Annotated in this window: 54 protein-coding genes and 1 tRNA gene (1 of these 55 running past the window's edge); 32 read left to right on the top strand and 23 right to left on the bottom strand. The window is 68.8% G+C overall.

Annotated features, from left to right (window positions below):
• The 4 genes from ACIBVN_RS51060 to ACIBVN_RS51045 all read left to right on the top strand — a co-directional run.
• A protein-coding gene (locus tag ACIBVN_RS51060; RefSeq protein ID WP_349449742.1) for an ABC transporter ATP-binding protein crosses the window boundary here: on the top strand, positions 1-715 show its 3' portion. 26 nt of this gene lie to the left of the window's left edge; 715 of the gene's 741 nt are visible here — the last part of the coding sequence; its start codon lies off the left edge, out of view; the stop codon is at positions 713-715.
• Between the two features lie 16 nt (positions 716-731).
• Entirely contained in the window at positions 732-3,902 is a 3,171-nt protein-coding gene (locus ACIBVN_RS51055; protein ID WP_397148536.1) for an FtsX-like permease family protein, read from the top strand.
• Complete coding sequence (locus ACIBVN_RS51050) at positions 3,899-6,010, top strand: FtsX-like permease family protein (protein ID WP_397148534.1); 2,112 nt, start codon at positions 3,899-3,901, stop codon at positions 6,008-6,010. Before ACIBVN_RS51055 ends, ACIBVN_RS51050 begins: the two co-directional genes overlap by 4 nt.
• A gap of 232 nt (positions 6,011-6,242) precedes the next feature.
• Entirely contained in the window at positions 6,243-6,398 is a 156-nt protein-coding gene (locus ACIBVN_RS51045) for a hypothetical protein (protein WP_397148532.1), read from the top strand.
• Positions 6,399-6,410: 12 nt separating this feature from the next.
• Here the strand turns inward: ACIBVN_RS51045 and ACIBVN_RS51040 are convergent, their stop codons facing one another.
• Positions 6,411-6,821, bottom strand: coding sequence for a tyrosine-type recombinase/integrase (locus ACIBVN_RS51040; RefSeq protein ID WP_397148530.1), 411 nt, complete (start codon positions 6,819-6,821; stop codon positions 6,411-6,413).
• A 647-nt stretch (positions 6,822-7,468) separates the two neighbouring features.
• Between ACIBVN_RS51040 and msrB the strand changes: the two genes are divergently transcribed.
• Both msrB and msrA read left to right on the top strand, forming a co-directional pair.
• Positions 7,469-7,948, top strand: coding sequence for a peptide-methionine (R)-S-oxide reductase MsrB (gene msrB, locus ACIBVN_RS51035; RefSeq protein ID WP_349449802.1), 480 nt, complete (start codon positions 7,469-7,471; stop codon positions 7,946-7,948).
• A complete protein-coding gene (msrA, locus tag ACIBVN_RS51030; protein ID WP_397148528.1) occupies positions 7,945-8,499 on the top strand; it encodes a peptide-methionine (S)-S-oxide reductase MsrA in 555 nt (184 codons plus the stop codon). Before msrB ends, msrA begins: the two co-directional genes overlap by 4 nt.
• 171 nt (positions 8,500-8,670) lie before the next feature.
• Here the strand turns inward: msrA and ACIBVN_RS51025 are convergent, their stop codons facing one another.
• The 8 genes from ACIBVN_RS51025 to ACIBVN_RS50990 all read right to left on the bottom strand — a co-directional run bounded on the left by ACIBVN_RS51025 (position 8,671) and on the right by ACIBVN_RS50990 (position 15,596).
• On the bottom strand, positions 8,671-9,630 hold the full coding sequence (locus ACIBVN_RS51025; protein ID WP_397148526.1) for a DUF1707 domain-containing protein: 960 nt from the start codon (positions 9,628-9,630) through the stop codon (positions 8,671-8,673).
• An 86-nt stretch (positions 9,631-9,716) separates the two neighbouring features.
• The gene (locus ACIBVN_RS51020) at positions 9,717-10,781 is read right to left on the bottom strand and encodes a serine hydrolase domain-containing protein (protein ID WP_397148524.1); all 1,065 of its coding nucleotides are present in this window, start codon (positions 10,779-10,781) and stop codon (positions 9,717-9,719) included.
• A gap of 161 nt (positions 10,782-10,942) precedes the next feature.
• The gene (locus ACIBVN_RS51015) at positions 10,943-12,151 is read right to left on the bottom strand and encodes a cytochrome P450 (protein WP_397148523.1); all 1,209 of its coding nucleotides are present in this window, start codon (positions 12,149-12,151) and stop codon (positions 10,943-10,945) included.
• Between the two features lie 11 nt (positions 12,152-12,162).
• A complete protein-coding gene (locus tag ACIBVN_RS51010) occupies positions 12,163-12,927 on the bottom strand; it encodes an ABC transporter permease (protein ID WP_397148522.1) in 765 nt (254 codons plus the stop codon).
• A gap of 9 nt (positions 12,928-12,936) precedes the next feature.
• A complete protein-coding gene (locus ACIBVN_RS51005; protein ID WP_397148520.1) occupies positions 12,937-13,701 on the bottom strand; it encodes an ABC transporter ATP-binding protein in 765 nt (254 codons plus the stop codon).
• Positions 13,701-14,099, bottom strand: a complete 399-nt coding sequence (locus ACIBVN_RS51000) for a DUF1048 domain-containing protein (protein ID WP_397148518.1) — start codon at positions 14,097-14,099, stop codon at positions 13,701-13,703. Before ACIBVN_RS51000 ends, ACIBVN_RS51005 begins: the two co-directional genes overlap by 1 nt.
• Before the next feature lie 2 nt (positions 14,100-14,101).
• Entirely contained in the window at positions 14,102-14,431 is a 330-nt protein-coding gene (locus ACIBVN_RS50995; RefSeq protein WP_397148516.1) for a PadR family transcriptional regulator, read from the bottom strand.
• Between the two features lie 835 nt (positions 14,432-15,266).
• Positions 15,267-15,596 (bottom strand): hypothetical protein, encoded by a 330-nt coding sequence (locus ACIBVN_RS50990; RefSeq protein WP_397148514.1) that lies wholly within the window; start codon positions 15,594-15,596, stop codon positions 15,267-15,269.
• On the opposite strand from ACIBVN_RS50990, the gene ACIBVN_RS50985 reads away from it, so the two are divergent.
• Positions 15,589-15,852, top strand: a complete 264-nt coding sequence (locus tag ACIBVN_RS50985; RefSeq protein ID WP_397148512.1) for a hypothetical protein — start codon at positions 15,589-15,591, stop codon at positions 15,850-15,852. The genes ACIBVN_RS50990 and ACIBVN_RS50985 overlap by 8 nt on opposite strands.
• Positions 15,853-15,867: 15 nt before the next feature.
• On the opposite strand, the gene ACIBVN_RS50980 is transcribed toward ACIBVN_RS50985, so the two are convergent.
• Both ACIBVN_RS50980 and ACIBVN_RS50975 read right to left on the bottom strand, forming a co-directional pair.
• Complete coding sequence (locus ACIBVN_RS50980; protein ID WP_397148510.1) at positions 15,868-16,557, bottom strand: hypothetical protein; 690 nt, start codon at positions 16,555-16,557, stop codon at positions 15,868-15,870.
• Between the two features lie 332 nt (positions 16,558-16,889).
• Positions 16,890-17,705, bottom strand: a complete 816-nt coding sequence (locus ACIBVN_RS50975) for a type II CAAX prenyl endopeptidase Rce1 family protein (RefSeq protein ID WP_397148508.1) — start codon at positions 17,703-17,705, stop codon at positions 16,890-16,892.
• 690 nt (positions 17,706-18,395) lie between these two features.
• On the opposite strand from ACIBVN_RS50975, the gene ACIBVN_RS50970 reads away from it, so the two are divergent.
• The 3 genes from ACIBVN_RS50970 (at position 18,396) to ACIBVN_RS50960 (ending at position 19,988) form a co-directional block, all read left to right on the top strand.
• Positions 18,396-18,977: a dihydrofolate reductase family protein gene (locus ACIBVN_RS50970; RefSeq protein WP_397148506.1), complete on the top strand. Its 582-nt coding sequence runs from the start codon at positions 18,396-18,398 to the stop codon at positions 18,975-18,977.
• Between the two features lie 230 nt (positions 18,978-19,207).
• Positions 19,208-19,279: transfer RNA gene (locus ACIBVN_RS50965), tRNA-OTHER, on the top strand.
• A 382-nt stretch (positions 19,280-19,661) separates the two neighbouring features.
• On the top strand, positions 19,662-19,988 hold the full coding sequence (locus ACIBVN_RS50960; RefSeq protein WP_397148504.1) for a hypothetical protein: 327 nt from the start codon (positions 19,662-19,664) through the stop codon (positions 19,986-19,988).
• A gap of 20 nt (positions 19,989-20,008) precedes the next feature.
• On the opposite strand, the gene ACIBVN_RS50955 is transcribed toward ACIBVN_RS50960, so the two are convergent.
• Complete coding sequence (locus ACIBVN_RS50955) at positions 20,009-20,650, bottom strand: GNAT family N-acetyltransferase (protein WP_397148502.1); 642 nt, start codon at positions 20,648-20,650, stop codon at positions 20,009-20,011.
• Between the two features lie 144 nt (positions 20,651-20,794).
• Here ACIBVN_RS50955 and ACIBVN_RS50950 point away from each other — a divergent pair, with 144 nt between their 5' ends.
• Both ACIBVN_RS50950 and ACIBVN_RS50945 read left to right on the top strand, forming a co-directional pair.
• Positions 20,795-21,583 (top strand): serine/threonine-protein kinase, encoded by a 789-nt coding sequence (locus tag ACIBVN_RS50950; RefSeq protein WP_397148557.1) that lies wholly within the window; start codon positions 20,795-20,797, stop codon positions 21,581-21,583.
• Positions 21,584-21,590: 7 nt separating this feature from the next.
• Positions 21,591-22,409 carry a WD40 repeat domain-containing protein gene (locus tag ACIBVN_RS50945; RefSeq protein ID WP_397148500.1) on the top strand — a complete coding sequence of 273 codons (819 nt, stop codon included), beginning with the start codon at positions 21,591-21,593 and terminating at the stop codon, positions 22,407-22,409.
• Positions 22,410-22,814: 405 nt separating this feature from the next.
• On the opposite strand, the gene ACIBVN_RS50940 is transcribed toward ACIBVN_RS50945, so the two are convergent.
• Complete coding sequence (locus tag ACIBVN_RS50940; protein ID WP_397148498.1) at positions 22,815-22,985, bottom strand: hypothetical protein; 171 nt, start codon at positions 22,983-22,985, stop codon at positions 22,815-22,817.
• Positions 22,986-23,126: 141 nt separating this feature from the next.
• Between ACIBVN_RS50940 and ACIBVN_RS50935 the strand changes: the two genes are divergently transcribed.
• Genes ACIBVN_RS50935 through ACIBVN_RS50900 form a run of 8 tightly spaced genes read left to right on the top strand, consistent with a single transcriptional unit; the run spans position 23,127 to position 36,824 of the window.
• Positions 23,127-24,344, top strand: coding sequence for an ROK family protein (locus ACIBVN_RS50935; RefSeq protein ID WP_397148496.1), 1,218 nt, complete (start codon positions 23,127-23,129; stop codon positions 24,342-24,344).
• Positions 24,341-25,309: a carbohydrate ABC transporter permease gene (locus ACIBVN_RS50930; RefSeq protein WP_397148494.1), complete on the top strand. Its 969-nt coding sequence runs from the start codon at positions 24,341-24,343 to the stop codon at positions 25,307-25,309. Before ACIBVN_RS50935 ends, ACIBVN_RS50930 begins: the two co-directional genes overlap by 4 nt.
• On the top strand, positions 25,302-26,108 hold the full coding sequence (locus ACIBVN_RS50925; protein WP_397148492.1) for a carbohydrate ABC transporter permease: 807 nt from the start codon (positions 25,302-25,304) through the stop codon (positions 26,106-26,108). Before ACIBVN_RS50930 ends, ACIBVN_RS50925 begins: the two co-directional genes overlap by 8 nt.
• A 12-nt stretch (positions 26,109-26,120) precedes the next feature.
• On the top strand, positions 26,121-27,386 hold the full coding sequence (locus ACIBVN_RS50920) for an ABC transporter substrate-binding protein (protein WP_397148490.1): 1,266 nt from the start codon (positions 26,121-26,123) through the stop codon (positions 27,384-27,386).
• A gap of 19 nt (positions 27,387-27,405) precedes the next feature.
• Positions 27,406-28,491, top strand: coding sequence for a glycoside hydrolase family 15 protein (locus ACIBVN_RS50915; protein WP_397148488.1), 1,086 nt, complete (start codon positions 27,406-27,408; stop codon positions 28,489-28,491).
• Positions 28,488-30,713 carry a TIM-barrel domain-containing protein gene (locus tag ACIBVN_RS50910; protein WP_397148486.1) on the top strand — a complete coding sequence of 742 codons (2,226 nt, stop codon included), beginning with the start codon at positions 28,488-28,490 and terminating at the stop codon, positions 30,711-30,713. The genes ACIBVN_RS50915 and ACIBVN_RS50910 overlap by 4 nt, the downstream gene beginning before the upstream one ends.
• A 13-nt stretch (positions 30,714-30,726) precedes the next feature.
• Positions 30,727-33,999, top strand: coding sequence for a TIM-barrel domain-containing protein (locus ACIBVN_RS50905; RefSeq protein WP_397148484.1), 3,273 nt, complete (start codon positions 30,727-30,729; stop codon positions 33,997-33,999).
• On the top strand, positions 33,996-36,824 hold the full coding sequence (locus ACIBVN_RS50900; RefSeq protein ID WP_397148482.1) for a TIM-barrel domain-containing protein: 2,829 nt from the start codon (positions 33,996-33,998) through the stop codon (positions 36,822-36,824). Before ACIBVN_RS50905 ends, ACIBVN_RS50900 begins: the two co-directional genes overlap by 4 nt.
• Here ACIBVN_RS50900 and ACIBVN_RS50895 read toward each other — a convergent pair.
• Entirely contained in the window at positions 36,775-37,110 is a 336-nt protein-coding gene (locus tag ACIBVN_RS50895; RefSeq protein WP_397148480.1) for a hypothetical protein, read from the bottom strand. The two genes, ACIBVN_RS50900 and ACIBVN_RS50895, sit on opposite strands and share 50 nt — an antisense overlap.
• 150 nt (positions 37,111-37,260) lie before the next feature.
• Here ACIBVN_RS50895 and ACIBVN_RS50890 point away from each other — a divergent pair, with 150 nt between their 5' ends.
• Together ACIBVN_RS50890 and ACIBVN_RS50885 are read left to right on the top strand one after the other, a co-directional pair.
• Complete coding sequence (locus tag ACIBVN_RS50890; RefSeq protein WP_397148478.1) at positions 37,261-37,395, top strand: hypothetical protein; 135 nt, start codon at positions 37,261-37,263, stop codon at positions 37,393-37,395.
• Positions 37,396-37,595: 200 nt separating this feature from the next.
• A complete protein-coding gene (locus ACIBVN_RS50885; protein WP_397148476.1) occupies positions 37,596-39,218 on the top strand; it encodes an ABC-F family ATP-binding cassette domain-containing protein in 1,623 nt (540 codons plus the stop codon).
• An 86-nt stretch (positions 39,219-39,304) separates the two neighbouring features.
• Here ACIBVN_RS50885 and ACIBVN_RS50880 read toward each other — a convergent pair whose 3' ends face one another.
• Both ACIBVN_RS50880 and ACIBVN_RS50875 read right to left on the bottom strand, forming a co-directional pair.
• Positions 39,305-40,612, bottom strand: coding sequence for a M23 family metallopeptidase (locus ACIBVN_RS50880; RefSeq protein WP_397148474.1), 1,308 nt, complete (start codon positions 40,610-40,612; stop codon positions 39,305-39,307).
• 401 nt (positions 40,613-41,013) lie between these two features.
• Positions 41,014-41,478, bottom strand: coding sequence for a hypothetical protein (locus tag ACIBVN_RS50875; RefSeq protein ID WP_397148472.1), 465 nt, complete (start codon positions 41,476-41,478; stop codon positions 41,014-41,016).
• A 707-nt stretch (positions 41,479-42,185) separates the two neighbouring features.
• On the opposite strand from ACIBVN_RS50875, the gene tnpA reads away from it, so the two are divergent.
• The 5 genes from tnpA to ACIBVN_RS50850 all read left to right on the top strand — a co-directional run bounded on the left by tnpA (position 42,186) and on the right by ACIBVN_RS50850 (position 45,993).
• Entirely contained in the window at positions 42,186-42,584 is a 399-nt protein-coding gene (gene tnpA, locus ACIBVN_RS50870) for an IS200/IS605 family transposase (protein WP_397148470.1), read from the top strand.
• Between the two features lie 6 nt (positions 42,585-42,590).
• Positions 42,591-43,880 (top strand): RNA-guided endonuclease InsQ/TnpB family protein, encoded by a 1,290-nt coding sequence (locus ACIBVN_RS50865; RefSeq protein ID WP_397148468.1) that lies wholly within the window; start codon positions 42,591-42,593, stop codon positions 43,878-43,880.
• 2 nt (positions 43,881-43,882) lie between these two features.
• Positions 43,883-44,227 carry an N-6 DNA methylase gene (locus tag ACIBVN_RS50860; RefSeq protein WP_397148466.1) on the top strand — a complete coding sequence of 115 codons (345 nt, stop codon included), beginning with the start codon at positions 43,883-43,885 and terminating at the stop codon, positions 44,225-44,227.
• 264 nt (positions 44,228-44,491) lie between these two features.
• Complete coding sequence (locus ACIBVN_RS50855) at positions 44,492-45,352, top strand: hypothetical protein (protein ID WP_397148464.1); 861 nt, start codon at positions 44,492-44,494, stop codon at positions 45,350-45,352.
• A gap of 188 nt (positions 45,353-45,540) precedes the next feature.
• On the top strand, positions 45,541-45,993 hold the full coding sequence (locus ACIBVN_RS50850) for an AfsR/SARP family transcriptional regulator (RefSeq protein ID WP_397148462.1): 453 nt from the start codon (positions 45,541-45,543) through the stop codon (positions 45,991-45,993).
• 247 nt (positions 45,994-46,240) lie between these two features.
• Here ACIBVN_RS50850 and ACIBVN_RS50845 read toward each other — a convergent pair whose 3' ends face one another.
• Genes ACIBVN_RS50845 through ACIBVN_RS50820 form a run of 6 tightly spaced genes read right to left on the bottom strand, consistent with a single transcriptional unit; the run spans position 46,241 to position 49,921 of the window.
• Positions 46,241-46,426: a hypothetical protein gene (locus ACIBVN_RS50845; RefSeq protein ID WP_397148460.1), complete on the bottom strand. Its 186-nt coding sequence runs from the start codon at positions 46,424-46,426 to the stop codon at positions 46,241-46,243.
• 23 nt (positions 46,427-46,449) lie between these two features.
• Positions 46,450-46,611: a hypothetical protein gene (locus ACIBVN_RS50840; RefSeq protein WP_397148458.1), complete on the bottom strand. Its 162-nt coding sequence runs from the start codon at positions 46,609-46,611 to the stop codon at positions 46,450-46,452.
• Entirely contained in the window at positions 46,584-48,479 is a 1,896-nt protein-coding gene (locus ACIBVN_RS50835; protein WP_397148456.1) for an ABC transporter ATP-binding protein, read from the bottom strand. Before ACIBVN_RS50835 ends, ACIBVN_RS50840 begins: the two co-directional genes overlap by 28 nt.
• Positions 48,469-48,900, bottom strand: coding sequence for a S26 family signal peptidase (locus ACIBVN_RS50830; protein WP_397148454.1), 432 nt, complete (start codon positions 48,898-48,900; stop codon positions 48,469-48,471). Before ACIBVN_RS50830 ends, ACIBVN_RS50835 begins: the two co-directional genes overlap by 11 nt.
• Complete coding sequence (locus ACIBVN_RS50825) at positions 48,897-49,409, bottom strand: TlpA family protein disulfide reductase (RefSeq protein WP_397148452.1); 513 nt, start codon at positions 49,407-49,409, stop codon at positions 48,897-48,899. The genes ACIBVN_RS50830 and ACIBVN_RS50825 overlap by 4 nt, the downstream gene beginning before the upstream one ends.
• Positions 49,409-49,921, bottom strand: coding sequence for a hypothetical protein (locus ACIBVN_RS50820; protein ID WP_397148450.1), 513 nt, complete (start codon positions 49,919-49,921; stop codon positions 49,409-49,411). Before ACIBVN_RS50820 ends, ACIBVN_RS50825 begins: the two co-directional genes overlap by 1 nt.
• Positions 49,922-50,516: 595 nt before the next feature.
• On the opposite strand from ACIBVN_RS50820, the gene ACIBVN_RS50815 reads away from it, so the two are divergent.
• A complete protein-coding gene (locus ACIBVN_RS50815; RefSeq protein ID WP_397148448.1) occupies positions 50,517-50,936 on the top strand; it encodes a hypothetical protein in 420 nt (139 codons plus the stop codon).
• On the opposite strand, the gene ACIBVN_RS50810 is transcribed toward ACIBVN_RS50815, so the two are convergent.
• Positions 50,914-53,787, bottom strand: a complete 2,874-nt coding sequence (locus tag ACIBVN_RS50810; RefSeq protein ID WP_397148446.1) for an AfsR/SARP family transcriptional regulator — start codon at positions 53,785-53,787, stop codon at positions 50,914-50,916. The two genes, ACIBVN_RS50815 and ACIBVN_RS50810, sit on opposite strands and share 23 nt — an antisense overlap.
• Positions 53,788-53,867: 80 nt before the next feature.
• Here ACIBVN_RS50810 and ACIBVN_RS50805 point away from each other — a divergent pair, with 80 nt between their 5' ends.
• The 4 genes from ACIBVN_RS50805 to ACIBVN_RS50790 all read left to right on the top strand — a co-directional run bounded on the left by ACIBVN_RS50805 (position 53,868) and on the right by ACIBVN_RS50790 (position 57,327).
• Positions 53,868-54,404: a carboxymuconolactone decarboxylase family protein gene (locus ACIBVN_RS50805; RefSeq protein WP_397148444.1), complete on the top strand. Its 537-nt coding sequence runs from the start codon at positions 53,868-53,870 to the stop codon at positions 54,402-54,404.
• Between the two features lie 58 nt (positions 54,405-54,462).
• Complete coding sequence (locus ACIBVN_RS50800) at positions 54,463-55,440, top strand: GNAT family N-acetyltransferase (RefSeq protein WP_397148442.1); 978 nt, start codon at positions 54,463-54,465, stop codon at positions 55,438-55,440.
• A gap of 24 nt (positions 55,441-55,464) precedes the next feature.
• Positions 55,465-55,869: a hypothetical protein gene (locus ACIBVN_RS50795; RefSeq protein ID WP_397148440.1), complete on the top strand. Its 405-nt coding sequence runs from the start codon at positions 55,465-55,467 to the stop codon at positions 55,867-55,869.
• A 225-nt stretch (positions 55,870-56,094) separates the two neighbouring features.
• Positions 56,095-57,327 (top strand): serine hydrolase domain-containing protein, encoded by a 1,233-nt coding sequence (locus ACIBVN_RS50790; RefSeq protein ID WP_397148438.1) that lies wholly within the window; start codon positions 56,095-56,097, stop codon positions 57,325-57,327.
• The last annotated feature ends 50 nt before the right edge of the window (positions 57,328-57,377 follow it).

The raw sequence follows: 57,377 nt of genomic DNA, 5'->3' as shown, positions 1-57,377 counted from the left end.
GCGTGGCGTTCATCGCCGGTACGGCAGCGGGGCGACCGCCGTGCACGCGTTGCGGGACGTGACGTTCGAGCTCGCGGCCGGCACCATGACCGCCCTCGTCGGGCGGTCCGGCTCCGGCAAGACCACGCTGCTCAACATCATCGGCGGCCTGGACCGCCCCGACTCCGGTACGGTCCTCGTCGACGGAACGGACGTCACCGCCCTCGACGAGGACGGCCTGTCCCTGCTACGGCGGGAGAAGGTCTCGTACGTCTTCCAGACCTTCGGCCTGATCCCGGTGTTGTCGGCCGCGGAGAATGTGGGCGCCCCGCTGCGGCTGGCCCGCGTACCGCCGGTGGAGCGTGAGCGGCGGGTCGCGCTGCTGCTGGAACTGGTCGGACTGGCCGCCCATGCCGAGCAGCTACCCGCTGAGCTGTCCGGCGGGCAGCAGCAGCGGGTGGCGATCGCCCGGGCGCTGGCCGCCTCGCCCCGGCTGCTGATCGCGGACGAGCCGACCGGGCAGCTGGACGCCGAGACCGGTCTGTCGGTGATGGCACTGCTGCGCGGGGTGGTGGAGTCCGAGGGAGTGACGGCGCTGGTCTCCACGCATGATCCGACGATGCTCGCGCTGGCGGATCGGGTGATCCGCATCAACGACGGGCATCTCGACGAGCATCCCGGCATGCGCTCTGACGGGCAGCTCGACGGACGCTCCAACGGTCGGGGCGATTCTTGATCAGTAAGAGCTGTCCGTGCTGAGACTGGTCGCCCGGCGAGCCCGTGCGCAATGGCCCTTGCTGGCAGCCCTCCTGGCCGTCGCCGTGGTCGGCCCCACGCTGCTCGGCGCCTGCGCCCTCCTGCTCACCCGTACCGCCGAGCAGGCGCTGGAGACCGCCGCCTCTCGCGCCACCCCTGACCAGATCGACGTCACCGCCTACACCGTCACCATTCGCGGCGAGCACGCGAGATCCGTCGCCGACGACATCCGCGCCGCGCTGACCTCGGCCCTCGCTCCGTTCGCGACGACGACGGCCGCGCGCGCGTCGTCCGCGATGCGGTCGCTCCCCGGTGCCGGTGTTCCGGCTGTGGCGTACCTGTCGGGGGTGGAGGACCTGCCGGCCCGCACGCAACTGGCCGACGGACGCCTGCCTCGGGCGGGTGCCGCGCCGGCGGAGTCCGTGGTCCTGGAGAGCACCGCGCGGCAGCTCGGCCTGACCGTCGGCAGTCGGGTCAGCCTCGGCAGAGAGCTGGCCGACGATCCCGACCAGGGGATCGAGGTGAGCGTGGTCGGGATCGTACGCCCGCTGCCGGGCACCGGCTGGGAGCGTGACCCCCTCGCCGCCACCGGCTACGATCTGGCCTACCGCGACGGCCGCTCCGCACATTCGGTTCACGCGTACGGGCCGTTCATCGTCGACCTCGCCGACCTGCTCGGCGGCGGCTCCACCCTCGACCGGCTGGAGATCATCGCCCACCCCGACCTGTCCGCCCCCAACCGCCGCGACCTCGACACCGTCACCCAGGTCGTGCTCGGCGCCGACCGCCGGCTGGGGCAGACGCTCGGCGACCGGGTACGCATCCAGCGCGTCGCCTCCCGATTGCCCTCGACCCTGCTGGCCGCGCACGATCAGCAGCGGGTCACCACGGCCGCCGTGCTCGCCGTCGCCGCCATCGGACTCGTCCTGACCGCGACCGCCCTCGCCCTCGCCGGCCGGCTCAGCGCCGGTGTGCGCGGCGACGAGACCGCCCTGCTGTCCGCGCTGGGGGTCGGCCGCGGTCAACTCGCCGGCGCATCGCTCGTCGAGGCCGGCGCGCTCGCCGTGCTCGCCACCGCGGTCGCGATCCCGGCCTCGTCCGCCCTGCACGCCGGGCTGACCCGGCTGCCGCCCATGGCCGGGGCCGGGCTCGCCACGCCTTTCGGGGTGAACGCCGCACAGGTGTTGTCCGTCGCCGGCGGCGCGCTGGCGCTGGCGGCGGTGCTCGTCGTGCCCTCGCTGCGGACCTCCTCCGGAGGTGTACGCGGGCGGCGGGAGCTGCTCGCCCGATCCGGCGCCGACCTGCTGCTCGTGGCGCTCGCCGCCATCGGCTGGTGGCAGTTGCGCGACCAGCCGACCGGTTCAGGGTCTCCCGTCGACACCGTACGGGTGCTCGCTCCCGCGCTGCTGCTCATCGCCGGATCCGCAGTGGCGTTGCGCCTACTGTGGCCCGCGTTGCGCGTTGTGGAACGGCTGGCCGCCCGGGCTCGCGGGTTGATGGTGCCGCTGGCCGCGTTCGAAGCCGCCCGCAGGCCACAGGCGGTCGCGGCGGGGCTGCTGATCGGGCTGGGCTGTGCGGCGGCCACGTACGGGATCGGGTTCGACGCCACGTGGCAGCGCTCCCAGCAGGACCAGGCCGATCTGTCCGTCGGCACCGATCTCGCGCTCACCCTCACCGCCCCTCCCGCCGCCGGGCAGGGCCCGGTGGTCGGCGCGGCCAGCGGGGGAGAGGTGAGCCCGGCCACCGATCGTGGCGTCGCGGTCGGGCAGTGGCTCGGCGGCGCCGGTGACCCGCCGCGGCTGATCGCCGTGGACACCACTCGTGCCGAGGCGCTGCTGCGCGGACGGCTGAACGACGGTCGCACCTGGAACGCCGTGGGCACCCTTCTCGCGCCGCCGACGCGCGCCGCCGGTGTTCCCGTCCCGGCCGGGGCCGCGCTCTCCCTGGCCGGGAACGCGACCGGCCCGACGCCGCTCACCGTGACGCCCCGGCTGCTGCTGCAGGATGCGACAGGGCTGCGTACTCCTTGCACAGGTGCGCCCATTCCGCTCGACGGCAAAGCGCATCCGCTGCCGGACTGCGCGACGGCCGAAGGGCTCCGGCTGGTCGCGGTGTCCCTTCCGTTCGCGATCGCGACGGGGAACGTGGGCACCGGCCACTCCGATGCCCTGGCGGACCCCCCGACGGGGGACAGCCGCGTCGCCGTGACGCTCACCGTGGCGGGAACAGCCTCTGGGGCATCGCCCTGGACCGCCACCTCAGCCGGGCCGGCCCCCGGGCAGCTCGGCAATCCGGCCGTCGCCCTGACCAGCACCTCCGCGGGCACCGAGCTGAGGATGACCACGACCGTCGCGCTGAAGGGCCCGCCGGACGCCGCCAGGAACCTGGTCGCCACCGCCTTCCCGGCCCCGGGACCGGTGCCCGTGGCCGTCTCCGCCCGCTTCGCCGACGAGGTGGGCGCCCGGCGCGGCTCGCGGCTCGACCTCACCGTCGGCCTCACCCCCGTACAGGTCAGCGTGGCCGAGGTGCTGCCGGCCGTGCCGTCCGCTCCGGGCGCCGCGGCCATCCTGGCCGACTTCGACGCCCTCTCCCGTGCCCTCGCCGTCAGCGGCGACTTCGACGTGCCCGTGGACGCGTGGTGGGTCGGCCATCCCGCCAGAGGAGATGCGGCCGATCTCCGCCTCGGCAGCGTCACCACGCGCGCATCCGAGACCGCCCGGCTCACCGGCGGCCCGCTGCGGGCCGGGCTCCCGGCCGTGCTCCGGCTGCTCGTACCGGCCGCGGTGCTGCTGATGATCGCCGGGATCGTCCTGCACGTGACGTTCGACCTGCGGGCCCGCGCGGTCGAGATGGCGCGCCTGCGGGGTCTCGGGATGACCCGGCGCGAGATCCGTACCGTGCTGCTCGGCCAGCACGTCGGCATCCTGCTGCCGCTGCTCGCGGCGGGCGCGGTCGTCGGCGCGCTGGCCACCCGCGTCGTCGCGCCTCTGCTCGTCCGCTCCGATACCGGCGCCGCTCCCGTTCCCGAGGTTCTGCCCGTCTGGCCGTGGGCCGCCGAGGCCGCCCTGCTCACCGGGCTGCTGGCCGGGTGCGCGCTGGCGGTGAGCGCGGTGGTCGTCGTCCAGGCCCGGCTTGCCGATGCCGCTTATCTGCGGGTGGCGTCGTGAGGATCCCGGCACCGCACTGGCCCAGCGTCGTCGGCCGCGCCCGCGCGGACGCCGGGCCGCTGCTCCTGGCCGCCGTCGTGGTGGCGGTCGTCACGCTGCTCGCCGGCGCGATGCCGCCGACGTTGTCCGCGACCGCCGACGCCGCCGTACGGGACGCGGTACGCAGGACCGGCGGCGACCTCCAGGTCCACGCCCGCATGGAAAGCGACGACGGGCCGGCCGGCAGCCGCGTCCGGCACCCCCGCCTCGCCGAGGACGTCGACGACTTCCGAGCCAGGGCGACGGACGAACTCGGCCCCGGCCTGCGCGCCGCCCTGCGTCCACCCGTCGCCACCGTCACCAGCCCCACCCTCAAGATCACCGATGGCAGCGTGCTGCGTACGTTCCAGCTCGCCTACGTGGCCCGCGAGGGTGGGCCCGACGTGACCTGGATCGCGGGCGGCCCGCCCCGGCCCACCGCCTCCGCGACGGCGGAGGTTCCCTACGGCGCGCCGCCGTGGCCGGTGCAGGTGGGCCTGTCGGAGGCGGACGCCGCCGCTCTCCAGCTCCGTCCCGGCGCCCGCATCCCGCTGGCAGACGACCAGGGGAATGTCAAGAAGGTCCAGGTCAGCGGCATCTTCCGGCCTCGGGACAGCGCCGATCCCGCCTGGCGGCTCCTCCCCTCGCTGCTGAGTCCCGTCGCCGGCGCGGACGGCACGGGAAGCACCCGGTTCGCCGGGCTGCTGTCACGCGACTCGCTGCCCGACGCCCGGCTCGCCTTCGGCCAGGACGAGTTGCGGCGTACCGTCTGGTTCACGCCCGACCCGACCCGGCTCACCTGGGACGCGGTCCCGTCGGTCGCCGCGAAGGTGGTCGCGCTCAAGGCGGCCTCCGGCTCCTCCGGCGCCCGGGACGGCTCGCTGAAGTGGGAGACCCGGCTCGACGGGGTGTTGCGGAACGTGAGCTCCCAGGTCGACGCCGCGTCCGCGCAAGCGTCCATCCTGCTCATCACCCTGCTCGCCGTCGCGGTCCTGGTCCTGCTGCTCGCCGCCGACCTGCTGGTACACCGCCGTGCCCCCGCCCTGGCCGCCGCCCGGCAAAGAGGGATGTCGCTACCGGTGATCGGTGGCGAGCTGCTGCTCGAATCCGCCGTGATGGCGCTGCTGGCCGCGGCGGCCGGGCTCGGCCTGGCCCGGGCCGTCGCGCCGGGGGTCTCCTGGGAGTGGGTGGCTCCCGTGGTGGTCACCGCCGTCGCCGCCGGACCGGCGTTCGGCACGCTCACCGCCGCCCGCGCCACCCGGGATCGCCGCGTCCCGGCCAACCGGAGTGCGCGGCGGTGGGTGCGTAACACCGTACGACTGCGGCGGGCCGCTCTTGAGACCGGGGCGCTGGTGGCCGCGTCCGGCGCCCTCGTCGCTCTGTACCAGCGTGGAATCGGTGGCGGGGTGCTGCCTGCGAGCGCGCCCGCCCTCTGCGCGCTCGCAGGCGCGCTCATGCTGGCGCGGGCGCTGCCCCTCGGGATGCGCTTCGTGCTCAAGCGGCTTCTGCGGTCGAGCCGGCCGCTGGCGGTGTTCGGGGCCGCGAGGGCGGCGACGACCTCGGCCCGGGTGCTACCGCTGCTGGTGCTCGTGACCTCCGTGGCCTTGGCCTCGTACGCGCTCACCTTTGGTGCCGCTGTCGGCCACGGAACCGCGGATGGGCCGCTGGCCTCGGGACTGCTGCGGTTGGCGTGGGTCTCGGCTGTAACCCTGCCGGTTCTGGGCCTGCTGGGACTCGCTCTCGGGTCGGCGGCCGGCGCGCCGGAGCGATGGCAGACCCTGATCCGGCTGCGCACCATCGGGCTGCGGCCCCGGGAGGCTCGCTGGGTCGCCGCGGGAGAGCTGCTGCCGCCGGTGGTGGTCGCCGCTGTGGGCGGTCCGCTGCTCGGGGTGCTGCTCGCCCGCCTGACGTTCGGCTCGCTCGCCCTGCGCCTGCTCACCGGCGCCGATCCGGCCCTGGCGTTGCCGTGGTGGGGGCTCGGCCTGGTGGCGGTCGTGTTCCTGGCGGCGGTCGCCGTCATGGTGCCCGTCGAATCGGCGCTACGCCGCCGACGACGGCTGAGCGAGGTACTCCGCGCGGGCGACAGCTGAGCCGGCCGACTGCCGGCGAACATGACGACCCTGCGCGAGCCTGCTCTCACCAGGCGAGCACGCTGGCCGTGACGGCGGTCTCCGACAGCCTGGTGAACGAGGAACTCAACGCGGCCCCGGGGTCCGCGGGCTTCCCTCGGCGTACGGCACCTACTGCCCCCGCACGGCCGAGACGGCCAGTCCCGGCTACCGCGCGAACAGGCGTGACCGCTGCGACTTCTGCAAGTGGGCGGTGCTGGACGTGATCGGCCGGGGGCCAGGGCCGCCAGCGAGCGCGGAGTCCTCACGCCACCTGCTGGCCGGGGTCGGCCTGCCGGTCACCGACCTGCGGGTACGCGATCTCGGAGACCGCGTACGGGTGCGCTGGGACCGCATGGGGCAAATATGAGGCAAAGCTGAGTCAGACGCTGAGCTCCCGCCCCAGCGCGGACGCGGCATTCAGCACCAGCCGGGCCGTCTCCCGGGCGGTTTCGTGGGCCACCTCAGGCAGCACCGAGACGTAGGTGTCGGCGGTCAGCACGATGCTGGCGTGCCCGAGCATGGCCTGCACCACCTTCAGATCGGTGCGCGCGGCCAGCGCCAGCGTGGCGGCGCCGTGTCGCAGGTCGTGCAGCCGGATCGGCGGTTGCCCGGAGGCGGTCACCAGCCGGCGGAACCGGCCGGTGAGGTAGTCCGGCCGCAGCGGCGCGCCGTCGGCGGTGGTGAACACGTATCCCGAGTTCTGCCAGTGGGTTCCTGCCGTCACGCTCAGTTCCTCTTGGCGCTCGCGGTGCCGGGTCAGCATCCGCACGGTCTCCGCGTCCAGGGCCACCACCCGGCAGCTGGCGGCGCTCTTCGGTGGGCCGACTACGACCGGACTTCAAGGTTCTTTTTTGGAAAACCTCTGCAGAGAACGACCGCAGGTGATCTCTGTCTGACGGGCCAATCTGCGGGGCGGATAACGAGAACCGGAGACCGCCGTCGGCGCCGTTAGGGCTAGCACTCCAGCCTGCACATGAGACGTGAGCCGGAAACGGGCTGGGTCACGCTGGTGCATGCTTGAGCACAGGTACGCACGCCGGTGCATGCCTACGCGTGCGTGTAGCTGGGTGAAAGACGAGCGACCACTGCTGTGATCATTCAGGTGTGATGGATCTGAAGATCATGCGGTGGCCGCGTTGGCCAGAGTAGAACATCTCAGTGCCGCTCGTCTGCAGGCAGACCTGGATGCCGTGTGCGCGCTGGTGGCTGGGCGATTCAGACGCTCCGAAGTTCGGCAGCGTGCTCGTGCGTGTCTCGCAGGAATGCTGTCTGGAGTTCATCGGCAGACTCGTCGACGCGGGCTTTCCGGACCTGACCCTTCCATCCGAACCTGAGATCGCAGTCACAGCGAGTTCTCAGGAACCCGGGACCAAAACGATTCTCTGCGATGTTACTTCCAGTGACGCCGCAGCCAGCGACGTCAGAAGAGGAGATATCGTGTCGCACGACTACAGCAAGACTCCGGAGGCGCTGAGCCGCCTCACCGACAGCCAGTTCCGCGTCACTCAAAAGGACGGGACGGAGCCGGCGTTCCGCAACGAGTACTGGAACAACCATGAGCCGGGGATCTACGTGGATGTGGTCTCCGGGCAGCCTCTGTTCTCGTCGACCGACAAGTACGACAGCGGCACCGGATGGCCGAGTTTTACCAAGCCGATCGTGGCGGACGCCGTTCGCTCGGAGACGGACAGGTCGTTCGGGATGACTCGCACGGAGGTGCGGTCCACCGGAGCTGACAGTCACCTCGGGCACGTGTTCGATGACGGTCCTGCCGACGCCGGCGGCCAGAGGTACTGCATGAACTCAGCGGCGCTGCGCTTCGTCCCGGTCTCCGAGCTCGAGACGCAGGGCTACGGCGAGTACCGCTCGCTGTTCGAGACGGCCGACACCACCAGCACAGAGGAGCACGCATCATGACCAGCGGAATTCATGACACCGGACAGATCACCCGCGAACCGGGCACCGAGACGGCCATCCTGGCCGGCGGGTGTTTCTGGGGCATGGAGGACCTCATTCGCCGGCAGCCAGGCGTGCTGGACACACGCGTCGGATACACCGGCGGAGACAACGATCACGCCACGTATCGCAACCACCCCGGCCACGCCGAGGCGGTCGAGATCGTCTTCGATCCGGCGCAGACGACCTACCGTGACATCCTGGCGTTCTTCTTCCAGATCCACGACCCGTCGACGTTGAACCGTCAGGGCAACGACATCGGCACGAGCTACCGCTCGGCGATCTTCCCGCTCACCCCCGAACAGGAGAAGGTCGCACGTGACACGATCGCCGATGTCGATGCGTCGGGCCTGTGGCCGGGTAAGGCCGTGACGACGATCGAGCCCGCAGGGCCGTTCTGGGAGGCCGAACCCGAGCACCAGGACTACCTGATCGCGTACCCGAACGGCTACACGTGCCACTTCCCGCGTCCGGACTGGGTACTGCCCAGGCGCGCTGCGCCCTCAGTCTGAGGGCTTTATTGCGAGGGCGCGTTCACCACTGAGGTGATGAGCGCGCCCTCACCGGTTCCGTCACGAACGGCGCCGATCGTGTGCCCGATGGCGGTGTCGTCTCCGAGGCTGGGCACGGTCCCTGCCCTCGGTCCGGGAAGAATGACGAGTCAGTCCTTTCCCCGATCAGAGCTACGACAAAGTACTCGCTGACTGGATCGATGAGCACCTGCCACGTCGTGATGGAGCGCTCCGGGAGTCCTGGACGACGGGCCAGCGGCGCTGATGGCGCCCGGCCAGTTCACCGCGGCGCAGGCCGCGTAGCGCGGCCAGCCACCAGGCGGCATACAGGCCGTCCTGCGCCACGCCGGCCAGGAGCGCCGCGGGCTGCCGTTCGGTCCGGACCGCCACCGCTGGACGCTCTCCCACCTGCTGCCTCCGGGCCGCCCGTCCGGTGGTCCAGATCACTGGATGTGGTCGCCGGGGATGGGGCAGTTCGGCGCCGTTGGCCGGGTTTACCGGGATCAGCCGGGCGCGCACCGCCGCGTTCTGCGCGGTCCGCAAGGTGGCGTGGATCCGCACCACGGTGGCCGGCGACAACCGGCGGCCGGTCGGCGAGGGGCGGGACGCCAGCGCCGCGAGCAGCCTGTTGACGTCGCGAGAGGTCAGCTGGTGCATCCGGATCCGTCCCAGGTGGGGGATGAGGTAGAGGCGGATGTGCGTGGCGTAGCCTTGCCGGGTCGACGGACGCAGGGCATCCTTGGTGGCCGGCCAGCGTGCCAGCCACTGCCCGAGCGTGCATCCGGCCCCTGCGCCGTCGCGGTCGGCAGCGGCCAATGCTTGGCCTGCCGCTTGCGCTTCCTCGGGATCGGGGATGGTGAGCAGCTCGCCCGGTGGCCCGGTAGACGGCAGTACGAGTGCGCCGCCGTTGCCCGGCACCACGATCAGGTCGGTGACGAGCGGGGCCAGCGCGTCGATGGTGCGGGCGGGCAGCGCCGCGTCCAGCCGCTCGTCGAACTCGACCAGATCGAGTCGGCCGTCGGCGACGGCGGTGCGCAGCAGCTCGGTGACCCGGTCGCGGTCCGCATCGGACGCGCGCAGCGCCGGCGGGGAGGACTTCTCAAGACCCTGCACGGGGATCTCCTGTGTCATCGGGTTTCCTTCCGTCAGCCCGTGGCGATGTCACGCGCAGAGCACCTTCACCGTAGGGACTCAGCGGTGATCTTGCTTCGGCCTGTTCACCGGACCGGCCTTGCCCGATCTCGAACAGGGTGCTGGGCTGCCGTCAGCCGAGGCAGGCGCGGACGGCCTTGGCCAGGTTCGCCGCGCGCGGGTCGTCGGGCCGTACCCCATCGACGTCGCTGACTGTGGCGGCGTACATGCGAGCCACCGATCGGGCGTCGGCGAGCAGCGCCGCCGAGCTCGCCTGCGCGGGCCTGGACCGAGCCGGGAGCCCACACTGCGTTCACCCAGGCGGTGACCGTGTCCGCGTCGAGGCCGGTGGTCGCGATCATCCCGGCCAGCAGCTCCTCCAGGCTGAACGGGGCGGCCTCGTGGAGCCGGGCCACCCGCTTCTCCTGCTTCTCCGGCAGCCCGATCCAGGCGCTCAGCCCGAGCGGGGTGGCCACCTCCTCGGCGAAGAACGTGCCGAGTGTCTTGCCGGTGATCCGGCGTACGACCTCGCCGACCAGGAACCCGTAGGTGACGCTGTGGTAGACGTGCTCGGTGCCCGGCTGCCACAGCGGCTGCTGCGCCTCCAGCGCACGGATGACGGGGTGCCAGGCGCACGCCTGCTCGAACGTCAGCGGCCCCTCCACGATGGGCAGGCCGGCCTGGTGCGACAGTAACCAGCGCACCGGGATCTGCTCCTTGCCGGCGGCGGCGAACTCCGGCCAGTACTGCGCCACCGGGGCGTCCAGATCCAGCAATCCGCGCTGGACCAGCAGGTGCGCGCAGATCGCGGTGGCGCCCTTCGCGGTGGAGGCGACCTGGACGATGGTGTTCCCGCGCCACGGCCGCCTCGCCTCGCGATCGGCCAGGCCGCCCCACAGGTTGACGACGGGGCGGCCGCCCACGTACACGCTGCACGCCGCGCCGACCTCGCCGGGATTCCGGAAGTTCGCGCGGAACGCGTCGGCGACCTTTCCCCAGCCGTGCTCGACACCGCGCTCGCCATCGTTCACGGAGGCATTGGCGGAGCCGGTGAGGGCGGCGTGCGTGCCGGCGATCGCGCCGGCACCCAGCACGCCCTTCAACACGGTCCGGCGCCCGACGTGTCCCTGCTCGGGTGTTCCGCTGGTCATGTTGCTGTTCCTCCCAAACGATCTGACATGTAGGCATCATGTGGTGACGGTGCAAGCCCGGATCGAGCGGACAGTTGGATCGGCGCGGCGCGCGAATGGGCGTGCGAGGAACGTCCGGCTTCGCGGCTCCGGTGACTGAGCCGCCCACGTCCGGTTCGTGGTTACGCGTCCCAGGTGACCGGGAGGCTCTTGACGCCGTAGATGTCGGCGACCTCCGGTCGCAGGGCGACCTCTTCGGCCGGTACGGCCAGGCGCAGCGTGGGGAAGCGGCCGAACAGGGCGGGGAACGCGACGCGCATCTCGACGCGGGCGAGCTGCTGGCCCAGGCACTGGTGGATGCCGTGGCTGAAGGCCAGGTGGCCGCCGTCCTGGCGGTGGATGTCGAGCGTGTGGGGGTTGGGGAAGCGGCCGGGGTCGCGGTTGGCGGTGTTGAGGGCGATGATGACCGTCGTGCCGGCGGTGATGGTGTGGCCGCCCAGCTCGACGTCCTCCAGCGCGACCCGGAAGAACTGCTTGGCGACGCTCAGGTAGCGCAGCAGTTCCTCCACGGCCTGGTCGGTCAGCGCCGGGTCGGCGCGCAGCGCGGCGAGTTGCTCCGGGTTCCGCAGCAGGGCGAAGGTGCCCAGTGCCAGCATGTTGGCGGTGGTGTCGAAGCCGGCCGACAGCAGGATCAGCGCCATGCCCTGCAGTTCCTCGTCGGTCAGGTCGCTGTCGAGCAGGTCGCTGAGCACGTCGTCGGTCGGGTTGGCGCGCTTGGCGGCGACCAGCTCGGCGAGGTACTGCTGGGTCGCGACGTAGGCGGCGCCTACCTCCTCGTCACTGGCCTCGCCGCCGAGGAAGGCGTCGATGTTCTCCTGGAAGAAGCCGCGGTCGGCGTCCGGCACGCCCAGCAGTTCGCAGATCACGATGGCGGGGATGGGCTTGGCGAACGCGGTGACCAGGTCGGCCGTCGGCCCGGCCTTCTCCATGGCGTCCAGGTGCTCGGCGGTGACCTGCTCGACGCGCTCGGTGAGCAGGCGCATCCGCCGGACGGTGAACTTGCCCACCAGCGGCTTGCGGTAGCGGCTGTGCTGCGGCTCGTCCATCAGCAGGAACTCGCCGGGCGGCGCCGGGGGGACCTCGATGTCGCCGTAGTCGATGATCGGGTGGTGCTTCATGAACTCCCGGCGGGAGCTGAAACGCGGGTCGGCCAGCACCGACCGGGCCAGGTCGTAGCCGGTGACCAGCCAGCCCTGGTGCCCGTCGGGGAAGGGGAAACGGCTGATCGGGCCGTGCTCGCGGGCCTCGATCAGCTCCTTGGGCGGGTCGAAGGGGCAGCCGGGCTGACGCTCGGTCGGCATCGTGGCGAGGGTGTAGGGGGACTCAGTCATGATCACTCCTCCTAGGAGATCTTGCGGCGGTAGGTGTTCATGGCGAAGGCGTAGGCGACGATGAGGATGCCGACGCACCAGGCGAGGGCGATCCAGATGTCGTTGCCGACCGGCTGCTGGGTGAACAGGGCGCGGATGGCGTTGACGATGGAGGTCGCCGGCTGGTTCTCGGCGAAGACGCGCAGCGGGCCGGGCATGGTGTCGGTGGGCACGAAGGCCGAGCTGAGGAAGGGCAGGAAGATGAGCGGGTAGGAGAACGCGCTCGCCCCTTCCATGGTCTTGGCCGACAGGCCGGGGATGACGGCGATCCAGGTCAGCGCCAGAGTGAACAGGACCAGGATGCCCGCCACCGACAGCCACGCCAGCACGCCCGCCCCCGAGCGGAAGCCCATGAGCAGGGCCACGAGCATCACGACCACGAGTGAGACCAGGTTGGCGACCAGCGAGGTCAGCACGTGCGCCCACAACACCGACGAGCGTGCGGTCGGCATGGACTGGAAGCGTTCGAAGATGCCGCCCTGCATGTCCATGAACAGCCGGTAGGCGGTGTAGGCGATGCCCGAGGCGACCGTGATGAGCAGGATGCCGGGCAGCATGTAGTTCACGTAGGAGGAGTTCGATCCGATGTTGATCGCGCCGCCGAAGACGTAGACGAACATCAGCATCATCGCGATCGGCATGATCGCGGTGGTGATGATGGTGTCGGGGCTGCGGGTGATGTGGCGCAGGGAACGTCCCAGCAGGACGGCGGTGTCGCCGAAGAAGTGCTTGCTCATCGTGGTTCCTCAGGCTTTCGTGCCGACGAGGGAGAGGAAGACGTCCTCGAGGGTCGGCTGCTTCTCGATGTATTCGACCTTGGCGGGCGGGAGCAGTTGCTTGAGCTCGTCCAGCGTGCCGTTGACGAGGATGCGGCCCTCGTGCAGGATCGCGATCCGGTCGGCGAGCTGCTCGGCCTCGTCCAGGTACTGGGTGGTGAGCAGCACCGTGGTGCCGCCCTCGGCGAGCTCCTTGACGGCCTGCCAGACCTCGATGCGCGCCTGGGGGTCGAGGCCGGTCGTGGGCTCGTCCAGGAAGATGACCGGCGGGTTGCCGATCAGGCTCATCGCGATGTCCAGGCGGCGGCGCATGCCGCCCGAGTACGTGGCCACCTTCCGCCCGCCCGCGTCCGTCAGCGAGAACCGGTGCAGCAGGTCATCGGCGACCTTGCCCGGGTTCTTGAGGTGCCGCAGCCTGGCGACCAGGACGAGGTTCTCCCGCCCGCTGAGGATCTCGTCCACGGCGGCGAACTGCCCGGTGAGGCTGATCGACTCGCGCACGTCCGCGGCCTGCGTGGCCACGTCGAAGCCGTTGACGCGGGCAGTGCCGGCGTCGGCCTTGAGCAGCGTGGAAAGGATCTTCACGGCGGTGGTCTTGCCCGCGCCGTTCGAGCCGAGCAGGGCGAAGATGCTGCCCCGCGCCACCTCGAAGTCCACGCCGCGCAGCACGCGCAGCTCCTTGTAGGACTTCTCCAGGCCGTGCACCTGGATCGCCGGGGCTTGCTGGTTCCTCATCACTGTGTCCTGTCCTCTCTCGCGGCGCGCTCGATGGCGCTGGTGAAGCGGTTGCGCTCGCGGGCCCGGTACTGGCCGAGCGGGTAGTTGGCCATGAACGCCTCGACGAACGCGATGGGGTCGTCCCCGAAGAGGTCGCGGATCGGGGTCCCGTCCGCCGCGCTCTGCTCGAACAGGTCGGCGAGGTCCTCGTACATCGTCATCGCGCCGGCCCCGTCGGCCGGCCCGAAGTGCATCAGGTACCGCTCCAGCGCCTCGACCGCGATGCGGTAGTTCTCGGGCAGCGCCTTGACGCGCGCCTTGTACTGCCGCCAGCGCTTCTTCTCCTCCAGCGACCCGGTGACGAGCTCCAGTGCCTGCTGGAGGCGGCTGCGCGGCTCGTTCGACTCTGTGGTCATGTCTACTTGCCCCCTTCGCGGAGCTGTTCGAGGCGTTCTGCGAGGAAGCTCCAGGTCCTCCAGAACTCTTCGAGGTACTCCCGTCCCTGAGCGTTCAGGGAGTACACCTTGCGCGGTGGCCCCTTCTCGGACGGCACCTTCGCCACGTCGACCAGGCCGCGCTGCTCAATGCGGACGAGCAGGGCGTAGATGGTGCCTTCGGCGATGTCGGCGAAGCCTCGGTCACGGAGCCAGGCCGTGATCTCGTAGCCGTAGGCGGGCCGGCCGCCCAGGATCGCCAGGACGATGCCCTCCAGCGTTCCCTTGAGCATTTCGGTCATCTGCTTGCCCATGGAGCACCCCCCTTCCAGCTACTTGGTGGTGCTGACTACCGGTACAAAGTAACACCGACTACCGATACCTAGCAACACCGAATAGCGGAGATGCGAGCCTGAATCTCGAGTGGGTGGGTGTGGGCGGCCTGACCGCTGTTCGTGAGCAAGTCGGCCATCCCTTGGGCGGAGGCTGTTGTGTTACCCCACCGGAGCGTTCGATCGCCACGGGCGCGGCGTGAGTGCCCGCGACCGCGAGAAGGCACTTGCTGATCTGTTCATGGCATCAACCTTCGCCGGAAGCGCTGACACCGGGCCGTTGCCGCGCTGACACGGACGCCGGCGCGACACCGCGGCAAGTTCCTTCACCCGCCAGTACCTCCGTTGGCCCGGCGTGCCTTCCCATCCGGCCGTCGCACAGGGCCTGCGCCGTCTTGCCCGACTTCTTCGGGCCTTACGCGAGGAGCATGGGCCCGTCGTCACGGTTCGTCGCCCGTGACGCGATCAATAGCATGGGCCAGTCGTTCCCGCTTGCGCGACGTGGTCGGGGCTGTGCGTTTTCAACATGAGCCGAATGCATCCCACATGGCCCATGCTCCTGATCTTGGCGCCGGGGCGCAAGCCCTGCAAGACCATACTTGGCGGATGACATCATCAGCAGGTGCAGATCGCCGGAAGGCCGTTGTGTCTACGCCCGCCGTCACATCAGCATGAGCTGGAGGTGGGCACCTCAGACAACAGATGCCGGGTGACGGCGTACACCATCGACAAGATCACGAAACATGGTCCCAGATGACCCGGACCAGCCGGCATGATCGCGTGCCACTTCCAGGCCCGGCTGCAGAGCTGTAGAAGATCACACCTTGCGGACATCGGTCGCGACGAAGGTGAAGCCATCCTGCCTACGCTGGACGACCTCAAAACTCCACGCGGCCGCCGATCTCCAGCGTTCGGTATCCCGGGCCAGAATGTCGCTGAAGCGCACCCAGGTGCCGTGCCCTGGGGGCAATTCGGGCGAAGCGATCACACCCCGCCCTTCTTCCATCTTCCAGATCTTCACCACGCCCTCTGCCGTGAGGAGATACTGGCACGCCGCCGTCGGCCCAAGCGGGAAACGATCAAGCCATTTCGGGAAGCGATCTTCCAGGCAGCTGCCTCGTCGCAGGGCAACGTCACTCGTGAACACTCCTGGCCGGGAGACCATGGCGCTGTCGCTGCCGGAGTTCCGGATCAACCCCGATCCGTCGTTCGCGGCCCACATCAAGCAGTTGTTCGACCCAGAGGCGATCTCGCTATCACCAAGCGGGCGGCGCATCGGCCTCGTCCGCCCAGGAATCGCCGACCCGTCCCTGCGTATCCGTGCACGCGCCGCGGAAGGACCGCTGCTCGTACGCATCCCTCGCGGCGGGACGAACGAAGGCCGCGCTGAGGTGCCTCGGTGAGGGGTGCGAGCGGACCTATCGGGCGCACGCGGCATTCATCAGGAGGTAGTGACCACTGGTAAGAACCACCGCTTCGTCTCTGGCCGGATAGAACGGCAGGGTGGACCGGTCGCCGGTCCACCGGACGCCACCGGCATCATAATCTGTTATATAGATCTCGCCCCGGCCTATTTTAAATGGCTTGAGGTGGCGAGAATCTCCCATGTGGCCGTAGTCGTACGTCAGCAGAAACGACTCACAAGGGCCGTTCACCCGGTTCGCGGCGCTCATTCCTGAGGCCTCGGAATCGCCTGGCCCGTTGGTCCTCAACACCCGGATCTCCCAGTATCCGTCCGCATCCGCGAGAGACGATGGCGGCCATTCGCAGTGCATGAATCGGGAAGGTGCTTCCAATATGTATTCGATATGATCCGCCTTGGGCATGCCATGCGCCGACTCGCATGCGTTGATGCGATCGGCGGCCTCCTCCTGCGCTGCCGCCAGGGCCGACGCGGATTTCCCCGCTTCCGCCGATCGAGAAGTGCTGGTGGAGGCGTCGGACTGATTTGGCGCGGTCGGCAACACGTTGAAAATGATCGGCACCAAAGTCGCGTACAAGGCCAGGACGAGGGCTGCTCTCGCGGCGACCTTCGCCCAGTCTATTATTCCGTTCACCCTTGATTGGCGTTCCAGCGCCACGAAGGCCACAATCGCAACAAGTGTCACCAGGCCCAGGATTACCCACCTCAGCATGGCGGAGCCACAAGACCAGGGCCGTGACGGGGCGACCACTCCGCATCGGCGGGGATATTTTCTCGCAGGTCATACTGAAGGGCTTCCATGCGCGATCCATCGTCCATGGCCGTCAAGGACTGCGATCCACCTTTTAAGCATTCGCACGAAGCCACGCAAACGTTACACCGTGTCAATGCGTACCGGGAGCTTCCTGGGCCGTCCGGCTTCCTGTTTGGTGGCGATGCTTGGCGCGCTTGCGGCCTGCTCTGGAGGGGGCATCCGGTCCTCGGCCGGCGGGCGGCGCCCCTCGTTTCGGGGCGGTCTTACATGGAGTAGGCGCCGGAGGCGAGGGCGATGACGCCGACCACGGTCATCAGCAGCGCCGAGCCGGGGTGCATGGCGATCGAGATGCGGATGTCCTGCTTCTTCCAGGCGAGCCAGACGCCCGGGTAGAGGAAGACGAGCTTCGACAGGACCGTCCAAGGGGCCCAGAAGTGGTACACCGAGAAGAAGAAGGTGTTGAAGAACGGGGCCCACTTGCCGAGCTGCGGGAGGCGGGGCAGCAGGAAGCCGCGGAAGTAGTACTCCTCGAGCAGGGGCAGGGTGAAGCCGGTGAACGGCGCGCAGATGAGCAGCGTGGTGAGCACGACCTCCTGCGGGTAGCCCTGGAGGTAGGCGGTGCCGTCGGGGCCGGCGCCCTGGTAGTCCACCCAGGTGAAGAACCAGTCGTAGACGATGTTGTCCAGCGGGGTCAGCGAGAGCGAGACCACGGTCATCCACACGAGGCACGCGGCCCCGAGCCAGAAGACCTTGCCGCGCGAGAGCGGTTTGTCGCGGTAGTGGACGACGCCCTTCATTGTGAAGCGGCCGGTCTGCTTCTTGCCCAGCCACAGCAGGAAGAGCTGGAGCGGGAAGAGCACAACCGCGAGGGCGATGGCCCAGGCCAGGAAGATCGGGAAGTTCATCGCCCGGACCAGGGGGGCGGCGATGAAGGCGTACACGGCGACGATGACGGCGCCGGGCACCAGGTGCAGTGCGATGGAGAACGGGACGGAGTGGCGGTCGGCGAGGAGCTTGGCGACGAAGCCTTTCGGCTGTGCGCCTTGGGTGTCGGCCGGGGGCCGCATTGCTGTGTCCATGCCGGGAAGTGTGGCCCGGCGACCTAACACGGAGCTGACATCGCTCTGATACGGCTTCGAGTTGCCGTGTAAGGCGCAGGTTATGGTGGGTGCGGACCGGGCGGGGGCCTATCGGGTCGTTCCCGCGTCGCGGGTTCGACGGGATCGAATTATCTTCAGGAGCTGCTGTACGGCGACGCTGCCCGGACGCCGATACCGTATGGCGGACCACCGCAGACGACAGCGCTCCGGTCACTGGCATTCAGATCCGTGCGAGCCATTGACATTCTGTCCGCGCCGCGCTTGAGAAGGTGTTTTGAATCCCCCTGAGGTTGATCAGGGAGCATGGGTCGGGACGGGCCCGTCTGCTTGTGCGGTTTGGCAGCCGACCAGGTCCGCTTGCGGCACACCGCCGCTGCCTTGATTGCCGCAAAAGTCCGGAGAATGTCCGATCGCTGACCTGGTCAGACGCTTCTCCGTAGGCCAAAATCAGTGCGGTGTTTCGTCCTTACTCGTGCCCCATCAGCCGAGAGCAATTCGGCGTTCCAGGCTCACGTCCGTACGGATCAGTGCTTGACGTGTGGACCGACGGGCCTGCGGGCGCTCCGCCTTGACCCGTCAGGTCGATCTCTCCTGCTCATACGGCGATGAGTTTCGCCGTGGTTTCCAGTCTGAATCCACACCCGATCAACCGCACTCGAGGAGAGCATCATGACCGCTACGTACACCTGGGACGTCTTCTCCACCCTCGACGGCTACGGCTCCTACGCCGAGGGCGCTGACTGGGGCGGCTATTGGAGCAAGCAGGGCCCCGAGCTGCTTGAGCGCCGCGCCGCCCTGTTCGCCACCGAACAGCGAATGGTCTTCGGGGCCACCACCTTTCGGGAGACCGCTCAGATCATGTCCTCGGGCATCGATCCCAACACGCTCGATGAGTGGAACGTCCGGACGATGCGAATGCCGGCGACGGTGGTGTCCTCGACGTTGCAGGACACCCTCGGCTGGCCGGACGCGACCATCGTGAGCGGTGACGCCGTGGACATCGTCGCCAGGCTCAAGGACGAGTCGGACGTGCCGCTGCGCTCGCAGGCCAGCCTGTCGCTGAACCGGGCACTGATGGCCGCTGGCCTTGTCGACCGCCTGCACGTGACGATCTTCCCCGTTATCTCCGGACGGACCGGGACCAGCCCAATCCTCATGGGCGCGGGCGACTTCGACCTCGAGCTGCTCGAGAGCCGGACGCTCGACGGCCACATCCAAGAGCTCATCTACCGGCCCACCCTGCACGTCTGACATATTTGCCGCGCTCAACAGCTGGGACGTGGCTGAGGGCGAGCGGAGCACACCCCCTCGACCCACCCTGCGTGATTGGCCCGCTCGGTTCTTTCAGGGGTATCCGTCAAGGCAGAGCACCTGCTCACCGAGCGCCAGAACGCGGCTTTCATCCCCATGCGCAGGATAGGTCCCATACACCCATAATGGCCATTTAATGCCCGTGCTATTCGCTAAAGCTCTGCAGCGGCAAGGCTGTAGCACAGAGGTCGTCGCGCCTTACAGCAGGTTGGAGGACGTCGGTTCGAAACCGACCAGCCTTGCCCCAAATCGTGGAAGTCATCGGTGGGGGTGTGGGTGTCGGCCGTCGATCCTGACTTGACCGGGACACCACCGCCCGGATCAGGAACCCTCCCCAACCAGGCTGAGGTTGAGACCTGCCTGCGGGTGATGGCCCAGGCACGCGCGGCGGATCCGGCTGATCCTCAATGGGCGGCCGTGTACGAGGCCGCAGCGCACTTGTACCGGGCGGGGAAGAAGACACGAAAGGCGTCGCGGCACGCCGAGCGCAGGCGACGCGACCACGAGGCCACGGCGGCCACGGCGCGCTATCGAGAGCAAGACCCATCCCCGGCGCTCGTCCCGCAAGCAGCCTCGACGGGCCCTCGCGATCAGGCCGGTTCCGCAGCCCGTCGGCTCGCGGCCGTGCCCGACGCCGAGGCCTGGCTGGACCGGGTACACGTCCACGGTGTCGACCTGCTCGACCTGGCGGCTGTCGCGGGTCTGCTGGAGTCCGTTCAGCGGCGTTTCAGTTATCTCGACATCCTCGTCAACAATGCGGCCCAGACGATCCGCCGGAGCCGAAGGCTCCACACCTGGCAACGGGTAACGCCCGAGTATGACGAGGTCCCGTCGGGTGAGCGTTTTCAAACATCAGGGTTCGGCTCAGTGGGTGGCGTCCGTGCTGATCGTACTCGGCTGGTTGTTTGCCACGGCGACTATCGCGGGCACCACCCGTGTTCTCTCGCGTAACTGACCTGTGGCGGATGGCGTCAGAGGCCGAACATCGGGCGGCAGGCCGTCATCCCGTCAACCCTTACCGGTTGCCGGTCCTGCTCAGTCCACTTCTCCCTGGTGAGCCGTAGACGGTCGGACACGACGGCCTCGTCACCGCGGGCGTCAACCGATACGCCGTCGTGCTCGTAGCCGAGCTTGCGGGACACGCCCTGAGAGGCGTGGTTGTCCTGGAACACCTCGGTGCGCGCGGCACGTGCGTCGAGGTGATCGAAGGCCAGGGTGAGCAGACCGACCCGAGCCTCGGTTCCGTAGCCCTTGCCCTGGTGTTCGATGCCCAGCCACGAGGACGTTGTGACCTCCCGAACGACGAGGAAATCGCGTGCTCGAAGCGTGACCACGCCAAGTGGCTGCCCTTGGCGGAAGACCCCGAGTCCGAGCCGCCACGCTGCCACGCTCCACCCCGCGAGCTGGCTCCAGTGTTCCTGGAGCACAGACCGTGCCCGATCCTCGGGACCTCCGTCGGTCCACGGAGTCAAGAACGGACGCTCGTCTGCCCGATGGACGCCGTTGCCTGCCAGTTGTGCGAGTGCCGCCAGTTCCTCGTCACGCGGTAGGCGCAGTTCAAGTCGTGGCGTGACAATGGTCAGGCCATATTGGGGCCACAGGTCGGCAAGCACAGGCCGGATCATGACAACCCGGCCCCTGCCACGCAACTGGATTACTGCCGAGATCAGGACAAGCCGCAGCGGCGCCCGGGCCGGCACTTCGTGATCTACGATGGCTGACCATGGTCGACTCGCGCTCCCTTCGCCCCGGCGAACCTGAGCAGGTCGGCGGTCAGACGCGAAGGGCCGCGCGACTTCGGCGCGCTGGAACGGCTGGCCGTGAGCACCGCCACAGCGCTGGCCGCCATTCACCGTGCAGGCATCGTGCACCGGGACTTCAGACCGCAGAACGTGCTGCTCGGGCCCGACGGCGTCCGCGTGATCGACTTCGGCATCGCCAAGATGGTGGGCTCCTCTGCCTCGACCACTCAGGGCCTGATCGGCACTCCCGCCTACATGTCGCCGGAACAGATCTCCGGTGGGGAGGTCGGTCCAGCCTCTGACATGTTCTCGTGGGCTGCCACCCTGCTGTTCGCCGCGACGGGCCGGAATGTGTTCAACGGTGAGAACGTGGCCGCGGCGATGCATCGCGTTCTGCACCACGAACCGGAGCTACCGCCGTTGCCCGAGCCGCTGCGCGAGCTCGTGGCCAGGGCCCTGGCCAAGGACCCGCGCCGGCGCCCCGCCGCTCATGAGGTCATCCTGCGGCTCGTCGGGCACGACCCCTCAGCCGGATCCGGGCGGCTCTCCGGGGAAGGCTCGCACGCTGGTAACCATCCGCTCGTCGAGGCCGGTCGACAGACAACGAATCCGCTCTTGGAATGGACGCGACCCAGGGCCAGGCTCCCGATTGTGGCCGGAACGCTGGCGATCACGCTCGCGGCGACCGCCGCGCTGCTGTGGCTGCTTCCCGGCAGCGGCGGCCGACTCACCACCATCGACCTCGGGAGCGGCCACGACGTCGTCGCGGTGGCATTGGCTGGGGAGCGCGCTGGTGGCGGATGAGTCCGCGGTGACCTTCTGGGACCTCGCGGCGGACAAGCATTTGTCGCTTGCCCACCTTCCTTCCCAGACCGCAGACATCACCTCGATGGCGGTGTCCCGAGAGTTCGCCCTCACTGGGCACGCCGACGGCACGGTGAGCCTGTGGAACGTGGCCGGCGACGATTACGTCGACACCCTCGATGGGCACATCAAACGCGTCAACGCCGTGGCGCTCGCGCAACTGGAAGGCAAGACCGTGGGTCTCACCGGCGGCGCCGATCGGACCATCCGCGTCTGGGACCTGATCTCCAGGAGCCACATCCGGACCATCGACGCCGGACTGGGCGAGATCGCCACGCTGGCCGCCATCGAGGTTGACGGCACGCCGGTGGCCGTCTCACTCGATGGGCCTGATGACACGCTGCGGCTGTGGGACCTGCGCAGCGGAAAGCAGCTCGGCGCGCCGCTGGCAGAGGAGACAGGGAACGGCATCGCGGTCGGGAACCTGGACGGAACGCCCATCGTGGTCTCCAGCGATCTGCGCGTATGGGATCTGCGGACCCGGCGGTTGATCAGGGAGATTGAGGCGCCGGGCGACACATCGGCCGATGCGGTGGGTGTCGGCACAGTGGATGGGGCTCCGGTAATCGTCTCCACCGTGCAGGGGGCGGACCTGGACTACGAGGCGATTCAGATGTGGAACCTTCGCACTGGGGCGCCTGTGGGGTCCTCGATCGAGATTGATTATGTGCCGGATTCGCTTGCGGTGGGGGCTGTGAAGGGCGCGCCTGTGGCCATGGTGGGCCAGTCAACGGACGCGGGCGTCTGGCGCCTTCGCCTGGACTGACTGGTCGTTTCACAAGGGGATCCGGTGTGCCGGGGTCTCCATCGCCTCCCACGCCGAAGACGCCGCGGACGGCGCGCGAAATCGTCCTCCTGCCGGTCGAAGACCCACGACCCCGCGTGCGGCTGGGGCCGCTGATGGCCGGGCTCGTGCGGGCGTGCTTCACGCGAGTTCCAGGCCGCCGTCCACGGTGAGGACCTGGCCGGTGATCCAGTGGTCGAATCGCCGGAACTCGTCTCGCCGGAGGCGGCTGCCGGCGGTGTGCTCATTCCGAGGCCTATGAGTGTGGCCAGCGCAAGCGCTAAGGCCGGCTTGTGGGATTTTGCCGCCATGTTTTCCCTTCCCGAATGACCGCATACCTAATGACCTGCGGCCGGTCCCAGCTAGGCGCATGGCGTCATAAGTCCGTCATGCGGTCGAACAAGCGGCCAAGAGGGTCGGCTCCGTCTGGTCCGAGCTCGCCGCCGACGTCCGCAGCGGCTCAGGCGAGATGCCGGAGATGGTGCCCGTCACCGAGGGCCGGCGCAGCCCGGCGACACCGCCGAGCCCCGTCGCGCCGGACAGCAGGGCCGTGCCCAAGGGTGTGACGGGGCTGCCTGAACTGCATGGACGGAGTCTCGGCAGGCGCAGGTTTCAGGAAGGCTTCGGACTCTTGACAGGAGAGTGGCGGCGGCTCAGTATCTTCAGCACTAACTTTATTCCTAAAGAAAGTCCCCTCACATGGCAGGCACGGACCGCGGCGACCTCACCAGGACGGCGATCCTCGCCCTTCTGGGCACGGTCGGCCCGCTGAGCCGCAGCGAGATAGCCCGCGAGTTGGATCTCAGCCCGGCCACCGTCACGCAGCTCACCAGGGATCTCATCGGGCACGGGATGCTGGAGGAGCTGGACCTGAAGCCGTCGCGCGGCGGCCGTCCGGCCCAGCGGCTCGGGTTGGTGGGCAGCGCCGGGCGGGCGCTCGGCGTGAAGGTGACGGCCGACCACCTGGTGCTCGTGGACGTACGGCTCGACGGCGAGGTGCTCGGCTCCTGGGAGACGCCCCATGACCCGGCCGCGCCCGACGCCCTGGACCACCTGGCGGGCGCGGTGGAGTCGGTGGTCCGCGAGATCGATGGGGTGCCGCCGCTGCTGGGGGTCGGGGTCGGGGTGCCGGGCAGCGTGGATGACCAGGCGGTCGGCACGGTCAACGCCCCGACGCTCGGCTGGCAGGCCATGCCGGTGGGCGACCGGCTGCGCCGCCGGCTCAACCTGCCCGTCCTGGTGGAGAACGACGTGAACGCGCTGGCCGCGGCCGAGCGCCTGTACGGCCGGGGGCGCACGCACAGCGACTTCCTCGTGCTGACGATCGGGCGCGGCGTCGGCGCGGCGATCGTCGCGGACGGCCGCGTCTACCGGGGCGCCCGGGGCGGCGCGGGCGAGTTCGGCCACCTGCCGGTGGACCCCGAGGGACCGCCCTGCGGCTGTGGCGCCCGGGGCTGCCTGGAGGCGTTCGTCGGCTCGGCGGGGCTGCTCGCCGCCGCCCACGCCAGGACGGGCGAATCTCACCAGGGCACACAAGACCCGCTCGGAGCGGTTGCCGCGCTCGGGAGGGCCGCCGCGGCCGGCGACGCGACCGCGCGGGAAGTTTTCGCCGAGGCCGGGGCGGTCCTGGGCCGGGCCGCGGCGGGATTGATCAACGTGGTGGACCCCGAGGTCGTGGTGGTGCTCGGCGAGGGCACGGCCGACTGGCCGCTGTGGCAGACCGGCTTCGAACCGGCGCTTCGGGCGCATCTGTATCCGGGGCGGCGCGACATCTCCGTCGAGGTGGAGGGCTGGGACGACACGAGCTGGGCACAGGGAGCGGCGGCGCTGGTGCTGGCCACTCCGTTCGACGCCGCCGGAGCGGCGGGCGAGCAGGGCCGCCTGGTTCGCGCTCGCCTGATCGGAGCCGGCTCATGAGCGTCCGGCAGGCCCACCCGAACGTCGCCGGGTCCGCGACAGACGCCGAGGCCCCGCCCGAGCCGCGGGTCTCCCACGGGCGGCCGCGGCGGCGCGGCAGGTGGCGCTACGCCGGCACGGTGGCGGTGTTCCTGCTGCCGAGTCTGGTGCCGCTGACTCTCTACACGCTGATCCCGATGGTCAGTTCGTTCTGGATCAGCCTGCACGAATGGGACCTCATCACCGACATGCGGTGGGTGGGGCTCGGCAACTACATCGAACTCATCGGAGATCCCGACACCAGGGCCGCTTTTCTGCACACCCTGTACTTCATCGCCGGCTACCTGCCGCTCGTCTACCTTGGCGGCCTGGGTCTCGCGGTGCTGCTCAACCGGGCGATGCCCGCGCGCGGCCTGCTGCGCGGCGTGTACTTCCTCCCGGTGATCACGAGCTGGGTGGTCGTCGCGCTGATGTGGAAGTGGCTGCTCAACCCGGCCAGCGGCATCGTCAACTGGGCGCTTGGCCTGATCGGCGTGAGCGGCCCCGGCTGGTGGACCGATCCCGACTGGGCGATGCCGTCGATCATCCTCGCCTCGGCGTGGAAGGACCTGGGCTTCGTGATGATCATCCTGCTGGCCGGGCTGCAGGCGATCCCCCGCGAGTACCAGGAGGCAGCCATGGTGGACGGCGCCACGGCCTGGCGCAGGTTCCGGCACATCACGCTGCCGCTGCTGTCGCCTTCGACGTTCTTCGTGGTGGTGATCTCGCTGATCAACGGCTTCCAGGTGTTCGACCAGGTCAAGATCATGACGGGCGGCGGGCCGGGTGGCGCGACGCAGGTGGTGGTCTCCCAGATCTACGACCTCACATTCCGGTACGGCCGCGCCGGCGCCGCCTCGGCGCTGTCATGGCTGCTGTTCGCGTTCGTGCTGCTCGTGACGATCCTGCAGATCCGGGGCCAGAGGCGGTGGGTCACCTATGGGTAAGGTCCTGCGTCTCCTGCTGGTGGGCCTCGGCGCGCTGGTCATGCTCTTCCCGTTCGCCTGGGCGGTGATCACCTCGATCACGCCGAGCGACGCCGTGCTGTCCGTGCCGCCCGACTTCACCCCCGAGGGCGCGAGCCTGGACGCGTACGGCAGGCTCCTGGAGACGCTGCCCTTCTGGCGGATCGTGCTCAACAGCGCCTGGATCGGCGCCGCCTCCACCACGTTGCAACTGGTCACGAGCGCGATGGCGGCCTATGCGTTCGCCCGGCTGCCGTTCCCCGGCCGGGGCGCGCTGTTCGCGGTCTACCTCGCGACGCTGATGATGCCGCTGCCGGTGCTGGTCGTGCCGCTGTTCATCGAGATGCGCACGTTCAACCTGGTCGACACGTACTTCGCGCTGCTCGCGCCGACGATCGCCTCGGCGTTCGGCGTGTTCCTGCTGCGGCAGGCCATCAACCAGGTGCCCCGGGAGTTCGACGAGGCGGCCGTGCTGGACGGCGCCGGACATTTCCGGATCTTTCTGTACGTGGTGCTGCCACTGATCCGCCCCGCCCTGGCAACGTTCGCCATCTTCGGCTTCATGGCCAGTTGGAACAGCTACCTCTGGCCGCTGATCATCATCAAGTCGCCCGAGTTCATGACGCTGCCCCTGGGCCTGGCGACCTTGCACGGCCAGTTCACCACGCAGTGGGACGTGGTGATGGCGGGCTCGGTCGTCAGCGTCGTCCCGATCCTCATCCTGTACGTCTTCGCTCAGAAGCACGTCATCGCCAGCGTCGCGCAGAGCGGGCTCAAGTAAAGGAATCCCCCCATGTCACGACAAATCAAGATCGCTACTGTCGTCGCGGCGGCCGCGTTGCTCGCCTCCGCCTGCTCGCAGGGATCGGCTACCAAGGGCACCAGCAGTGACGGCGGCGGCAAGGTGACGCTGCGGTACTTCACGTTCTCGGCCGCGCCCGACCACGTGAAAGACCTCGACACGATCGAGAAGGCCTTCGAGAAGGAGAACCCGAACGTGGACGTGGTCGTCGAGACCGCGCCCTTCGACCAGTACTTCACCAAGCTGCAGACCAGCATCGCGGGCGGCACCGCGCCGGACACGTTCGAGCTCAACTACGAGAACTTCGTCACCTACGCCAGCGCCGGCTCACTGCTCGACCTCGCCACGGTGGCGGGCGACGGCGACACCTCGGTGTACGCCCAGGAGTCGCTCAACGCCTTCAAGCGGGACGGCAAGCAGTACGCGCTGCCCGCCTCCTTCTCCACGGTCGTGCTCTTCTACAACAAGGACCTGTTCGACAAGGCCGGGGTGGCTCCGCCTACCGCCGACTGGACGTGGGCCGACGAGCAGGCCGCCGCGGCGAAACTGACCGACAAGAAGAAGGGCGTGTTCGGCGACTTCCAGCCGGTGCAGTTCTTCGAGTTCTACAAGACGCTCAAGCAGGCGGGCGGCGAGTTCCTGTCGGCGGACGGCAAGAAGTCGGCGTTCAACAGCCCGCAGGGCGTCAAGGCCGCCAATTGGCTGGTGTCGAAGGTGGGCAAGACGATGCCTACCGAGGCCGAGATCGGCGGCACCGCCGACTACGACACGAACCTCTTCAAGTCCGGCAAGCTCGCCATGTGGCACAACGGCATCTGGCAGTTCGCGGGCCTGAAGGACGTGCCGTTCGAGTGGGACGTGGTCGTGGAGCCGGGTGACGCCGCCAAGGCCAGCGCGGTCTTCCACAATGCGGTGGCCGCCTCCTCGACCACCAAGCATGGCAAGGAGGCGTGGGCCTGGGCCCGCTTCCTGTCCGCCTCGGACACCGCGGCCACCACCCGCATCCAGTCGTCCTGGGAGCTGCCGCCGGTCTCCGACCAGCAGGTGCTGTCCGCCTACCTCAAGGACCCCAAGCCCGCCAACCGGCAGGCGGTCCTCGACTCGCTCAAGTCCATCGCGCTGCCTCCGGTCATCAAGCGCCAGCAGGAGATGCAGGATGCGGTGACCAAGGAGCTCAGCGAGGCGGCGGCCGGGCGCAAGTCCGTCGAGGACGCGCTCAAGGCCGCCGCCGCCGACGTGGACGCCCTGCTCGGCTGATCATTTAGGAGAGATTTCGTTGTCCCTCGTCGCCTACAGCCTCGACGTGATCAAGAGGTTGCAGTCCTCCACCGGGGCCTATCCGGCCTCGCCCACCTTCTCCGCCTACCGCGGCTACTCCTGGCTCCGTGACGGCGCGTTCATCGCCGAGGGGGTGAGCAGGCACGGCGACGTTGCCGGCGCGGACGCCTTCCACACCTGGTGCGCCCGCGTTATCGGCGACCGCGCGGGCCAGGTGGACTCGCTCGTCTCGCGGGCCGCCCGTGGCGAGGCCGTCCCGGTCGTGGAGATGTTGCCGACACGGTTCACCCTCGACGGGTTGGACGGCGACGACGACTGGTGGGACTTCCAGCTCGACGGGTACGGCACCTGGCTGTGGGCGCTTCGCGAGCACCGCGTCCGGCACGGCAGGGCGGTGCCCGGCGTCGAGAAGGGCGTCAGGACGGCGGCCCGCTACCTGACCGCGTTCTGGCACCTGCCCTGCTACGACTGGTGGGAGGAGCACGTCGAGCACCGCCACGTGGCCACGCTCGGCTCTGTCCACGCGGGCCTGCGGGCCGCCATCGCGCTCGGCGTGCTGAGCGCGGCGGAGTCGGCGGCGGCGGCCAAGGCTGTCGAGGACATCGCCGATCTCGTGGCGCGGGAGGGCGTCACTGGGGGCGGCCACCTGCGCAAGTGGCTCGGCGGCGAAGCGGTGGACGCGAGCCTGCTGGCTTGCGTGGAGCCGTTCGGGCTGTATCCGGCCGGGCATCCGGTCGGCGAGGCGACAGTCGCCGAGGTCGAGCGGCAGCTTGCCCGCGACGGCGGCGTGTACCGCTACCTCGGCGACACCTTCTACGGCGGCGGGCGGTGGCTCCTGCTCGCCGGGTTCCTCGGCTGGAACCACGCCCGAGCCGGGCGGCGGGCCGAGGCGGCGCGCTATCTGGAGTGGATGGCGGCGCAGGCGACCGCCGATGGTGACCTGCCCGAGCAGGTGTCCCACCTGCTGCTGGCCCCGGATCGGCGGCAGGAGTGGCTGGACCGCTGGGGCCCGGTGGCCACGCCTCTGCTGTGGTCGCACGGCATGTACCTCATCCTCGCCGACGAGCTGGGGGTGACGGCGTGATCCGGCACCGGCCCCACGGATCGGGGCATCCCTACGCGGAAACGGAGGATCAGCGCGTTCCGGCCAGGCCGCTGGACGGCGAGCCCGTGGAACTGCGGGTGCGCGTGTCCGCAGGGGTCGCCTCCGTCGTGTGCGACTGGGTCGTGGACGGAGCCGCGCCCGTCGAGCTACCCCTGACCAGCCGGAACGCGGACAAGACCGCGAGCGATCATCCCGGGACGGACACGGACGGCGGGCATCTGGCCGCCGCCCAGGCGCGGGCCGCCCGCGCGGCCACCGGTTCCTGGAGCGTGCGTACTCCTGCTCTCAAGGCAGGAAGCCGCTATGCCTACCGCTTCCGGGCCACGACTGACGATGGCGCGAGCCGCGCGAGCCGGTGGTTCGAGGTGACGGCGGCGTGCTGGTCGGACACGGGCGGCAAGCTGAAGGTCACGGGCACCGACCGGATCGTGCCAGGCAGCGTGCGCTGGCTTGCGGACGGCGACGGCCCGCTGCGGGTGCGGTTCGAGCTGGCGCTGGAGCCTGAGGAGCACGTGGTCGGCTTCGGCGAGCGGTTCGACGCCGTGGACCAGCGGGGCCGTGCCCTGGACGCGGTGGTCTTCGAGCAGTACAAGTCGCAGGGCCGGCACGGGCGCACGTACCTGCCGATGCCGTACGCCATGGTCGTGGGCGGCCCCGCGAGCTGGGGCTGGCACGTCCAGACCGCACGGCGGACCTGGTACGACGTCGGCGCCGCGCGGTCCGGCCGGATCGTCGCCGAAGCCGAGGTCGGCCCGGACGGCGAGCTGGGCGTGCGCTTCTACGGCGGCGAGCGCCCCGCCGACGTGCTGCGCGCCTTCCTCGACGACGTGGGGCACCCGGCCGAGCTTCCGTCGTGGGTGTTCCGGCTGTGGGCCAGCGGCAACGAGTGGAACACCCAGGAACGCGTGCTGGCCGAGATGGACCGGCATCGCGAGCACGGCATCCCGGTGGGCGCGCTGGTCATCGAGGCGTGGAGCGACGAGACGACGTTCACGGCGTTCCGCGGCGCCGAGTACGAGCCGTCCGAGGAGCCCCACAAGCTGGCCGACTACACGTTCCCCGCGGACGGGCCGTGGCCGGACCCCAAGGGCATGGTGGACGAACTGCACCGCAGGGACGTCAAGGTGCTGCTCTGGCAGATCCCGCTGCAGAAGATGCGCCCCCATCCCCGCCACCAGGCCGCCGTGGATGCCCGGCAACTCGTCGAGCGCGGGTACGGTGTGCGCGAGGCCGACGGCCGGCCCTACCGCAACCGGGGCTGGTGGTTCCCGCTTGCGCTCATGCCCGACCTGTCCTCTCCGGAGATCCGCGAATGGTGGACGGCCAAGCGCCGCTACCTGGTCGAGGAGGTGGGGATCGACGGGTTCAAGACCGACGGCGGTGAGCACGCCTGGGGCCACGACCTGCGCTACGCCGACGGGCGGGATGGCGCGGCGGGCAACGGGCTGTTCCCTGTGCACTACGCCCGCGCGTTCGGCGACCTGCTGCGCGCGTGCGGCAAGGCGCCGGTGACGTTCAGCCGGGCCGGGTTCGCGGGGTCGCAACCACACGGCGCGTTCTGGGCCGGGGACGAGGACTCGACCTGGGAGGCCTTCCGCTCCTCGATCAGGGCCGGGATCAGCGCCTCGGCCTGCGGGATCGTCTATTGGGGCTGGGACCTGGCCGGCTTCTCCGGGCCTGTGCCGGATGCCGAGCTCTACCTGCGGGCGGCGGGCGCGTCGGCCTTCATGCCGATCATGCAGTACCACTCCGAGTTCAACCACCACCGCACGCCCATCAGGGACCGCACGCCGTGGAACATCGCCGCCCAGACCGGGGACGAGCGGGTGATCCCGGTGTTCCGGCGGCTGGCCGAGCTGCGGGAGCGGCTGGTGCCGTACCTGGCCGAGCAGGCGCGGGTGGCTACTGGCGGCGGCGCCCCGCTGATGCGGGGCCTGTTCTTCGACCACCCGGACGACCCGGAGGTCTGGCGGCATCCGCTGCAGTTCAAGCTCGGCGACGCGCTGCTGGTCGCGCCCGTCACCGAGCCCGGCGTCGCGGAAATCCCCGTCCACCTCCCCGAGGGTGACTGGGTCGACGTCTGGTCCGGACGCGACCTGACCGGCGGGCGGATGGTCAGCCTGCCCGCCCCCATCGACCACCCGCCCGTCCTGTGCGCGGCGGAGCACTGGTCCCGTCTCTCTCCTGTGTTCGCCACCTGAGAGGAGCGCCCCCGTGACCCGGTTACGGTCGGCAGCCATCGTCATGGCACTCGCCCTGCTCGCCTCCCTCGCCTCCATCCCCGCCCACGCGCTGGATGGCGTCCACCACAACCCGACCGGAATCGACGACCTCTACTCCAGCGAGCCCACCGAACGCGTCCCCCGCGATCCGATGGCCGGTGAGGCGGTGCAGATCAACGCGACGACCTGGCCGATCGAGTCCGGCCAGACGGTGTGGATCACCTGGACGAAGAACGGCGTGAACCAGACCCCCATCGGCGCCGCCTGGGACCACAACAGCGGCAACAACAGCTACTGGAGGATCAACCTCGGCACTTTCGCCCGGGGAGACAAGGTCTCCTACACGGTCAACGCCGACGTGAACGGAGGCGGGCAGAAGAGCACCGGCCCATTCGCGTTCACGGTCACCTCGTGGAGCACGGTGACGAACGTGACCGGGTTCGTGAACAACAGCACATCGGTGGATGTCACGACCGGTGACAGCGCGGGGAGCTTCACGCCGAAGATCCGCTTCGCCTTCCCCGCGCTCGACCGGTTCAGAACACAGATCGCTCCCAGCGGCTCAGGTCTCAATATTTCCGGCGTATCCGGATATACGGTGACGAACTCCGCGAGCACGTTGACGATCTCCACCAGCTCACTCGTCCTGAAGATCCAGAAGTCGCCGTACCGGCTGTCGGTCTACAAGGGCGACGGCACGACGCTGATAACCCGCCAGTACGATCCTGCCACGTTCCGGAACATCGGCTGGGCCAGTGACGGCGCCACCACGATCACGAAGATCGAGGACCACTTCATGTCGCCGGCCGGCGAGCGCTTCGAAGGCTTCGGCGAGCGCTACGACCGGCTCGACCAGCGCGGCACCGACGTGCACAATTACGTCTACAACCAATACCGGGACCAGGGCGCCACCCGGCGCACCTACCTGAGCGTGCCGTTCTTCCTGAACTCGGCCGGCTACGGCATCCACATTGCCGGCACCCGCTACGCGATCTTCAACCTCAACACGCACCTGAGCGACCTGGCCGGCTTCACCGTGGACACTGGCGGCGGGCTGGACTCGACGCTCGACTACCACTTCTTCGCCGGCACCCCGGCCGAGATCGTGGACGACTACACGGCGGTCACCGGTCGGCCGCAGCTGCCGCCGAAGTGGGCGTTCGGGGTGTGGATGTCCGCCAACGAGTGGAACACCCAGGCTGAGGTGAACGCCGAGCTCGCGAACGTGAACACGTACAAGATCCCGCACACCGCGATGGTGCTGGAGCAGTGGAGCGACGAGGCCACGTTCTACGTCTGGCACGGTGCCACGTACACGCCCACACCGGGCAGTGGCAAGCTGGCGTACGCGGATCTGGTCTTCCCGGCGGGCGGCGCGTGGCAGGACCCGAAGGCCATGGTCGCCAATGCCCACAACAAGGGGATCAAGATGATCCTCTGGCAGATCCCGGTGTTCAAGGAGAACTTCGACACGAACCCGCCGACCGCGCCGCAGCAGCACCTCAATGACAAGGCGTACGCGCAGGCTCAGGGATATGTCGCGAAGAACGCCACCAACGGTCCCTACCGGATCCCGACCGGCCAGTGGTTCGGCGACAGCATGGTCCCCGACTTCACCAGCACGGCCGCGACGAACTGGTGGATGAGCAAGCGTGACTACCTGATCGACGAGGTCGGCGTCGACGGGTTCAAGACCGACGGCAGCGAGGCCGTCTTCGGCAGAAGCGTGCAGTTCGCCGATGGCCGCAAGGGCGACGAGATGCACAACGCCTACCCCAACAGCTACACCGGCGCCTACAACTCCTACGTCAAGAGCAAGAGGCCGAACGGCACGATCTTCAGCCGGGCGGGCACGACGGGCGCCCAGACGAAGTCGATCTTCTGGGCGGGCGACCAGAACTCCAGTTTCCCCGCCTTCCAGGAGGCGGTCCGAGCCCAGCTCAGCGCCGGGCAGTCGGGCATACCGTACACGGCCTGGGACCTGGCGGGCTTCACCGGCTCCTTCCCCAGCGCCGAGCTCTACCTCCGCTCGGCGGCTCAGGCCACGTTCTCGCCCATCATGCAGTACCACTCGGAGAAGGCCGATCCCGGCACCTCCGAGGCCCGCACGCCGTGGAACGTGCAGGCACGCACCGGCGACACGAGTGTGGTGCCCACCTTCCGCAAGTTCGCCAATGTGCGGATGAACCTGATCCCGTACCTCTACACCGAGGCCAAGGCGAGCTCCACGACGGGCGCGCCGATGATGCGGGCCATGAGCTTCGCCTTCCCGGGCGACGCGACGGCGGCGGCGCAGGACCAGCAGTACATGTTCGGCGCCCAGCTCCTGGTGGCGCCGATCACCACTCAGGGCGCCACCTCCAAGAACGTCTACCTGCCTGCGGGGGAGTGGTACGACCTGTGGAACGGCGGCCGCTTCACCGGGCCCGGCACCAAGATCTACCACGCGGGTCTGGACACGATCCCCGTCTACGCCAGGTCGGGGGCGATCATCCCGCTCAACCTCAACGCCGACTACAAGCTCGGCGGCGAGATCGGCAACAGCGTGGACACGTACACGAACCTGACCTTCCGGATTTATCCGGCGGGATCCACGTCGTACGCCTACTTCGAGGACTCCGCGAACGCCACCCGCACGATCACCTCGGCCGAGAACTGGGCCGGTCACGCGGTGACCGTCACCGTGCCGGCGCTCACCACGACGAGCACGCTGCAGGTCGCGAGCACGAAGCCGGCGTCGGTGACCGGGGCGACCGCTCGGGCCGGCCTCGCCGACCTCAAGGCCGCGGCCGAGGGCTGGTGGTGGGACCCGGTTCAGCAGCTCACCCACGTCAAGCTGGCGAGCGCCGCCGCCAACCGGACGATCATGCTCAACGGCGTGGACAAGGCCGCCTACGAGGCCGAGTTCGCCACCGGCACCGGCACGTCCACCAACACCGACCACGCCGGATACACCGGCACCGGGTTCGCGGACGGCTTCGCCGGCTCCGGTGACGCGGTGACGTTCCAGGTCAGGGCCGACGCGGCGGGCAGCCATCAGCTGAAGTTCCGCTACTCCACCACGGCGGCCGCCACCCGGACCGTCTATGTGGACGGCGTCGCCGCGGACACGCTCTCGCTGCCCGCCCTCGCCAACTGGGACACCTGGGGCACGGCCGCGCTGACCACCTCGCTCACCGCGGGCGCCCACACCGTCAAGATCGCGTACGACACCTCGGACACCGGCGGGATCAACCTCGACAACCTGGTGGTGGCACGCCCATGAAACGAGCGCTCACCTTCCTGGCGATCCTGCTCCTGCCGCTGCTGGTGGCGCCGCCCGCGCGGGCGGCGGTACAGCGGGTGCAGTTCACCAGCGGCTCGACGTACCTGATCGTGGAGTTCCTGGACGACGACCTGGTGCACTTCGAACTCGCCGCCGGCACGTCGCCGGGGACCGGCTCGCCGGTCTTCACCACGCCGCAGGTGGCCAAGACCGACTACACGGGTCCCGCGAGCTTCACCCATTCGGGCAACACGCTTACCACGGGGGCGATGAAGGTCGAGGTCACGGCCGGCACGCTGTGCGTGAAAATCTCCGACCCCACTCGGCTGCTGTACGAGGCGTGCCCGCGCAACCTGGCCCAGGCGTGGAAGGGCCTGACGATCACCAAAGGCTCGATCCAGAACGCGTACGGGCTGGGTGAGCAGTTCTTCATGGGCGGCAGCGCCGACGGCGACTGGGTGGGCCGCAGCCGCACCCCGGGCGGCACGTACGGCAACGCCATGGTGTACGACACCGACAACGGCCCGGTGGGCAACGCCCAGATCCCGGTGCTGTTCGCGACCGGCCCTGCCAATCTCAACTACGGCCTCCTGCTCGACCACGTCTACAAGCAGGAGTGGAACCTGACCGGCGACCCGTGGACGGTCGACACCTGGGGCGACCAGCTCAGGTGGTACACGATGACCGGGCCCGACCTTCCCGACCTGCGCAAGGACTACATGGAGCTGACCGGCCGGCCGCTGGTGCCGCCGAAGAAGGCGTTCGGCATGTGGGTGTCGGAGTTCGGCTACGACAACTGGGCCGAGATCGACAACCGGCTTTCCGGGCTACGCGCGGCGAAGTTCCCGGTGGACGGCTTCGTGCTGGACCTGCCGTGGTTCGGCGGCGTGACGGCGGGCTCCGACGACACCAAGATGGGCAGCCTCGCCTGGGACACCACCGCCTTCCCCAACCCGTCGGCCACCATCGCCGGCTATCAGGCGAACGAAGGCATCGGCCTGATGACCATCGAAGAGTCCTACGTCGGCAAGAACCTGCCCGAACACGCCGACCTGGCCTCCCGCGGCTACCTCGTCCGGGCCGGCTGCGCGACCTGCGCGCCCACGTACCTCACCACCAACGACTGGTGGGGCCGGGGCGGCATGATCGACTGGACGCAGAACGCCGCCGGCGACTACTGGCACACGCTCAAGCGCAAGCCGCTGATCGACGCCGGGGTCCAGGGCCACTGGCTGGATCTCGGCGAGCCGGAGATGTACGACGCCGGCGACTGGACCTCCGGAGTCCTGCCCGGCAAGCACGCCCACGCCGACTATCACAACGTCTACAACCTCAAGTGGGCCGAAAGCATTGCCCGCGGGTACGCCTCCGGCACCAAGCGCCCGTTCATGCTGGCCCGCTCCGGCGCGGCGGGCATGCAGCGGCACGGCGTGGCCATGTGGTCGGCCGACATCGGTTCCAAGCTGACCGCGCTCGCCCAGCAGCAGAACGCGCACCTGCACATGTCGATGTCCGGCATCGACTACTACGGCTCCGACATCGGCGGCTTCCGAAGGGAGATGCTCAACTCGGACCTGAACGAGCTGTACACGCAGTGGTTCGCCAACGGCGCGTGGTTCGAGGTGCCGGTGCGCCCGCACACCGAGAACCTGTGCAACTGCGTGCAGACCTCACCGGACAAGATTGGGCACACCGCCAGCAACCTCGCCAATCTCCGCCAGCGCTACGAGCTGACGCCCTATTACTACTCGCTGGCCCACCGCGCCTACAGGTTCGGCGAGCCTGTCGTGCCGCCGCTCGCGTACTACTACCAGAACGATCCGAACGTGCGCGAGTCCGGCCACGAGAAGCTCATCGGCCGCGACCTGCTGGTCGGCGTCGTCGCGGGTGCCGGTGAGCGCGAGCGGGACATGTACCTCCCCGCCGGCACCTGGTACGACTACGCCACGGGCGAGAAGCTGACCAGCACCGGCCAGTGGTTCACCGACCGGCCGCTGTGGGTGAACGGCGCCTTCCGCCTGCCGGCCTTCGCCAGGGCGGGGGCGATCCTCCCCAAGATGTACGTGGACGACAAGACCATGAACGTCATGGGCAAGCGCACCGACGCCACCACCAGGAACGAGCTGGTCGCCCGGGTCTACCCCGACGCCGCCGCCACGAGCTTCACGCTCTACGAGGACGACGGCGCCTCGACCGGCTACCAGGCCGGAGCCGTGCGCACCACGCAGATCAGCCAGCAGCTGACTGGAAGCACGGCGACCGTCACGGTGGCCGCCTCCAGCGGCACCTACACGGGCGCGCCGAGCAGCAGGTCGAACGTCGTCGAGCTGGTCGCCGCCACCCAGGCCTCGGCCGTCACCCTGAACGGCGGTCCGCTGACCCAGCACGCCACCAAAGCCGCCTTCGACGCGGCCGCCAGCGGCTGGTACAACGCGGGCGGCAACCTCATCATGGCCAAGTCGGCGAGCACGGCCGTCACCACGGCCAAGACGTTCGCTTTCACGCTCGGCCAGGCTCCGGTGTCGGCCATGTTCAAGTGCGACAACGGCACCACCACGCCCGGCCAGTCCGTCTACGCCGTCGGGAGCGTGCCGCAGCTTGGCGCATGGTCGGTGGCCAGCGCGGTCAAGCTGTCGCCGACAAACTATCCGACCTGGACCGGCACCATCGGCAAGCTCCCACCCAACACCCAGATCGAATGGAAGTGCGTCAAACGGCAGGAAGCGAACTTCCCCGACACCGCTGACCAGTGGCAGCCGGGAGGTAACACCATCCTCACCACCCCGGCGAGCGGCAGCGGCGGCACCACGACCGGCACGTTCTGACCGCTGACCGGGGCTGCGCGCCGAGGACCAGCTGGCCGATGACCAGGAACTCAGCGACGACGCTCGGGAAGAACAGCGACTCACCCAGCGGCGGATCTTCCGCGAGCAGCAGGAGGAATCCCGCCCCCGGCTGCGCCCTCTGCTCCGCGACGCCTACGAGCGGGGAGCGACAAGCGACTGGAGTAATCTGCTGCGCCGTCCCCAGGAGCCAGAACTCGACCTGGAAGGCGACGAGGGGCTCCTCGAAGCGGCGACGCCGGAGACGTACCTGGCCGTCAGCCGCCACGGCCTGCCCCCAGCACGCGCCTGACTATTAGGCCTCGCACTCGATCAGGGGTGACCTCAGGTCAAGTGCCCGGAGTACGGGTTAGCTCCGGGGAGAGGCGGTCGGCGCTGCCGCGATGAGTCCCGACCGGGCATACCAGGGGCCGTCGATGTGCGGGGGCGCGTGCTACGGCGGGAGGCGCGCGGTGCGGTCATCGCGGTCGCCGGGCTGCTCATCGTGCCGGCCTCCGCGGCCCACGACCGGCGCCAGGCCCGGCCGACCCCGCAGGAGAGCTCCATCGCATAGCAGCCGAGCGCCACGAGGAATCGGATAAGGTGGCAACGTGCATTTGTACTTCCTCTGAGGACGACGACCTCGGCCGCCTGTTCCGCCCCTGATGACCGGGGCCTCTGGCGCCGCTGAGCGCAGCCATCGTCGTCACTCATCTCAGGTTCCCGTCTCCACTGTCGTGCCGAGGCGCGCGGGAGCCTGCTCTCGGAGGAAGCATGTCCAGCCCCCTTGCTCTATCAGCTCGCGCGCGGGCTCATCTCAACGCCACCGATCTGCATCTCGCCCGTGGCGGCCGGCCGGTTCTGACCGGCGTGGACCTGACGGTCTCCCCCGGCGACCGGCTCGGCGTGGTCGGCGAGAACGGCCGCGGGAAGACCACGCTGCTGCAAGTGCTCGCCGGAACCCTCATGCCCGACTCGGGCACGGTGCACCGGGCCGGCTCGATCGGCGTCGCCGACCAGGAGATCCCGATCGGCCTCGACCGTACGGTGGGCGATCTCATCGACGTCGAACTTGCCCAGGTACGCGCCGTCCTGGCCGCTTTCGAGGCGGCGAGCCTCGCACTCGTCGAGGAGCGTCCCGGTGTGGAGCAGGCCTACGCCGACGCGCTTGAGGCGGCGGAGGCCCTCGACGCGTGGGACGCCGACCGCCGCGTCGACCTGTCGCTCGCCGCCCTGGGCGCAGTGGACGACCGCACCCGTCCGCTGGGCGATCTGTCCGTGGGGCAGCGCTACCGGATCAGACTGGCCTGCCTGCTGGGCGCCGGGCACGATCTGCTGCTGCTGGACGAGCCCACCAACCACCTCGACGCCGGCGGCCTGGACCATCTGACCGCCGAACTGCGCGCACATCCCGGCGGGGTGGTGCTGGTCAGCCACGACCGAGCGTTGCTGGCCGACGTCGTCACCACGGTGCTGGATCTCGACCCGACCAGTGACGGGCGTCCCCGTGTCTACGGAGGCGGGTACACCGGCTACCGGGAAGGCAAGCACGCCGAACGGGAACGCTGGGAGAACACCTACCGGGACCAGCAGAGCGAGCGGCAGCGGCTCGCGCAGGACCTTTCCGCGGCGCAGAACCGGCTGTCCACCGGGTGGCGGCCGGAGAAGGGCACCGGCAAGCACACGCGCGCCACCCGGGCGCCCTCGCTGGTGCGTGCGGTGCACCGCCGGCAGGAGGAGCTCGAGGCGCACGTCGTCGACGTGCCCAAGCCGCCGACGCGGTTCCAGTTCCCGCACCTGGAGGCGCCGCAGGGGGTGACGCTCCTGCGGGCCGACGAGGTGACGGTGCGCGGCCGGATCGACGCGCCGCAGTCGGTGCACCTGCGCGCCGGTGACCGCCTGGTGATCACCGGTCCCAACGGCGCGGGCAAGTCCAGCCTGCTGTCCGTGCTCGCGGGCACGCTGACACCCGACACGGGAAGCGTCCAGCGCAAGCGCGGCGCGCGGGTGGGCCTGCTGGCGCAGGAGTCGTCGGCGCCGTCGCCGCGGCGTGCCTTTGAGGTGTACGACGCCGTCGTCGGCCGGCTCGCCAGCTCAGGCGAACTCGACGAGAACGCCGTTATCGGCCTCACCCAGCTGTGGCTGCTGCCCTCCGGCACCGCCCACAAGCCGGTGACCGAGCTGTCGGTCGGCCAGCAACGGCGGCTCGACCTGGCGGTGCTGCTGGCCGCCCGGCCCCAGGTGCTGCTGCTGGACGAGCCGACCAACCACCTGTCGATGACCCTGGTCGAGGAGCTGACGCAGGCGCTGGCCACGACGGAGGCCGCCGTCGTGCTGGCCACCCACGACCGGCAACTCCTGCGCGACACGGCGAACTGGCCCCGGCTCAGCCTCTGAGAAAGGATCGGGTGTGAGACCAACGACGGGCGCGCTCACCGTACTGCGGAAGGCCCCGGCAGGTACCGGGGCCTTCACGCCCCCTCTCAGGTGACGGAGTCGGGGTAGGCCGACAGCAGGACCTGCGTCCAGCCCTCGGTGTCCACCACGCCCTGCCCGTACAGGTCGTCGCCCTTGCCGTCGAGCGGATTCTCGTCGAGGTAGCGGTGCACCGCCCCCTCGGCGTTCCTGTGGCCGTAGTAGACACCGCCACCCGGCGACAGCAGGTGGTCGAACACCTGCCAGGTCGTGTCGCGCAGCTGGTATCGCTGCCACGACTCCGCACCATTGATCTTGTACGAGATCAACGCACCCGCCGACGTCGTACCCAGAATCCAGCTCGGACCCGTCGCGGTCAGCGTCTTCAGCGTGAACCCGGTCCCGATCAGCGTGTTACCCGTGATATCGGCCAGCGCCGGCTTGTCGGCCGTCAGTTTGTACCGGCGCAACGCACCATCGGCGATACCGAACAGGTAATTCGACCCGTCATACGCCAGCAGATCATGGGTCCAACCAGTCCCCAGCAACACCGGCGGCGAGAACGTGACCCCATCCTTTACCGAGATGACATCCACCCGATACAGGCGACCATCCGTACCATCCTCGGTCACCAGCAACGTGTTGTAATTCAACGTCGCCAGCGCCTTGGCCTTGAACCCCAGCGATACCGTCGACACCTCAGCACCCGCCGTCCGCTTCCCGGTCGCCGCATCGATCGCCGTGTACGTCAACTGGCCGTCGGACAAAACGCCGTACACCGAGGCCGTGCCCTTGGGGGACACCGTGCCGCAGTTGTGGCTTTCGACGTTGTCCCACTCCATGCCGTTGGCCTGGCCGTAGGTGACGCCGTTGAAGATCGGCTTGATCCGCTCGGAGCCGGCGTAGCCCCACGAGGCGTGGCCGTCGCCGTTGGAGTCGTAGGCGAGCTCGAAGTGCAGGTGGGGGTGGCCGTTAGCCAACGCCCCGGTCTTGCCGACCTTGCCGATCACCGTTCCCCGCTCCACCTTGTCCCCGGCTGAGACGGCACGGGACTGCAGGTGGATGTAGGTGGTGAAGTAGCCGCCGCCGTGATCGATCTGCACGACGTTGCCGCCGTTGTCGTGCCAGAAGGACCTGTCCACGGTCCCGCCGGCGGCTGCGAGCAGGGTGGCGCCTTCGGTCCCCTGCTGGTCGGGCTCCTTCACCATGTCGAGAGCGGGCGCGTGCCCCCAGCTGTTCAGCTGCCACTTCTGACCACACAGGAAGGGAAGCTGGAAGTCTGGTACGGCCAGCGCGGGGCTCGCCAGCCCGACGATCCCGAGCGCGGCGGCGAACAGCGTGGCGATGAATCCGCGTAATAAAGCGGATCGAGGCATGAGATTCCTCCAGGAGGATTCCGACTGGATGGGAGATGAACAGGGAAGGCGATTTTCCGTGACGTCCGTTAAGACGTTGCTCGCCTTCCCGCTGACCTCTCGTGCGCGGATCGACCATAGGAGGCGACGGTATGGCGCGGGTATGTTTATCGGGTCGTCGCGTACTGCTCCAAAAAGGAGTAAACGTCTGCCTCGTCGACTCCGGGGAAAGAACCGGGTGGCACGTGGGAGTTGGCCTCGATTCGTCAGTGGGCTGTGTTGCGTGAGTGGCTCCGCAGCTTGCCCGTAATGTAATGTCCCCGATGCGGTTGGGGTGGGTCGTCGCATGTCGCTGCGGGGGCGCCGGGTTCCACGGGCCCGGGGCGGGGCTCCTTCCTGATCGTTGCGGCAAGGTCCGGCCCTCAGGCGAGGGCGGGCAGGTGGTAGAGCCGATAGCGCATGGTGTCCGGTTCGGCGTGCTCCAGGCCGTCCTGATCGTGCAGGATCAGTAGCCGGAGCCAGCAGTCCAGGTCGTGGCCGAGGTTGGCGGCCAGGATCCAGCCTCGGCCAGCCCTGGCTGGGCAGGTTGCGCAGGCCCATCGCCTTGCCGGCACGCACCCGGTCTTCAACCATGGCGTGCGCGCGGGCCACAGCCCGGCCACCTCGCGCACCACCGGTTCGGTCACCGTGAACAGTCCCGGCCCCTCTTCACGCGCCCAGCCGCGTTCAACCAGCCGCTTGAGCTTGGACCGCAGCCCCTCCCGCTTGGCGGCCTCATCCGGCAACCCCATCCCCACTGCGATCTGCCTGGCCCGCAACGCCCTACCGGCATCAACCATGATCTCCACCGCGTGCCGGTACGCGCGCGGCAACACCGCCACCTTCATGCCCGGCTGCCACGGCGGACCGTCACCACCCCAAGCGCCGGCGGCCGCACCTGCGCCACGTCGGCCACGTCGACGACCGCGGCGTCGCTTGCGGGACCGTGGACAACTTGAGCCGCCTCACCCAAGATCTCCTCAACGTCTCTCGCGTGATCACCAGCCGTGACAGCCGGCCCTGCTCGGCCTCCAACCGTGACTCCAACCCGGCGATCTGCTCCCGAAACTCCTCGATCCGCTGCCGGACCATAGCCTCCCGCCGCGGCCGTAGCCACCTGTGGGTAGACGAAGGCGCTGGAGGTGTGTCCCAGCGTTTCCTGGACCACCGCTGGGACGCGTCGTTTGTTGGCGCCGTTTGCCGAAATCGCGGTCCTGGGAAGGGATATCGTTGGTGGTCGCCCGCGCAGGGAGTACGACGCCCCGCGTGTGTTCATCCTCGGGACACGCCGGCGTGTACATTCCGGGCACGCCCGGAATTGGGTGTCCAGTAGGAACGCCACGGCCTTCGGACCGCCACCCCTTTGACGCGCAAGGACACCCCGAGTGATGGCAGTAAGCCGGCAGGAAATTGAGAAGCGGTTGTGGGATGCCGCCGACGAACTGCGCGTGGCGATCGGACATCTAGGGCGCGGACCCCTGGCTTCAGCCATGGGAGTAAGCCCTTCTGTCGAATCTTTGAGCGGTAGATAGATCAACTCCGTATATTGATCCGTGTGGCTGTGACCTTGCGCACGAACAGCAACATCGCCTTCCAGTGCGCCTTTCACGTGGTGTGGTGCCCCAAGTACCGCAGGCGAGTGCTGGGCGGACGGATCGAGACGCGACTGAAAGAGCTGATCCGGGAGGTGATCGCGGAGAAAGGCGCGTGGCTGGTGGAACTGGAGGTCATGTCCGACCACGTTCACCTGCTGGTCGAGGTGGACCCGCAGTTCGGGATCCACAAGTTGGTCAAGGCCATCAAGGGCCGCTCTTCCCGCGTCCTGCGTCAGGAGTTCCCGAGCTTGACGTCGAAACTTCCGACGCTGTGGACCAACTCTTACTTCGTGGCCACCGTGGGCGGGGCACCTGTGGATGTGGTCAAGCGGTACGTCGAGAACCAGAAGAACCGGTGATCGCGGATGCTGGCGGGACGTAAGTACCGCTTGGACCTTTCGCCTGGTCAGGCAGAGTTCGCTGAGCGGATCGGCGGCGTGTGCCGCAGTGTGTGGAACACCGCCCTGGAGCAGCGCCGCATCTACCGCCGTCGGGACGCGTGGATCGGTTACCACGAACAGGCCCGCCAGCTGGCTGAGGCCAAGGGCGAGTTCGCGTGGCTGGCAGAGGTGCCCGGCCATTGTCTTCAGCAGACGCTCATCGACCTGGACCAGGCTTGTAGCCGGCACGGGACGTGGAAGGTCGGCTGGAAGTCCAAGGCCAGGACGCGGCTGTCGTTCCGGTTCCCCGAGGGCGCCAAGATCGCCATCGAGCGGCTCAACCGGCGCTGGGCACGGGCGAAACTTCCCAAGCTCGGCTGGGTCCGCTTCCGCATCACCCGCCCGCTCGGCGGCAGGGTCAAGAACGCCACTGTCAGCCGGGACGGCGAGCACTGGTATGTCAGTTTCCTCGTCGAAGACGGCGTGGTCACGCCGGAGCGGCATGCCAGCCCGGGCAGCGCGGTCGGTATCGACCGAGGTGTGGCCAAGGTCGTCACTCGCTCGGACGGCATCTTCCATCATCAGGTGTTCGCCCGCGGGCGGGAGGTCGAACACGCCGCCACGCTCCAGCGTCGCCTGGCCCGCACTCGAAAGGGCTCGGCCCGGCGCAAGCACGCCGCCGCCAAACTTGGCAAGGCGCTGGCGAAGGTGCGGCGTCGCCGCGCTGACTTCGCCGCCAAGATCGCCCACACCCTGGCCACGAGTTTCGAGCTGATCGTGTTCGAGGCCCTGGCGACCACAAACATGACCGCCGGGGTGGCGCCCAAACCAGACCCCGAACAACCCGGCGCGTTCCTGCCCAACGGGGCCGCGAGCAAGTCCGGCCTGAACCGGTCCATCCTGGACAAAGGCTGGCACCGGATCGAGTTGGCCACCCGTAGCAAGGCCCGCTCCACGGGTACCCAAGTGATCACCGTGAACCCGGCGTACACCAGCCAGACGTGCAATGTGTGCACGGTGGTAGATCGGAAGTCCCGCCAGAGCCAAGCGGTCTTCCGGTGTACCTCGTGCGGACACACCGAGCATGCCGACGTGAACGCCGCCAAGAACATCCTCACCGCCGGGAGGGCGGAGCACGCACAACCCGGACCGGGTGCGCGGGCTGGGGCGCGCAAACCACGCAACCGTGTGGGCCGGAAGGTGAACCGCCAAGCAACAGCAGCTCAGGGCCACGCTACGGCGAGCCCCGAGCTGGCTGGAATCCCTCGACTTTAGTCGTGGGGAGCGCTTCAATCACCAAGGCCAGGAACCGCCACGTCCTCACCGACGCGGACATCGCCAAGGTCGTAACCGCCTACCACACGAGCTTCGACACAGACGGCAACCCGGTGGACCCTGATGGCGATGGCGGACTGGCCGCACGGTTCGTCACCATCACGGAGATCGTTGAGGCCGGGTACGACCTCAGCGTCGACCGGTACATCAAGCAGGCTGCCGCCGAGCCGGATGATCTGGACAGTCTCATCAATGCTTACAACCTCGCCCGTGCCGAGCGCCAGAAGACAGAAGTGCGGATGTTCGACGTCCTTACGGCCGCCGGAATCGATGGCTTCGATGAGTGACTGGCGGCAGACGACGATCGGTGAGCTGCTAATCCTTGAATACGGCAAGCCGCTTCCCGAAAAAGCCCGGGACGGCCAAGGATTCCCCGTTCACGGGAGCAACGGCATCGTCGGCTATCACTCTCAGTCGCTGGTGAAAGGACCTGGCGTCATCATTGGGCGGAAGGGGACCGGTTCTTCGGGGACCGTCACCTTCAGCGAGGGCGACTTTTCCCCCTCGACACCGCCTGCTACGTGTTGGCCAAGGACTCCACCCAGATAGGAATGGAGTTCGCCTACCACCTACTCGTCAATGCGAAGTTGACGGAGCTTGCCACCCAGACCGGAGCTCCTGATCTGACCCGCAGCCGGGTATACGAAGTGCGTGTTGCGGTGCCGTCGGTGCCGTTGCAGGAGCGGATCGTCGAGGTCATAGGTGCGGTCGACGACCAGATCACCGCGCTCGTGGTCGAGGCAGATAGCCTCCTCCGAGTCCGTGACGCTGCTCTGGACTACATGCTCTCCCGTGGCGCTGCGGGATGGCGGGCTGCTCCTCTGGCAAAAGTCGGAACGCTCACCCGCGGCCGCCGGTTTGTGAAGAGCGACTACGTGGAGTCCGGCCTGGGATGCATCCACTGCGGTCAGATCTACACGGACTACGGGGCGTCGGCTACGCGCACGATCACGCACCTGCCCGAGAGCTTCCGCGGCTCAATGCGCCTGGCACAACCCGGTGATGTCGTAATCGCCGGGACGAGCGAGAACGTCGAGGACGTCGGCAAGGCTGTTGCTTGGCTGGGTGATGATGATGTGGCTGTTCACGACGATTGCTTCATCTTCCGCCATGACCTTGATCCGAAGTTCGTCTCGTATTTCTTCGCCTCGCCCCTGTTTCAGCACCGGAAGCGTCGGTTCACGAGCGAGACCAAGATGGTTTGCATCTCCGCCGTGAACCTCGAGAAGATCATTATGCCCGTGCCCCCTCGTGATGATCAGGAGCGCATATCAGCGATGGCCGAGGCGGTGGATGCGCAGGTCGTCGCCCTCCGCGCCGAGGCGGAACGTCTTCGTCAGGCACGGGTGGCACTGCTCTCGGGGCTACTGGACCGCACCATCGACATCGAGACCGCCGAGTCAGAGGGCTGAGCCGCTCGGCGGTGCGCATCCTGGCACCTTGCTCACCCGGGCAAGCCTCGCCCGCCGGACGAGGGAAGGCGGGGACACCGCCACCGCACCTGCCCAGCTCAACATCCCCAGCGGCACCGCTGGCCGCCCACGGTGTCGACCTGACCACCCTCAGGAACGGCTACACCCTGGTCGTCCCGGATCGAGCGGTGGACATCAGGGCGTTCGAGCAGCGCTTCACCCGGGGAGCGAAAGCTCTGACTGCGGGCCGTCCGGAGGTGGCAGCCGGGCTGCTGCGCGAGGCGCTGGACATGTGGCACGGTCCGCCGGCGCCGGAGATCGACGTCGAAACCGTCCGCTGCGAGCGCCGCCGCCTGAACGCGATGCACCTGACCGCATTCGAGCTCTGTGTGGAGGCCGAGCTGCGGCTCGGCCTCCACAACTGGGTCATCCCGGAACTGGAGCGCCTCGTCGAGGCCCACCCTTTCCGTGAATCCCTATGGGAGATGCTGCTGTGGGCTCCGGCCGGGCGCGGCCGCCGCGCCGAAGCGCTCGCCGCCTACCGGCGCATGCGAGACATCCTCAGTACGGAACTCGGCATCGAACCGGCCGACTACCTACGCCGGCAGCACCAGGAGATGCTCCGAGGTGCGCCGCTCTAGCAACAGTTGTTGCAGACGATCACGTACTTCCCGCAGCTTCCGTCACAGCAGCGCGCCCGGAGTTTCGTTCCCCCGATGCATTTGTAGATGTCGTAGCACTCGACGGCCGCCGCGCTGTACTGGGGTACGGCCATCGCCAGAATCCGGTCGCTGAGCTTTCCTATCGCGTTTCTCATAATCCCTCGATTTCGCGTTCCACGGGAGTGCCCCTTGGCCGGGCCGGCCAAGGGGCACTCCCTTTACTTACCTAGGCGCACTGCTTTCTCCAGTAGGGCGAGCAGTCGCTCCTCCAGCACTTGAAGTAAGCGCAACAGATGCTGCCGGTACAGGTCGTGTGGTCGAGAATGCAACGTGCGGTGCAGGCGGCCTGCGCATCGCCGGCCGGTACGACGAAGGCGACGATCCGGTCCGCCAAGGCGGTGATGGATTTCACCTGTCCCACCTTTCTCCGACGAGTTATTCGCACATGGTGACCAGGCGATAGGTGCAGTCGGATCGATAGCACTTCATCTTGTAGCACCCGGTGTTCGGGTCGTAGCTGACCTGCACGCACCTCACGGTGCACGCCGCGTCAGCCTTGACCGTGGGAATCAACCGGTCGATGAGCTTGTCCAGCATTCTGTTTTCACCTCCTTTCTTGTCTCGGGTTCACTGGGCGCGGTATCACTGGGGGCTACCTCGTGATATCCGCGGGCTTGTAGGCGGAAGAGGCGGGCGTAGGTGCCGTCCGCCGCCATGAGTTCGTCGTGGCTTCCCCGCTCGGCGACGACCCCGTCCTTCAGGACGACGATCAGGTCGGCGTCCCGCACCGTGTTCAGCCGGTGGGAGATGAGCAGGCTGGTCTGGCCTGCGCGGTGGTGGCGCATCCGGGCGTGCACGTCGGCCTCGGCTTCGGGATCGAGACCCGAGCTCGGCTCGTCGAGGATCATCAGGTCCCGTCCGTCGCGGAGGAAGGCTCTGGCGAGGGCGGTTCGCTGCCACTGGCCGCCGGAGAGCACGACGCCGGTCGAGGAGTCCTCGCGGTCCTCCTCGCTGGCGAACATTCGGGTGAGCAGCGTGTCGTAGCCGCGGGGAAGGGCCGCCAGCAGCTCGTCCACGCCGGCTTTTCGCGCGGCGGCGCGGATCCGGTTCAGGTCGTCACGGGCACCGACGTCTCCCACGCCGACGTTGTCGCGGGCGGAGAAGTCGTAGGCCATGTGGTCCTGGAAGACGCCGCTGATCCGCTCCCGCAGCGCCTCCGGCCGGACATCGCGCAGGTCGGCTCCGTCCCAGAGGATCGCTCCCCGGCTCGGGTCGTAGAACCGGCAGAGCAGTTTGACGAGCGTGCTCTTGCCCGCGCCGTTGAGCCCGACCAGTGCCACGGCCGCGCCGTACGGGATGAACAGGTCGACGCCGCGCAAGATCCAGGGATGGTCGTCGCTGTAACGGAACCAGACGTCGCGCAGCTCGATCCCCCGGCGCAGCGGCGGCAGCGGAGCGGGGTCGGTCGGCACAACGAGGTCGGGCTCGGCCCTGATCACTGCCACGTAGTGCCCGAAGAGCCGCAGGTTGTGATCGGTGATCGCGATGCCGTTGACCAGGGTGTCCAGCCCGCCCTGGACGGCGACGACGGCGACGGTGAACATCGACACGTCACCGACGGTGAGCGTGCCCGTCCGGGCCGCGGCTATGGCCCAGACGAGCCCGCCTCCGGCCACCACGGCGGACAGCAGGGCGAGCGCCCCCTCCGCCGACAGCTCCTTGCGGTCCATCCGCCGCTTGCCCGCCTGAGCCGTTGACAGCTCGGCCATGAGGCGGCCGCGCAGGAATCCGCCCAGGTTGAAGAGCCTGATCTCCTTGGCCGCCTCGATCGTGCTGAGCAGGGTGCTGTAGAAGAGCTGCCGTCGTTCCGCGGGGCCGATCTCCCACATCAAGGTCGTGCGCCGGCGGGACAGCTTCAGCTGCGCGATGAGTGCCGGCACGGCGGCGCACAGCACGATCAGCGTCATGGCAGGACTGATCACCAGCACGGACCCGACGAAGCCGATCACAGTGACAGCGGAGCGGACCAGGCCGAATGCCTCGGTGACGATGCCGTCGGCCCTGGACGTTCCCTCCTGGGCAAGGCGCAGCCGGTCGAGGAAGCGTGGATCCTCGAAAGGCCGGAGACCGGGAAATCGTGCCGTGGCGGTGAAGAGCCGGTCCGTCGTGGTGACCGCAATGGCGCGGCCGATCTGGCCGCCGAGGTACCGCGAGGCGTGCGGCAGGGTCGCGGCGACGACGCCGGTACCGGCCAGCCCCGCGGCGAGGCCCAGCAGCTCCGACAGGGAGGCCGCCCCGGTGAGGCCGTCGATGACCAGCTTGGTCAGCCAGGCCACCGCGACCGGCGTCGTGGCCATGCCCAGCAGGGTGAACGCGTACCCGATCATGGGAACGGCAGCGCTGCTCCAGCTGCTGGCCGCCGCCTCACGCGCGGAGGCGGTCAGGCGCACCCCGTCAACGGCCATGCTGCGTCTCCAGCTTCTTGACGGTGACGGCATGGAGGTCGTCGGCGTGGAAGAAGCCGTGCTCGCGGGAGTCGAAGCTGGCCTCGGTGTTGTCACCGATCAGGACGAACCTGCCGGCCGGGACGACGTCGTCGGCGACGACTCTCCGTACCCGCTCCGGGACCGGATCGCCGGGCAGGGCGGCAACACGTTTGATCAGGAATTCGCTGCCGGTCGGGTGCGGGCTCGAGACGACGGCGATCTGCCCGTTGCGCAGCGCCGCCAGGTGCGTGCGCCGGGCCAGGAGCCGGTCTCCATGGGTCAGCGCCGGGGCCATGCTGTTGCCGCGGACGCGGATCACCATGTACGTCGCGCGCAGCCGTACGGCCAGCAGGGCCAGACCCGCGAGCCCGCACGCCGCGGCGAGGAACGCCCGCCTCACGACGCCTTGACCTCGGCGGGCATGGTGTGGCCGCTGCTGACGACCGTGTCGCCAGCGTCGATCGTGATGACCGTCGGGTACCCGTTGACCTTGAACGCCGTCTGAAGGGGGCCCAGGGGCGCCTCCGTGACGACACGTGCTACCTCCGCGAGCCGTTCGATGTCGGCTGCGGAGTCCTCGCCGGGGTCGGCGACGACCACGGCGAGCACGGCGTCCGACGTGCCGCGTGCCCGCTCCACGAAGAGCGGGAGCAGGTCCTTGCAGGGCTGGCAGCCCGGGGAGAAGAATCCGACCATCGCGGGTCCGCTCAGGAGCTCGTCGGAGATCGGCTCGCCGCTCGTGCTCGTGGCGGCGAACTGCGGGACCCTCGCACCGGGCGAGAGGCCTTCCACCGGCATCGACGGCGGCAAGCTCTGGCTGCGCAGGCGGCGGATCACACCGACGGTCAGCAGCAAGTTCACCAGGCCCAGCAGACCGACCAGCACGACCACGGCGACCAGGTACTGCATCACGCCCTCCCCGTTCTGTCCATGAACAACTCGGTGATGTCGTCAAAATCGATGAGCACGGCCGCCCCGCCGGCCCGGCTGGCATCGCCACCGCCAGCGCCGCGACCGGCGGCCCGCTCGTGAACGTCAGTGCCATCTCGCCGAGCGCCACCACGAGCGACAGCAGGGCGTTCCGCATCAGGTGCACCCAGCCGAGCGAGACCACGGACGGGCCGGAGCAGCGGCAGGACACTCACGTGCCCCGCCGGGCGGTCACAGCGATCATCAGACTGAATGCGCCGAGCATGATCCGGCTGAGGACCAGCCCTGGTTCCCGGGATCGCCATGAGCGCAGCCGTCGCCGCCTCACTTTTCGCGACCACGCCACCCACCGGAAGGCGCAGCCTTTCCGGCACCATCACCAGGATGGACGCGAACGGGCGGAGCTCCGCGCTGCTGCGCAGCTTGGTGAACGCGGCAACGGCGAACACTGCCCCGATCAGGACCGGGCACGTGACGAGCAGGAGATCCACGATCTGGATATTTCGTGATCCCGCTAGCCCGGCCCTCGCGCGCCGCTAGCCGGACCGGAATCAGGCCTGTGGGGCTCAATAACGGGATTCGGCGTCTGACCTGCCGGTTCTTCTCTGTGGTTTCAGCCGGCGATTTGGTACGCGTTGATGAGGCCGCCGAGGGCGGCTCTGCGGTGGACTCGGCGGTTCGCCAGGTCGATGGGGGATGGCAGTCCGGTTTCGGTTTGCCTGGGGACAACTGTTCGATGCTGCGGTGGGGTCGGGCCGCGTTGTAGTGCTCCAGGTAGCGGCCCGAAGCCCTCGGCACCTGCACATGAGTCTTCGCCAATAGAGAGGAGTTGCTGACCTTCGCATGCCAGGGCTACCGGTCGGTAAGCAAGCCGTACTTGAAGGACCCACCCGGACACTCCACGGGTGAGGCTAAATGTCGGTGCCCGTTGATAACTATGGCCCGTCACGTTGACCGCACCAGCAGGCGGCGGCCGGGCACGACGGCTACTGGCAGTCGTACGGGTTCGGCGAGCTGAGTGAGACCGCTCGCACGCGGCGTGACGCGCTGGCCCGGCTGCTGCCCCGGCTGAAGATCGCCGACCGGGTGGAGCTGACCGACCGGTTCCTGCGCGTGCGCGGGCAACTGCGTACCTATCGGATTCATCTGGGGTCGGGCAACATCCTGATGGAGCCGAACGATGCCTACCTGTGCATCGTCCCCGGCCGCGACCGCTCCGCCTCATCGGTGCTCCTGCCGTTCGAGGAGGACGGCGGAATGTTGTCGGTCATCTTGTCGAAGGCGTTCCTGCTGGCGGACGACACCGGATCAGCGATCCCAGCATCACCCGCCAGCTCGTCGCTACCTAGGCCCGATGCCACCTCGTGGTGTTCGGCGCGGCGTGGTGCGGGCGTCGAACGTGCCCTGCAAAACGACGACACAGGCTCGCACGACCAGTACGGACGTCGGTGGAGTCTCTGGGCGGCGATCTTTCAGCTGTGTGTCATTGCTGATGGAGATCGCTGAGGAAGGTGCGGATACCGTCGGCCTCGGGGACGTCGAGGGCGGTGTACAGGTCGAGGGCCTGTAGGGCGTGGTCGCGGGCGAGGTCGATACGGCCGAGGTCGCGGTGGACGTGCGCCAGGCCGTCGTGGGCGCGGGCCTGCTCGGGGCGGTAGCTCACCTCGCGGGCGATGGTCAGCGCGGCGTCGTGGTCGGCTACGGCCTGGGCGAGGTCGCCCATGGATCGGGCGGCTTCCGCCAGGGCGTTGAGCGATTCGGCCTCGTCCCCGGGGAAACCGTGTCTGCGGCACAGGTGCAAGGCGTCGCGGTGATGGCGGCGGGCCTGGTCGTAGCGGCCTTCCCGCTGGTACACCAGCCCGAGGTTGTTCAGGACGATGGTTTCGCCAATGCGGGATCCGGTCTCGCGATAGACGTGCAGGGCCCGGCGATGGTGGTCGTGGGCTTCCGCGTATCGTCCTTGGCGCTCTTGGACGGTTCCGAGGTTGGTCAGCGAGCTGGCTTCGCCCGCGCGGTCGCCGGACTCGCGGAAGAGGACGAGGGACTGTCGAAAGTGGTCGTAGGCCTGGTCGTATTCTCGCTGCCGCTTGTAGACGTTGCCGAGGTTGTGCAGTGCGCGGGCTTCGATTCCCTGGTCGCCGATGTCGCGAGAAAGGGCCAGGGCGTGCGAGTAGTGCTCGGCTGCCTGGTCGGTGTCGCCCTGCCACCAGTAGAGCGCCTCGCCGAGGTCGAGGAGCGTGCGTGCTTCTGCGGCTGTGTCGCCGCTTCGCCGGTTTGTCTGGAGTGCCAGGCCGTAGAGGGCCAGTGCGTCTGCGTGGTGGGCGTGGCGAAGCAGGTAATGATGCAAGGCGCCCGCCAGGTGGCTGGTGTGGGTGAGCCAGCCGTTGTCGGCGGCGTGCCGGCCGACCGCGATGAGGTTCGCGCGCTCGGTGTCCAGCCATCTGACCGCCTCGCCCTCGTCCTGCGGAGACGAGGTCGCTGGGAGGCGTGGCCTGCGGTTCTTGCTCTCGGGGTAGAGGTGGTCGACGGCCGTGCTCGCGGTGTGGAGATAGTGGTCGAACAGCCGGCCGAGGGCCTCCCGCTGGGCGCTTGGGGGTTCTTGGGCGGCTGCGGTGGCCAGGGCGTGTTCACGCAGCAGGTCGTGAAAGGTGTAGCGGCCGGGCTGGTACTGGGCCAGGACGTGGGCGTCCAGAAGGTCTTCCATGAGCATCTCGGCCCGCTCGAGTGGAAGATCGGCCAGCGCGGCGGCCGCGTCGGGACCGATGTCACGGCCCGGCTGCAGCCCCAGAAGCCGGAACATGCGTTGCTGATCGGGATCCAGCTGCTGATAGGACAGGGTGAACGCGGCCGCCACGCCTCTTTCCGAGGTGGCCAGCTCGGAAAGCCTGCGGCGTTGGTCGCGGAGCCGGTCGGCCAGGTATTCGACGGTCCAGCGGGGGCGATGGTGCAGGCGGGCGGCGGCGATGCGGACGGCCAGTGGCAGGAAACCGCACAACTGCAGCACGTCGAGGACCGCGACCGGTTCGGCGGCCGCCCGCTCGCCCACGATCGCCGTGAACAACTCCACGGCGTCCGCGGCAGGCAGCACATCCATGGACAGGGCGTGCGCCCCGTCCAAGTCGGTCAACCGTCGGCGACTGGTGATCAGGATGAGGGCGCTGGAGGTGCCGGGCAGCAACGGCCGCACATGATCGGCGCCGAGGGCGTTGTCCAGCACGGCCAGCACTCGACGGCCGGACAGTTCGGACCGCCACACCGCGGCGCGATCGGCGACCGACGCCGGGATGCGTTCCGCCGGCACGCCGAGCTGCCCCAGGAGGACCTCCAGCGCGGTGCCGGCATCGAGCGGCGCCTGACCGGCGGTGTGTGCCTGCAGGTCGACGAAGAGTTGCCCGTCAGGGAAGTGGTCCGCGAGGAGGTGTCCCGCATGGACCGCGAGCGCCGTTTTGCCGATCCCGGCCATCCCGTCGATCGCCGAGATCGTCACGACTCCACCGTTGCTGCTCGTCCACGAGCGGGCGAGCCTGTCGAGCTCGCCTTCTCGTCCGGTGAAATCCGGGACGTCGTAGGGCAGGAAGTTCACCCGCTGCGACTTCGTCGGCGCGGCGGCCGGCGCCCGCAGGCCGGGGTCGTCACGCAGGATGGCCTGTTCGAGCTTGCTGAACGCGTGGCCGGGGTCCAGCCCCTGCTGTTCGGCAAGGGCCGCCCGGAACGTTCTTGCCACGTGCAACGCGTCGGGTTGGCGTCCGGCGCGGTGCAGGGCGAGCATCAGCTGGCCGCAGAGCCGTTCCCGCAGCGGATTGGCCGCCACGTGGACGGTCAGTTCGTCGATGAGGTCGTCCTGGTGGCCCAGTGACAGCTCTAATTCGGCCAGGCGTTCAATGGCGGTCAGTCGCTGCCCGTTCAGTCGTGCTCGGGCGCTCTGGACGTAATCGGCGGTGATGTCGGCCAACGGCTCTCCCCGCCACAGCGCCAGCGCGGCACGGATCTGGTCCGCGGTGTCCTGCGGGTCGCCGGAGGTGGCCTGTGCCTTGGCGATCAGATTGGCGAACTCGTCCAGATCAAGTTGGCCGGGCTCGGGGGTGATCATGTACCCGGCCGGATGGGTGGCCAGCATCTGGTCGGCTCCCGATTCGCGCAGTATCCGGCGGATCGCGGCGATCGTGGTTTGGATCTGCGCGCGGGCGGAATCCGGCGGCAGTGGCCCCCACATCGCGTCAATCAGCCGATCCGTACTGATCACGACCCCGGCGTGCAGCAACAGATAGGCGAGCACCGCCCGATGCCGGGGTGCCAGCCTGGGCGGCTGGGGACCGGGAGCCACGGCCTCCACCGGGCCGAGGACCGTGAACCGCATGCCGTCACTCCTAAGGCCGCCAGCGCTTGCATCGAGAACGCATCGGAAATCTATCAAGGCCTAACTGCAGGATTGCCGGCATGCACATCGTTGATCCGGAGATCGCCACCGGTGAGGCCGCACTACTGTTCACCGCCACGCACAAGGCCCTCGGGGTCATCCCCAACCTGGCCAAGGTGATGGCCAACAATCTGGCCGTGTTAAAGGGGTACCTGGGCGTCGTCGGCATCCTGGGCGCGGAGGGAACCCTGCCGGCGGACTTGCTCGAGCGCATCGCTTTGCTGGTGGCGCAGGAGAACAAGTCTGACTACTGCCTGTCGGTGCACTCGTTCCGCGGAACCAAGGTGGCCGGGCTGACCGTGGTCGAGGCCGGCCGCGCGAGGAGGGGCGAAGCTGGCGACCCCTGGGCTGCCGCGGTCTTGGGATTGGCCTCCGCCGTGCTCCGAAACCGCGGGGCTGTTTCCGACGATCAGCTGGCCATGGTCCGGCACGCCGGTCTGTCCGACGGGCAGATCGTCGAGGTCATCGCCCACGTGGCACTCAATGTGTTCACCAACTACCTCGCCGAGACGGCCCGCGTTGACATCGACTGGCCGCTCGTGCGCCACACCGACTGAAGGAAGCGATGACACAAGTCATGACCGGCGTCCAAGGCATCCCATCAAGGAGTTTCGCATGACCCGGATTGTCCCTATGCCTCGGGTTTCGGCCGAGAATGCCACCGCCTGGCATGCGGTTGTAGTCGCCTCGCTCGCCAGTGATCTGCCTGATGAGCCCCGGCCCACGTCCAAGCAGGTCCATGCCCAGCTCACTGCCGGCGGGCTGGACAGCCGCCGACTGTTCTGGCTGGCCACCGAGACCGGCGGCGCGGTGGTCGGTGTGGCCGGGCTGCGGCTGTTCACCTCGCCCGGCCAAGATCACCTGGCGGAACTGGAGTTGCACGTCGACCCGGACCGGCGCCGCTCGGGGGTCGGCTCGCAACTGCTGGCCACAGCCGTGTTGGCAGCAGAGGTGGAGCAGCGCCGCAGCCTGATCACCGCTGCGGCCAGCGGGGGGCCGGGTGAGGCTTTCTGCGCCGCGCGCGGCTTCCGCCGGGTGCTGACGCTGGACCATCTGCTGCTCGACGTCGCGCAGGCCGACGATGCCGAGGCCGACATCGAGCATCCCGGCTACGAGCTGGTCGGTTGGACCGGCACGGTTCCCGACGAACTGGCCGAAGCCTTCGCCGCGGCCAAGAACGCGATGAACGACATGCCCACCGGCGACATGGACTACGGCAACCAGACCTGGACCGCCGACCGGGTCCGTGCCATGGCCAAAGTGCTGGCCGACCGCGGCGATCTGCTGCTGACGACCGCCGCGCTCGGCAAGGGGGAGATGGCCGGATACACCGAGCTCGTCATCCGGGCCGGGGAGACCCGCCGGGCACTGCAGTACGACACCGCCGTGGTGCCCGCGCACCGCGGCCACGGGCTGGGGCTGTGGGTCAAGGCCGCAATGGTCCGCAGGCTGCGTGCCGAGCACCCCGGCATCGTCGAGATCGAGACCGACAACGCCCAGGACAACACCCACATGCTCGCCGTCAACCGGCGGCTGGGCTTGCGCTTCCACCGCCGCACCCACGAATTTCAGCTCGACCTGCCCACCACCTGACCACTTCGCAAGGAGAGCCTCCGCATGTCCCTCACTCTTACCGATCAGGACAAGCTCACCCTACGGACCGCCGCGTACGGCGCCGTGTCACTTCTGGCCGCTGCTGGTGCCGCCGGTGGCTCGCCGCACCGGATCGCCACCGACGGGTCCGTCGCCCTGGCCTCCGCGACCGGCCCGATCGGGCACGTGCTCGCCGACAAGACAAAGGGCGTGAACCTGAACGGCAAGTCCGTCGCCGAACTCGCCGACCAGGTGCTGCCTGCGCTGACTGAAGCCATGGGCCTGCTCAGGAAGCAGGCTCCGGCAGAGGCCGACAACTTCCGCAGCACCGTCATCCTCGCCGTCGAAGCAGCCATCCAGCGGGGCGAGCCCAGCCCCACCCTGGCTGACATGACCCACAAGATCACCGGAGCCCTCGACGCCGCCTGACGGGATGTCCGCCTTGCGCTGCTACAGCTTTGCCCTCGCCGCTGACCAGGCGGTGTCGTGTCAGCGGCCGCGTCAGGACGGCAACGGCCCGATATCAGCGCGGTCGGCGATGGTAACTGCCATGCGCGGTTCAGCCATGGACACCCCGGTGCGTCGCTCATCGAAGCCATGAGCGCCAGGCCAGGGCAGGTCTCGCAAGATCGAACACTGTATGTAAGGAGATTCATGATGGGAACTGACAACAGCGGCTTCTCCGAGGCAGGGCTGCGCAGGCTGCGCGAGGTGCTGGCGCGGCATGTCGAGTCCGGGAGGATTCCCGGGCTGGTGGCCCTGGTCGGCCGGGGCGAGGAGACGCACGTCGAGGCGATCGGGACGATGCGTCATGACGGTGGCGCGCCGATGCGCCGGGACACGATCTTCCGGATGGCCTCCACGTCCAAGCCGGTCACGATGGCGGCGGCGATGGTCCTGCTGGATGAGTGCAGGCTGCGGCTGGACGACCCGGTCGATGAGTGGCTGCCCGAACTCGCCGACAGGCAGGTACTGGCGAGGGCCGACGGCCCGCTGGAGGACACCGTGCCGGCGCGGCGGCCGATCACCGTACGGGACCTGCTGACCTCCACGTTCGGGCTCGGCGTGGACCTGACGTTGATGGGCTCCCCGATCATGGCCGCGGTTCTGGAGCGGGCCAACTACAGCGGGGGAACGGGGCCGGCGCCCGAGCCGGATGAGTGGATGCGCCGCCTTGGCGAGCTGCCGCTGTCGTACCAGCCCGGAGAGCGGTGGCAGTACGAGCTCAGCCACGATGTCCTGGCCGTGCTGGTCGCCAGGGTCACGGGCCAGTCGTTCGAGAAGTTCTTGCGCGATCGCATCTTCGATCCGCTGGGCATGAAGGACACCGGGTTCCACGTGCCCACTGGCGAGATCGACCGGCTGCCGCCCAGCTACGCCCCCGACCCGCAGACCGGGGAATTCCACGTGTGGGACGAGGCCGCGACCGGGCGCTTCAGCCGGCCTCCGGCCTTCCAGCATGGCGGCGGCGGGCTGGTCTCCACCGTCGACGACTACCACGCCTACTTCCGGATGCTGCTCAATGGCGGGATGCACGGGAGCGAACGGATCCTGTCCCGGCCCGCCGTCGAGCTGATGACCACCAACCGTCTCACGCCCGAGCAGAACGCCGCCCGCAACGACCTGGCCAAGAACAACGTCCACCTGTCGTTCGGCCAAGGGCAGCAGGGTGGCTGGGGCTTCGGGATGGCGGTGCGCACCTACCGCGGCGACTACGCGTCGGTCGGCCAGTTCGGCTGGGACGGCGGAACCGGGACCACGGCCTACGCCGACCCGGACAAGCAACTCACCGGAATCCTGCTCACCCAGGTCGGGCTGTCAACCCCGGATCCGGCGCGGCTGATCCACGACTTCTGGACCACCCTCTACCAGGCCATCGACTCTTAATCCGATTGTCAAGCAGCGATGGTGAGGGGAGGTGTGGGTTGATAAGTCCG

The sequence above is a fragment of the Nonomuraea sp. NPDC049400 genome (assembly GCF_044466425.1).
Classification (GTDB): Bacteria; Actinomycetota; Actinomycetes; order Streptosporangiales; family Streptosporangiaceae; genus Nonomuraea.
Note: the sequence above shows the minus strand (reverse complement) of the source record. Positions and strands in the feature narration are given on the sequence as shown.

Coding starts and splice junctions, on each gene's coding strand:
- ACIBVN_RS50805 (WP_397148444.1), top strand. CDS start 53,868: ATGCACATCGTTGATCCGGAGATCGCCACCGGTGAGGCCGCACTACTG.
- ACIBVN_RS50920 (WP_397148490.1), top strand. CDS start 26,121: ATGTCACGACAAATCAAGATCGCTACTGTCGTCGCGGCGGCCGCGTTG.
- ACIBVN_RS50970 (WP_397148506.1), top strand. CDS start 18,396: ATGACCGCTACGTACACCTGGGACGTCTTCTCCACCCTCGACGGCTAC.
- ACIBVN_RS51020 (WP_397148524.1), bottom strand. CDS start 10,781: ATGACCAGCGGAACACCCGAGCAGGGACACGTCGGGCGCCGGACCGTG.
- ACIBVN_RS50790 (WP_397148438.1), top strand. CDS start 56,095: ATGATGGGAACTGACAACAGCGGCTTCTCCGAGGCAGGGCTGCGCAGG.
- ACIBVN_RS51010 (WP_397148522.1), bottom strand. CDS start 12,927: ATGAGCAAGCACTTCTTCGGCGACACCGCCGTCCTGCTGGGACGTTCC.
- ACIBVN_RS50825 (WP_397148452.1), bottom strand. CDS start 49,409: ATGCAGTACCTGGTCGCCGTGGTCGTGCTGGTCGGTCTGCTGGGCCTG.
- ACIBVN_RS51000 (WP_397148518.1), bottom strand. CDS start 14,099: ATGACCACAGAGTCGAACGAGCCGCGCAGCCGCCTCCAGCAGGCACTG.
- ACIBVN_RS50810 (WP_397148446.1), bottom strand. CDS start 53,787: ATGCGGTTCACGGTCCTCGGCCCGGTGGAGGCCGTGGCTCCCGGTCCC.
- ACIBVN_RS50995 (WP_397148516.1), bottom strand. CDS start 14,431: ATGGGCAAGCAGATGACCGAAATGCTCAAGGGAACGCTGGAGGGCATC.
- ACIBVN_RS50840 (WP_397148458.1), bottom strand. CDS start 46,611: ATGCTGGACAAGCTCATCGACCGGTTGATTCCCACGGTCAAGGCTGAC.
- ACIBVN_RS50885 (WP_397148476.1), top strand. CDS start 37,596: ATGTCCAGCCCCCTTGCTCTATCAGCTCGCGCGCGGGCTCATCTCAAC.
- ACIBVN_RS50935 (WP_397148496.1), top strand. CDS start 23,127: ATGGCAGGCACGGACCGCGGCGACCTCACCAGGACGGCGATCCTCGCC.
- ACIBVN_RS51005 (WP_397148520.1), bottom strand. CDS start 13,701: ATGAGGAACCAGCAAGCCCCGGCGATCCAGGTGCACGGCCTGGAGAAG.
- ACIBVN_RS50855 (WP_397148464.1), top strand. CDS start 44,492: ATGGAGTTCGCCTACCACCTACTCGTCAATGCGAAGTTGACGGAGCTT.
- ACIBVN_RS51025 (WP_397148526.1), bottom strand. CDS start 9,630: ATGACACAGGAGATCCCCGTGCAGGGTCTTGAGAAGTCCTCCCCGCCG.
- ACIBVN_RS50795 (WP_397148440.1), top strand. CDS start 55,465: ATGTCCCTCACTCTTACCGATCAGGACAAGCTCACCCTACGGACCGCC.
- ACIBVN_RS50925 (WP_397148492.1), top strand. CDS start 25,302: ATGGGTAAGGTCCTGCGTCTCCTGCTGGTGGGCCTCGGCGCGCTGGTC.
- ACIBVN_RS51015 (WP_397148523.1), bottom strand. CDS start 12,151: ATGACTGAGTCCCCCTACACCCTCGCCACGATGCCGACCGAGCGTCAG.
- ACIBVN_RS50975 (WP_397148508.1), bottom strand. CDS start 17,705: ATGGACACAGCAATGCGGCCCCCGGCCGACACCCAAGGCGCACAGCCG.
- ACIBVN_RS50900 (WP_397148482.1), top strand. CDS start 33,996: ATGAAACGAGCGCTCACCTTCCTGGCGATCCTGCTCCTGCCGCTGCTG.
- ACIBVN_RS50930 (WP_397148494.1), top strand. CDS start 24,341: ATGAGCGTCCGGCAGGCCCACCCGAACGTCGCCGGGTCCGCGACAGAC.
- msrA (WP_397148528.1), top strand. CDS start 7,945: ATGACCAGCGGAATTCATGACACCGGACAGATCACCCGCGAACCGGGC.
- ACIBVN_RS50800 (WP_397148442.1), top strand. CDS start 54,463: ATGACCCGGATTGTCCCTATGCCTCGGGTTTCGGCCGAGAATGCCACC.
- ACIBVN_RS50875 (WP_397148472.1), bottom strand. CDS start 41,478: ATGAAGGTGGCGGTGTTGCCGCGCGCGTACCGGCACGCGGTGGAGATC.
- ACIBVN_RS50835 (WP_397148456.1), bottom strand. CDS start 48,479: ATGGCCGTTGACGGGGTGCGCCTGACCGCCTCCGCGCGTGAGGCGGCG.
- ACIBVN_RS50865 (WP_397148468.1), top strand. CDS start 42,591: ATGCTGGCGGGACGTAAGTACCGCTTGGACCTTTCGCCTGGTCAGGCA.
- ACIBVN_RS50880 (WP_397148474.1), bottom strand. CDS start 40,612: ATGCCTCGATCCGCTTTATTACGCGGATTCATCGCCACGCTGTTCGCC.